Raw genomic sequence first — 41,789 nt, forward strand, 5'->3', positions numbered from 1 at the left:
GGGCGGCGGTGCGCAGCCGGCCCATGGTGGCCGCGGAGAGCATGCCGTGGCCCACGACATCGCCGACGAGGAGGCCGACGCGGGCGCCGGACAGAGGGATGACGTCGTACCAGTCGCCGCCCACGTCGGATTCGGCGGGCAGATAGCGATGGGCCACTTCGACGGCGTCCTGGTCGGGCAGGCCGTGCGGGAGGAGCCTGCGCTGGAGAGCCAGGACCATGGTGCGCTCATGGGTGTAGCGCCGCGCGTTGTCGATGGACAGGGCGGCGCGGGAGGCGAGTTCCTGTGCCAGGGAGCGGTCGTCGTCCCCGAAGGGACTTCCGGCGCGGTAGAAGGCGGCGACGCCCAGGACGACACCGCGGGCGACCAGGGGCACCGCGATGAGGGAGTGGACGTGGGCCAGCAGGCGCTCGGTGTGCTCGGGGTCCTGGGAGAGCCAGCCCGCGGCGGCCTTCAGGTCCGGCTCCAGCACGGCCTCGCCGCTGCTGAGGCAGCGCAGCTGGGGCGCGGTCGGGCCGAAGTCGATGCGCTTGCCCGGCGGCGTGAAGGGCAGGCCCTCGTGGATGCCGTGGACGACGGTGCGGCGCAGGTCGGCGAGGGGGTCGGCGGACTCCTCGCCGCGCACCACGGCGTCCGGCAGGTCGATGGTGACGAAGTCGGCCAGTCCGGGGACCGCGGTCTCGGCCAGTTCCTCGGCGGTGCGGCGGACGTCCAGGGTGGTGCCGATGCGGTTGCTGGCCTCGGACAGCAGCTCCAGACGCCGACGGGCGGCCAGCGCATAGGCCCCCACCTGCGGCTCTCCCAGCATCACCAGCCCCCGGGCCGGGGACGCCGCTTCGGAGTGCTCACCGGCGGGTTCGGAGGGGGCCCTGGCGTTGCCGGAGGAGGCCCTGGCGCCGTCGGGTGCGGCGGGCTCGGCGGGGGCACGGGGGATGCCGGATGCGGCGGGCTCGGCGAGTACCTGGCCGCCGTCGGCCGAAGCGGGCTCCGCGGTGCGCCGTCGCCCGTCCGCCATGACGGGTTCCGGACCGCTCGAAGCGGCGCCGTCCGCGGGGGCGGGCTCCGGGGCGTTCGCGACGGCGCCGTCCGCCGTGGCCGGCTTCGAGGTACTCGGGGCGCTGTCGGCCGTGGCCGGCTTCGCGGCGTCGGCGGCGCTCCAGTCGGTTCTGCCACCGTCTCTCCCGCCACCCCCGTCGGGTGTCACGACCGGGCCGGCGGGAGCGGCGACGCGTCCGGACGGCAGGGTGAGTGCCGGGCGCACGGAGAGCGGGACGGCGAGGGCGGCAAGGCCGGACAGCTCGTCCATCTGGTGCGGTATGGCCGGCGGCTCCCCCGCCGGGGAGCCGGACAGGACGGCCTCGATCGCGATGCCCCGCACACCGGAACCGCTCGCCACCGGACGGCTCACCAGCGTCACCCGCCGGCCGTCGGGCAGGGTCACCTCGGCGGCGCCCAACCGCGCCCCGGAGATCAACTCGGCGGCCTTCTCCCTGAGGATTGCCTGGTCACGGGGGTGGAACTCGTTCGCCAGCACGTCCAACGCCACACCGCGGTGCGCACCGGCCGTTCCTGCTCCGGCGGCCAGGTACGTCCGCAGCAAGGCCCGCTCGCGCGCGGAGCTCTGTCCCAGCAGCCGCCGCTCGATGCTCTCGGCCGCCCGGCGGATGGCGACGCCCAGTGCGGGCCGCTCGAAGCCACGGGGGTAGCCGAGGCACAGGACGCCCTCGATGCGCCCGCTGAGCGGGTCACGGACGGGCAGGGCGACGCAGGCGCTCTGCTGGGAGCGCTCCGCGAAGTGCTCGGCGCCGTAGACGCGGATGAGCTGTCGCTCCGCCAGGGCCAGCCCGATGCCGTTGGTACCGGCGACCTGCTCGGCGAACACGAACCCCGGGACGACCTGGATGGCCGGGAGGCTTCTGGTCATCGCCGGATCCCCGAAGCGGCGCAGCAGTACCGTCCCGTTCGCGTCGGCGACCGAGATGTTGACCTGGCTGCCGGCGAACGTCGCCTGCAGCCGGTCGAGCACCGGCACAGCCGCCCGGACGATACGGCCGCCCGGGTCGAAGTCCTCCCGGTAGGGCAGGTCGAACGTGTCCGGTGACAGCCCGAGGGACCGGGAGCGTCGCCAGGAGTTCAGGATCGACGTCCGTACACCCGTCTCGACCGGCTCGCCCTGGAGGAACAGCTCGCGAAGACTGGCGGGCCCCGCGCCCTCCGTCGCACGCCCCGCCGGCCTGGGCTCCTCGCCGGATCGAACCACGCTTCGCCTCACTCGCGCCCGCGACAATCCGCTTCTCCGAAGAGAATCTGGCAATGATGAGAATACGGGCATTAAGGGCAGGCGTCACGGCACGCCGGGACCGGGCCGCCCCGGCGTCCGGCAGGCGGGACCGAGGGGCCGCGCTCACCCCAGGAAACTCAGGCGCACCTTCCGTTCGGGATTGTCCCTGTTGGTGTCCGCCAACCTCCGTTAGGACAACCCCAGACTACCCATCTCCCCTGATGGGCTACTCGCTGCGATCTGCCAACGTTGGCGACGACGGAGGGGCAGCCTATGTGGCCCATCGGCGGCCGTTGGTCGAGTCTCTACGGGCGAAATTCGCCGCCTGCACAAGGATGACGATCCGAAAAGTCGAGGATCGTGCACGCGGTGCGGCTGGAGTGGATCAACGACCTGATGGGCCGCACCCGATGTGCAGGACGGGGCGCTACAGATGGTCGCCTTGGGTGACTTCGCCCAGCGCCCCGGGCATCGCGGCATCGACGTCCTGACCAACCGGCAGGCCACCACGCCTCCTAGCTCCCGGCTCACGGATCGTGTGCCGTGAGGGTCCGGCTCCTGCGCCGGGGTCGTTCTCCCGGCGGTGTGGTCCTCGTGCCTCGCTCGTCGGCGGGCGGCGGCAGCTGTGCTGACCCAGGTCCTGAGGGATCGCGCCTTTGGCTTCAGGTTCGGGCGACGAGGACGACTGGACCCGCCTGGAGGAGGAGCACGAACACGTCAGCGGTCCGGCCGCCGCGGAGTACCGCCGCCGCACCGCCGGTGCCGCGGCGTTCCTCGGCCGCACCGTGCGGGCACAGGCCAGTGTGAGCCGCCTCCTGGCGCAGACGGACACCGACATCCACCACGGCGAAGCCATGACCTGCGTACATCGTGCGGAAACCGCGGCATGCCGCAAGGAGAAGCTCCTGCTCGGGCTGCCCGCCGACGACGGACCCGATGAATCGCTCTGCCGCAGTACCTGCGTCAACCTCGCCTACACCGACCGAGACATCGCCGAACACCGCATGCGCCTGCCCGTCCTGGTCGCGGAGGCACGCGATTCGATGACTCCGAGCCCGCACCGGGACCGTGCCGCCGCACAGGCTGGCCAGATCCTCGCGGTGATCGAACAGCACGAGACGTCGCGGCCAGGAGCCGCACACACGACGGGCGGTCAGGCGGCATGACCCGCAGGAACAGAGACCGGGATGCGGAGCGTGAGGCGATACGAGCCGCCGCGACGCGTCTCCTGGCCGGCACGCCCTTTCGCTCGGCGGCCGGCAAACTCACCGGGACCGAGCTGATCGCCGAGTGCGGGCTACGGCGCGACATCGTCTACGGCGACCACAAGGACCTCGTGGACGAGTTCAAGGCGCGGGCGAAGGCGCAGAACTTCACCCCACAGGTCGCCCAGCGCATGGCCGAGGACAACGCCGCATTGAGGGACGCACTGGCGAAGGCCAAGGCCGACCTCGCCGCGGAACGAGAGCGGGTCCGCGCCCTCGTGCGTGCCACAGCCGAGCTGTCACTCGAACTCGACCAGGCGCGCGAGGAACTCGCCGCAGCCCAGCAGGTAACACGGCTGCCCGACGCGCAGGGGTGACAGTCATGGTTTCGACAGCACTGGTTGGAGAATTCGGCGGTGTCTATGCGGGGCACAGACGGCTGAAGCAGGAGGTGCAGGTGCTGGCCAGTGGCGTCGGTTGCGTGGCAGGGGTGTGTCACTGCGGTGCGGGACGTGGAGTTGCGCGCTTGCCTAGAGCGCACTCCACGCGACTAGCGTGCAGTCCATGAAGTACACGCAGCTCGGACGCACGGGACTCAAGGTCAGCCGCCTCGTCCTCGGCACCATGAACTTCGGTCCGCACACCGACGAGGCCGACAGCCACGCGATCATGGACGCGGCGCTGGACGCGGGCATCAACTTCTTCGACACGGCGAACGTGTACGGCTTGGGTGAGAACAAGGGCCGTACCGAAGACATAATTGGCAACTGGTTCGCCAAGGGCGGCGAGCGCCGCGACAAGGTCGTCCTCGCCACCAAGGTCTACGGCAACATGGGCGCGGACGGCGCGGCGTGGCCCAACCACGACAAGCTGTCGGCCGTGAACATCCGGCGGGCCGTCGACGCGTCGCTCAAGCGGCTGCAGACCGACCACATCGATGTCTACCAGTTCCACCACGTCGACCGGGATACCCCGTTCGAGGAGATCTGGCAGGCTATCGACGTCCTCGTCCAGCAGGGCAAGATCCTGTACGTCGGGTCCTCCAACTTCCCCGGCTACAAGATCGCCCAGGCCAACGAGATCGCCGCCCGCCGCGGCGGCACCATCGGCCTCGTGAGCGAGCAGTGCCTCTACAACCTCTACGAGCGCCGCGCCGAGATGGAGGTCATACCGGCCGCGCAGGAGTACGGCCTCGGCATCATCCCGTGGTCGCCGCTGCACGGCGGTGCGCTCGGCGGCGTGCTGAAGAAGGAGGTCGAGGGCGGTCGGCGCAGCGAGGGGCTAGCCGCGGGCAACATGTCCGGCCCTGACGTACGCGCGAAGATCCAGGCGTACGAGGACCTGGTCGACAAGCACGGTCTGGAGCCCGGCGAGGTCGCCCTGGCCTGGCTGCTCACCCGTCCCGGTGTGACCGGCCCGATCGTCGGCCCGCGCACGGCGGAGCAGCTCGAATCCGCCCTGCGCGCCACCGAGTTGGATCTGAGCGAGGAGCTGCTGGCGGGGCTGGACGAGATCTTCCCGGGCCCGGGCCCGTCTCCGGAGGCCTTCGCCTGGTAGCGGTCGCAGCCGTATTCGTTCGCAGCGCCGCTATCGTCGTCGGGACGGGGGCGGCACTCGGCCTGCGGCGCGGCTGTCACGGCTACTGTCCGAGCGCCGCGGCCGCCGCGACCAGGGCGAACATCAGCACAAGCGCACCGGCCATGATCCGGTTTCGGGTTTCGGGGTTCACGGGACCGAGCCTGACCGGACCCTCCGAGCGGCCAGCGGGCGAACGTTTCGTAGGGGGCTGCTCGCCCGCCACCCTGGACGTTGGCAGGTTGCTGCGCACCAGCACGAGGTCGGCCACGGTCCAGGTACGGCTTGTGAACTCGCCGAGGGCCGCGACATACGGCCTAATCCCTTGTCAAGGGCAGTGCTGGAGGAGATCGACTCCTTCGGTCTGTTCGAGTCCAGGGATGCGACATCTTTCGCTTCCCGGGCTCCAGCAAGCCTCTCCGCGGATCGGTGCGCGGGCCTCGTACTCGTGGTGGCGGGCCGTACGGGCGCCGGACGGATGCCTGTCACCGGCCGGACCAGGATGCCTTTCAGGAGATCAAGAAGATCACCCAGGGTAAGCACCACACCCAGGCCATTCTCTGCCTCGTCCGCCGCCGAGCCGACGTGCTCTTCGCAATGCTCCGCGACAGCACCCTCTACGAACCACCAACCCCGATCGCTTGACCAAAGTCATAGGGGCACCCCCGGGTGAGCGCCGGTCTCCACGGCTCTGGGCTGAACGCACCCCCGGCCCTGGGGGAAGGCCGCGGCCGCGCGGCTTGGCTCGTCCCCAGGGCGTCGGGCGACTACGCCGTAGCGAGTACCTGGACGGTGTCGCCCAAGGTGACCGCCACTTCCTTCCACTCGGTGAGGGAGATCGTCAGCGGTGGCAGGAGCTTCAATACGTGCCCCGACCCCGAGGTCTCGGCGACGATGCCGGCGCGGAACAAAGCCTCCCGTATCCGCTCGGCCGTCCCGGGGGCGGGGAATCTCAGTCCGCTCATCGCTCCCTTGCCGACGACTTCGACGGCACCCACCGGGAGGGCGTCGGTGATGCCCGCGAGGCTGGTGCGGATCGCGGCGGTCAGTTCGGCGGCGTGGTCGGTGAAGTGCGGGTCGGTCCAGTGGTCCAGTGCCGCGGAGCCCGCCACGAAGGCGAGGTTGTGGCCACGGAACGTGCCGTTGTGCTCACCGGGGGCCCACTGATCGATCTCGCGGCGGATCAACAGTGTCGCCATCGGCAGCCCCATACCACTGAGGGACTTCGACAGGCAGACCAGGTCGGGGCGGAGTTCGGGGGCGTCCTCGAAGCTGAAGAAGGTACCGGTGCGTCCGCAGCCCGCCTGGATGTCGTCCACGATGACCAACGTGCCCCTGGCGTCGGCGAGTTCCCGGACTCTGGCCAGCCATGCGCGGGGCGCGGTGTGCAGTCCGCCCTCGCCCTGGACGGTCTCCAGCAGGATCGCGGCGGGCGGGGGTGTCGCCGCGCCCGGGCGGAGGGCGTGTTCCAGGGCGGCGAACGGATCGGGCTCAGCCGCGTCGCCGTACGGGAGGATCGTGACGTCGGTCAGGGGCACGCCCGCCGCGCCGCGCAGCAGCGGGGAGGTCGTGGCGGCGAGGGCGCCGAGGGACGCGCCGTGGAAGCCTCCGGTGAAGGCGATCACCTCGGTGCGCCCGGTGACCTTGCGGGCCAGTTTCAGGGCGGCCTCGACGGCGAGCGTTCCGGCCGGTCCGGGGAACTGGACGACGTGGTCGCCGAGGCCGCGCGGCTCCAGGACCAGGCTGGTGAAGCGCTCCAAAAAGTCGGCCTTGGCCGTGGTATGCAGGTCCAGCGACTGCACCGGGCCGCCGGCCGTGAGGTAGGCCGTCATCCGTTCGACGATCGCGGGTGGGTTGTGGCCGTAGTTGAGCGAGCCGGCCCCGCACAGCAGGTCGACGTAGCGGCGTCCGGAGGTGTCCCACAGATGGTGTCCGGCGGCTCGTTCGAAGACCACCGGGAAGTCGCGGCAGTAGCTGCGTACGTTCGACTCGTGACGCTCGAACACCGCGAGGGGCGTCCGGTCGGTCTCGGTCATGTCAGCACGTACCTTTCATGTCAACGGTTGTCGTAACGCGTCGCGGGCCGACGTCACTTGAAGGGTCACTTGACCAGCACCGTTCCGTCACCGGGACGGTGGTCGCGGGAGCGGCGCAGGTCGCTGAAGGCGAAGGTCCGCTGGAGCCAGCGGTCGCGGCCGTCGTAGCGCGGGGTGAACGCGGAACGGCCGTGCAGGGTGATGCGGTTGTCGACGACCGCGAGGTCGCCGGGATGAAGCAGCAGCCCGGTGTACGTGCGGTGCGCCACCTCGGCCAGTTCGGCGAGGGCGGCCCGGCCCTCGGGGGTCACCGCCTTGGTGGCCGCCTCGTCGAAGCACCAGTCGGGGTCGTCCCAATCCCCAGTGAGCACGGCGTGCGCGGTGCCCTCGCCGACCGGGCCGAAGGACGGCGGGGCCTCGGTGACGTACTCGGGCCTTCCGAGCGCTTCCCGGGTGCCGGGTGTCAGCAGCGGCAGGACGCGTCGGGCGCAACTGGTGCGCAGTTCGGCCGTGCCCTCGTGGTCGGGGCGCAGGCACAGCAGCATGACGTAGTCGGGGCGGTGGGGGTGGAAGGCGTTCTCGGTGTGAAAGGTGAGTTCGACCGAGCCGACGTTGCCCTGGACCGTCTCCTGACCGGGCACCGGCACGACGTCCTGGACGAGGGCGCCGGACTTCTCCGCCGCGAACGCGGCCGGGTCGCCGAGCCCGGCCGCGAACAGCAGCAGCATCGCCGCGGTCAGGGACGGGCCGTGCTGGACCGAGTCCTTCACCATCGGGGTCGGCGGCAGGCCAGCGGCACCGATGGGGAGCCTCCTGAGGACGAGGGCGCCGTCGGGCCCCGAATGCCTACGGAACTCCCTCACGGTGCGCCGCATTTCGGCGGGGATGTCCTCCCAGGCGTGCCGGGCGAGGGCCACCCACGCCGGGTCGTCGACCCGGTCGCCCGCCTGGTCCAGCAGTTCCGCGGCCACATGGCCGAGCCGGGCCAGGGTGCGGGCGCTGTACCGCACCGTGCCGCGGACGCTCGCCGGGAAGTACGGCGCCTGCGTCATGTCGACGCTGCTCACGTGCGTGTTCCCTTTCGTCCGCTGCGTCCGCGTCACTCGCCCATGGCCCGGACGAGGCTCTTGGGGCGCAGGTCGGTCCACTCGCGCTCGACGTACTCAAGGCAGGCGGTGCGGCTGTCCGGGCCGAAGACGGTGGTCCAGCCGGCGGGCACGGCGGTGAAGTCGGGCCACAGCGAGTGCTGGCCCTCGTCGTTGGCCAGGACCCGGTAGGTACCGTCGGGGTTCTCGAAGGGGTTGGTCATGACGGGGGTGTTCCTTTCGGGAGCCGGGAGGCGCTTCGCCTCCCGTGTAGGGGAGTTGAGCTACAGGTCCGGTCGGCGTAGCCGGTCATCAGGTCGATGTGGAGGGCGGCAGGCCGAGCCTCGGTGGCGCCGAACGCGCCGTGGCGCTGTTCGTCGCGTTCGTCGCATCGAAGGGGAAGGGGCGCTCGGAGGCAGCCGGGCCACCGAGGCCGGTCCGCACGGCTCGCCTCACCGTTCGACGAAGTCCCAGTAGCGGGAGATCGCGACCTCGTCGATGTCCGGGATCGTGACCGCCAGGTCCCGCAGTCGCTGAAGCGTCCTGTCGTTCTCGAACTTCAGGCTCGGCTGCTGTGGGTCCGGCGCCTTCCTCGCGTGCTCTTCGAGATACGCCTGGTAGGGCAGGATCGGCAGGTCCTGTCCACGTTCGCTCGCGCGCCGCAGACGGTGCAGCCACACGGTGAGCGGGACCGCTTCACTCACCGTCCCGTGCATCCGGTCGTACCCGCTCATGAAGGCAGCGGCTCCGACCTTGCGCGGGTGGTGGAGGTGGTGCACACGGGTGGTGCCGATCCCGGTCAGGACCAGCCCCACGACGGCGCGGGCCAGGACATCGACGGGAAGCAGTTCTTCGTCTAGCTCCGGTCCGGTCGGATAGCAGCCGAGCGCGGCGCAACTGGTGAGCAGCCGGGAGAACATGTCGTCCGGACTGACGGCACCGGTCGAGGTGTGTGCCCAGATACGGCCAAGCCGGTGGATGCCACCGGCGGCCCCCCGCTCGAAGGCACGCGCCACCAGCCGGTCCGCGACCCATTTACTCGCCGCGTACCCGTTGCCGAACGGGTGTTTCTCACCGTCGATCGGTGAATCCTCCCTGACCAGCCGGGAGTCCTGGCCGAGCCCGAACACACCGAGGGTGGAGAGGTGGTGGAACGCCTTCGGCCGGCCTTCGGCGGCGAGGCGCAGCAGGGTCCGGGTGCCCTCCACGTTGGCCGGTTTCAGCCGGTCGTACGACGAGAGGTGATGGACGTGTGCGCCGCTGTGCACGATCGTGTCGACCCGCTCGCGCAGCCCGGCCCAGTCCGAGGGGTCGAGGCCGAGGTCCACTGCCGCCAGGTCCCCCCGGACGACATTCAGCCGCGTTTCGTCCGGCGTGGGCCCGAGGCCGATGCCGTAGCGCCGCATGACCCCGGTCAGCCGCTCGGCCGCCTCGGTGTCGGTCCGCGCACGGACCAGGCAGTGCACCCGCGCCGATGTCCGGTGCAGCAACTCGGCCAGGAGGAAGGCTCCGACGAACCCCGTGGCCCCGGTCAGCAGAATCTCCCGGGGACCGCCGGCATGCGGGTCGGCGTGCGGCACGTCGGGTGGGCCGGCGGGGGATGTGTCGGACGTGAAGCGCAGGGCGGGACTCAGCTCGGCTTCCGAGTCCGGCACCCACGACGCGGCGTGCGGGCCGCCCTCTGTGAGGTGACGGGCCAGTCCCGCCGGGGTGGGTGCTTCGAGGAGCGCCGACAGGCTGAAGCGGATCGCCAGCGTCTCACCGATCCGGCCGGCCAGACGGGTGGCGAGCAGGGAGTGACCGCCCAGCGCGAAGAAGTCGTCGTCGGCGGAGACCTCGGGCACCCCCAGCACCTCGGCGAACAGCCCGCACAACACGGCCTCCCGTTCGGTCCGCGGCGCCCGGCCGGTGCCGGCGGCGGTGTCCGGCGGGGCGGGCAGTGCCCTGCGGTCGAGCTTGCCGTTGGCGTTCAGCGGTATCGCGTCGACCGCGACGAACGCGGACGGTACGAGGTGGGCGGGGAGGACGGCGGTGAGCCGGTCCTTCAACTCATCGACCGCCGGCGGTGTTTCGGTGACGACGTATGCCACCAGCCGCTGGTCGCCCGGACGGTCCTCGCGGGCGATCACGGCAGCTCGGGCCACGCCGTCGAGCGCGGTCAGCGCGGTCTCGATCTCGCCGGGCTCGATCCGGTAGCCCCGGATCTTGACCTGGTCGTCGGCGCGGCCGAGGAACTCCAGCTCCCCGTCCGGCGCCCGGCGCACGATGTCCCCGGTCCGGTACATCCGGGATCCGGGCGGTCCGTAGGGGTCGGCGACGAAACGCTCGGCGGTCAGCCCGGGCCGGGAGGCATAGCCACGCGCTGTCTGGACGCCCGCGAGGTACAACTCGCCCGCCACTCCCGGCGCCACCGGAGACAGCCACGCGTCCAGCACGAAGGCGCGGGTGCTGGCGCCGGGCCTGCCGATCCGCACGGGTTCGCCGGCAACGCAGGTCCAGGAGGTCGCGGTCACCGAGAACTCGGTCGGGCCGTAGGAGTTGACGAGCCGGGCGCCGCACTCGCGGTGGAAGCGGGCGGCCAGGGCGGCGGGCAGTGCCTCGCCGCCGCACAGCACCAGACTCAGCGACTCGGTGGGCCGGTACTCGTCCAGGAACGGGCCGAGCAGGGCCGGCACGAAGCAGATGACGGTGACGCGTTCTTCGTGGACCAGCCGGGCGACGTAGGCCGGGTCGCGGTGGCCGTCCGGGCGGGCCACGACGAGGGTCGCGCCGCGGGTGAGGGGCCAGAAGATCTCCCGCACCGACACGTCGAACCCGATCGGCGCCTTGTGCACCACCCGGTCGTCAGGGGTGAGGTGGTGGTCGGTCTGCATCCAGGCGAGGGTGTTGCCGATTCCGGCCCGGGTGACGACGGTGCCTTTGGGCCGGCCGCTGGAGCCCGACGTGTACATGAGGTAGGCCGCGTTGTCACCGTGGACGGCGACCGCGGGGTTGTCCGGCACTTCGTCGGTCCCGGCGCCGGGACCGATCCGCTCGAATCCCTCGACGTCCCGGTCGGAGATCAGCAGCCCCGCGCCGGAGTCGGTGAGGGTGTAGGCGATCCGCTCGGCCGGGTGGCCGGGGTCGACGGGGACGTAGGCGGCGCCTGCCTTGATCACCGCCCACAGCGCCACGATGAGGTCCGTCGAGCGCGGCAGCAGCACCGCCACCCGCGTTTCGGGGCCCGCGCCCCGGCGGCGCAGTGCCCGCGCCAGCCGGTTCACCCGCGCGTTCAGCTCCCCGTAGGTGAGGCGCTCGCGTTCGAAGACGACGGCCTCGGCGTCCGGGGTCCGGGCTGCTTGCGCCTCGAACAGTTCCACCAGCGACGGCCCCGCGTCCGGCGCGGCGGTGTCGTTCCATTCCTCCAGGACCAGAGCGCGTTCGCCGGGCAGCAGCACGTCGAACGCGCCGACCGGGGTGTCCGGCTCGGCGACAGCCTGTTCCAGGACCCGCACGAACCGCTCGGCCAGGTGCGCGACGGTCGTCGCGTCGAACAGCGCAGTCGCGTACTGGATCTCGCCCGCCATGCCGCCGAACGCACCGTCCGTCCCGACCCGCTCCGTCAGGTTGAACGACAGGTCGAACTTGGCCGAAGCGAACGCGACCTCGGCCGCCTCCACGCCCAGCCCCGGCAGGGCCGGCGTGGCCCCGGCCTGGTTGTGGAATGACAGCATCACCTGGAACAGCGGATGCCGCGCCGGCGACCGGGACGGGTTCAGCGCCTCCACCAGCCGCTCGAACGGCAGGTCCTGGTGCGCGTACGCCTCCACGTCCGTGCGCCGGACCCGCTCCAGCAGTTCGGTGAAACGCGGGTCGCCCGAGGTGTCCACCCGCAGGACCAGGGTGTTGACGAAGAACCCGACCAGGTCTTCCAGTGCCTCGTCGGTGCGGCCGGCGACCGGCGTGCCGATCGGCAGGTCGGTGCCCGCTCCGAGCCTGGTGAACAGCACTCCGAGTCCGGCCTGCACGACCATGAAGACCGTGGTACCACACCGCCGGGCCACCTCGGCCAGCCGCCGGTGCAGCTCGGGTGAGATCTCCAGCCCGACCGCCGAACCTCCCTGTGCCGGGGAGAGCGGACGGGGCCGGTCGAAGAGCAGCTCCAGCTCCTCCGGGGCCCCGGCCAGCGTCTCCTTCCAGAACGCCAGCTGCCGGCCGGCCGGCGTGTCGTCCGCCTGCGCGTCGCCCAGCGTCCGCCGCTGCCACAGCGCGTAGTCGGCGTACTGCACGGGCAGTGGCGCCCAGCCGGGCCGCCGGCCGGCGAGCCGCGCCGCATAGGCCTCGGACAGATCACGTGCCAGCGGCGCCATCGACACCGCGTCGGTGGCGATGTGGTGCATCAGCAGCAGGAACACCGATTCCTCGGCCGACAGCCGGAACACCGAGGCTCGGAAGGGGGGCGTGGTGGAGAGGTCGAACGTGTGGTGCGCGGCCTCGGCCACCGCGGCGGCCAGGGTGTCGCGCGTCGTCCGCACGACGGTCAGCTCCGGCCGGGCCTGCTCGAGCGGCAGGACGACCTGACGCGGACCCTCCGCGTCGTCGGCGAACACCGTCCTCAGGACCTCGTGCCGCGCGATCACATCACCGAGCGCGGCACGCAGCGCGGCCACGTCCAGGTCGCCGGTCAGGCGGACCGCCACGGGAACGTTGTAGGTGGCGGACGGCCCGTTGAGGGCGTGCAGGAACCACAGCCGTTCCTGGGCGAAGGACAGCGGCAGCCGGTCCGGTCGCGGCTGGGCGACGAGCGGCTCGTACGGGCTGTCCGGCGGCAGCGCCTCGGCGAGCGCGGCGACGGTCGGGGCGTCGAAGATCTGCCGCAACTCGACGCCGGCCCCCAGTGCCGTGCGGACGCGGTTCACCAGCACCGTGGCCAGCAGGGAGTGGCCGCCGAGCGCGAAGAAGTCGTCGTCGACCGACACCTCGGGCACGCCGAGCACCTCGGCGAACAGCCCGCACAGAACCTCCTCGCGCGGGGTGCGCGGTCCGCGTCCCCCCTCGTGCCCGGACTCCGGTGCGGGCAGGGCCCCGCGGTCCAGCTTTCCGTTGGCGGTCAGCGGGATCCCATCGAGCTCGACGAAAGCCGACGGGACGAGATACGCGGGCAGCGAGTCCGCCAGCGCCGTGCGGACCACCTCGACGCGCAGCGGCCGCGCGGCGGGGACGACGTACGCGACGAGCCGCAGGTCGCCCGGCCGGTCCTCGCGGGCGATCACCGCCGCGGCGGTGACCTCGTCGAGGGCGGTCAACGCGGCCTCGATCTCGCCGGGTTCGACGCGGTAGCCGCGGATCTTGACCTGGTCGTCGACCCGTCCGGCGAACTCCAGCACGCCGGCGTGGCCCCAGCGGGCCCGGTCACCCACCCGGTACATCCGGCTGCCCGCCGGACCGAACGGGTCGGCCACGAACCGCTCGGCGCCCTGCCCAGCCCGGCCCGCGTAGCCCCGGGCCAGCTGGGGTCCCGCGAGGTACAGCTCGCCCCACACCCCGTCGGGGACGGGCCGCAGGTACCGGTCCAGCACATACACCCGGGCACCCGCGACGGGTCGTCCGATGGGCACGGGGCCGGAGGCGAGGTGGTCGCCCGGGGTGATTACGTGGACGACGCAGCCCACGGTCGCCTCGGTCGGCCCGTACTCGTTGACGACCACGGCGTCCGGGTGCCGGTCACGCCAGCGCTGCAGCAGCTCACCGTCGAGTGCCTCGCCGCCGATGACCAGGTTGCGGGCGTCGGAGGTCCGGTCCGGCAGGGTCTCCAGCAGCTTCAGATGACTGGGGGTGACCTTGAGCAGGTCCGGCCGGTCGGTGTGCTCGTCGAGGTCGCCGAACCGGACCCGGCCGCCGCTGATCAGCGGCGCGAACAGCGTGGTGACCGGCATGTCGAAGGTGAGCGAGGAGTGCACCAGAGCCTCGCCGGAGGCCGCCGGGTACAGCTCGGCGGCCCGGCTCAGATAGGCGGCCAGAGCAGCGTGTTCGACGACGACGCCCTTGGGGCGGCCCGTCGAGCCGGAGGTGTAGATCAGGTACGCGGCCTGCCGGGGGTGCACCGGCACACCCGGGTCCCCGTCGGCGTACGCGGCCAGAGCGGGCGCCCAGCCGGCGAGCAGGCTCTCGGTGACGACCAGGTGGGCGCCCGCGTCGGAGGCCAGGCTGTCGACGCGGGCGGCCGGGTTGGCCGGGTCGATCGGCAGATAGGCAGCCCCCGCCTTCAGGACGGCGAGCAGCACGACGAGGGTGTCGACGCGCCGCGGCAGGACGACGGCGACGGCCTTTTCCGGGCCGGCGCCGAGCGCCTCCAGGTGCCGGGCGAGCCGGTTGGCCCTGCGGTTCAGTTCGTCGTACGTCAGGGTCGTGCCGTCGGAGACGGCCGCGACGGCGTCGGGGGTCCGGGCGACCTGCGCCTCGAACAGGTCCGGCAGCGTACGGTCCGTGCCGCCCGCGGTGTCGCCCTGCCGCCGGACGAGCAGGTTGTCTCGTTCGGCGCCGGTCAGCAGGTCGAGGGCGTGGATCGGGCGTTGGGGGTCGGCGACGGCGGCGTCCAGCAGACGCGTGTACCACGCGGCCACGTGCTCGGCGGTCGCCCGGTCGAACAGGTCGGCGGCGTATTCGACGGTGCCGTCCCAGCCGCCCGCCGGGCTCGGTGCCAGCGTGAACGACAGGTCGAACTTGGCCCGGTCGCCGGGCGCGTCGGCCAGGGTGACCGCGAGGCCGGGCAGGGTGGGGGGCGTGCTTTCCTGATTGAACGTCAGCATGACCTGGAACACCGGGTGCCTGGAGCGGGACCGCTGCGGGTTCAGCTCCTCCACCAGCTGCTCGAACGGCACTTCGGCGTGCGCGTACGCCGCCACGTCGGCCGACCGCACCCGGTCGAGCAGTTCGGCGAAGGCCGGGTTGCCGGAGGCGTCGGCGCGCAGCACCAGCGTGTTGGCGAAGAGCCCGACGAGGTCGTTGAGGGCGCTGTCCGGGCGGCCCTCGACGGGGCTGCCGACGACGATGTCGTCTCCTGCGCCGAGACGGGCCAGAAGGGTGACGAGGGTGGTGTGCGCCACCATGAAGGCGCTGGCGTCCCGCTCGCGCCCCAGGCGCTCGGCCTTCTCCCGCAGGGCGGCGGGGACGGTGAAGGAGACGGTGCCGCCTCGGTACGACATCGCCGCGGGCCGGGGCCGGTCGGTGGGCAGCTCGGTCTGCTCGGGGAGCCCGGCCAGCTCGGCCGTCCAGAAATCGAGCTGGCCGCCCGGGAGTTCTTGCTGCCACAGCGCGTAGTCGGCGTACTGGACGGGCAGCGGCGACCAGTCGGGCGCCTGCCCGTCGAGGCGGGCCGAGTAGGCCGTGGACAGGCCGTCGGCGAGGAGGCGCATGGAGGCGCCGTCGCCCGCGATGTGGTGGATGAGCAGCAGCAGGGCGTGCTTCCGCTCGCCGTCGCTGAACAGCACGGCGCGCACCGGGAGGTCGCGGTCCAGGGCGAAGGGGACCCGGGTGGCGCTCGCGACCGCGTCGGCGAAGCCGGACGGCTCGCAGGGCACGACCGCGAAGGGTGGTTCGCCGTCGGTGACGACCTGGTGCGGGCCCTCGGCATCCTCCGCGATCACGGTCCGCAGCACCTCGTGGCGCCGGGCCAGGTCCCCGAAGGCGGCGCGCAGGGCGTCGGTGTCGAGGGGGCCGGTCAGGTGGAGCACGACCGGGATGGTGTACGTCTGCGACGGGCCCTCAAGCCGGTCGAGGAACCACATACGGCGCTGTGCCGCCGACAGCGGCAGCCGCGCCGGCCGTTCGCGCCGGACCAGTGCGGGCCGTTCGCTCTGCGCGGTGCGTGTGGCCAGCAGGCCGGCGATCCCGGAGACGGTTGGCCGGTCGAAGACGTCCCGGATGGACAGCTCGGCGCCGAGGTCGGTCCGGACCCGGTTGACCAGCTGGGCAACGAGCAGGGAGTGCCCGCCGAGCCGGAAGAAGTTGTCCTCGGTGCCGACCTCGCTCACGCCGAGGACGGCGGCGAAGAGGTCCGCCACCTGCCGCTCGATGCCGTCGGCCGGGGCCTTGCCGGGCTGCCCTTCGGTGTGGTCCGGCGCGGGCAGGGCCCTACGGTCGATCTTGCCGTTCGGCGTGAACGGCAGGCTCTCCAGCGACACGAAGGCGGCCGGGACCATGTAGTCGGGCAAGGCTCCCGCGGCAGCGGCCCGCAAAGCCGCGGGTTCGGCCCGAACACCGGGCTCCGGCACCACGTAGGCGACGAGCCGCTTGTCGCCGGGCTGGTCCTCGCGCACCACCACGGCCGCGCCGGTGATGCCCGGCTGGGCGGTCAGCACCGCCTCCACCTCGCCGAGTTCGATGCGGAAGCCACGTATCTTCACCTGGTCGTCGACGCGGCTGACGAACTCCAGCCGCCCGGCCGCCGTCCAGCGCGCCACGTCACCCGTGCGGTACATCCGCGACCCGGGCGGGCCGTAGGGGTCGGCGACGAAGCGTCCGGCGGTCAGGCCGGGGCGGCCGTGGTAACCGCGGGTGACCAGGTCTCCGGCGACGTACAGCTCGCCCGCGGTGCCGACCGGGGCCGGGCGGAGCAGGGCGTCGAGTACGTACATCCGGGTGTTCCAGGCCGGGGTGCCGATGGTGATCACCCCCGGCGGCACGGCGTCGCCGGGCCCGATGCGGAACAGGCTGCAGCCGACGGTCGTCTCGGTCGGGCCGTACTCGTTGAGCACGGTCACCCCGGGGTGCCGGGCGCGCCAGGTGTCCAGGATGTCGCCGAGCAGCGACTCGCCGCCCAGGACGAGCTCGCCGGTCGGCGAGTACTCCTCGGGCACCGCGCCGAGCAGGTGCAGATGGCTGGGGGTGGCCTTGACGAAGTCGGGCCGGGTGACGTGGGCGTCCGGGTCGGGGCCGCTCGAAGTCCAGCGGACCAGTTCCACGGTGCCGCCGGAGATCAGCGGGCCGAACATGCCGGTGGCGGTGAGGTCGAAGGAGACCGGCGAGTGCACCAGGACACGACGGCGCAGGCTGGCGTACTCGGACGTCGCCCACGCCAGGTAGGCGACGAGTGAGCGGTGTTCGACGACGACCGCCTTGGGACGCCCGGTCGAGCCCGAGGTGAAGATGACGAACGCGGCGTGCTCGGGCCGACGGACCACTCCGGCGAAAGGGACGGACGACTGTTCGGCGAGCGTCGGATCGTCCGTCAGGACGACCGGTGCATCGGTCAACAGACGTACTTCATCGGCAAGTTCGGCCGTCGTGACGACCGCGACCGCTGCGATGTCCTCCAGCATGAAGGCGAGCCGGTCGGCCGGGTGCGCCGGGTCCAGCGGCAGGTAGCCGGCTCCCGTCTTCAGGGCGGCCAGCAGGGTCACCGGGATGTCCTCGCAGACCGGCATCAGTACGGCGACGTACCGCTCGGGACCGGCGCCGAGGGCGGTCAGGTGCCGGGCCAGCCGGCCGGCTCGGGCGTCGAGTTCGGCGTAGGACAGCTCGGTGGTGCCGAAGACGACGGCGGGGGCGTCCGGTGTTCGGGCCACCTGGGCTTCGATCAGGTCGGTGAGGGTCTGCGTCGGCACCTCGTGGCCGGTGGCGTTCCAGTCGGTGAGCAGCAGGCGCCGCTCGTTCGCGTCCACGACGTCGAACTCCCCCACGGGACGGCCGGGTTCGGCGACGACGTCGGCGAGCAGCCGGGTGAAGCGCTCCGCGATCCGCGCGGCCGAGTCGCGGTCGAACAGGTCGGTGGCGAACTCCAGGAGTCCGCTCACCCCGCCCTCGGGCCGCTCGGTGAGGAAGAACGACAGGTCGAACTTGGCGGCCGGCGAGGCGATCGGCTGCACGCGTGCCGACAGTCCGGGCAGTTCGACGGCGAGGTCGAGGGCCGTCTGCTGGTCGGCGTTGTTGAAGTTCAGGCCGGTCTGGAACAGGGGGTGCCGGGCGGTGGAACGCACCGGGTTGACCGCTTCCACGATCCGCTCGAACGGCACGTCCTGGTGGGCGTAGGCGGCCAGGTCGGCGGCCCGCACCCGGCGCAGCACCTCGGTGAAGTCGGGGTCACCGGTGAGGTCGGTGCGCAGGACGAGGTTGTTGGCGAAGTAGCCGACCAGGGGTGCCAGGACGTCGTCCGCGCGGTTGGCGACGGGCGAGCCGATGACGATGTCGTCACCCGCGCCCAGCCGGTGCAGCAGGGTGGCCAGGGCGGCGTGCACGACCATGAACACGGTCGTGTGGTGCTCACGGGCGAGCCGCACCAGGGCCTCGTGGACCTCGGGTCCGACGGCGAAGGGCACCGTGTCGCCGCGGTGGGTGGGGACGGCGGGCCGGGGCCTGTCGAAGGGCAGCTCCAGCTGCTCGGGCACCCCGGCGAGCGCGGCACGCCAGTGGTCGAGCTGCCGGGAAAGGACGCTCTCCGGGTCGTCGGCCGCCCCCAGGATGTGCCGCTGCCACACCGCGAAGTCGGCATACTGGACGGGCAGTTGCGCCCAGTCGGGCTTCTCGCTCTGGGTCCGGGCCGCGTAGGCGGTGGCGAGGTCACGGGCGAGCGGGGCCATGGAGGCGCCGTCGCCGGCGATGTGGTGCAGGACGAGGAGCAGCAGGTACTCGCTGCCGCCGAGGTCGAACAGGGTGGCCCGCAGCGGGGGTTGGGCGGTGAGGTCGAACGGGGTGCGGACGGTCTCGGCCAGTCGTGCGGTGAGCCCGTCCTCGTCGACGCTCACGACGCTCAGCGGCGGTACGGACGCAAGCACGACCTGGTGGGCGCCGTGTCCGTCCTCGGCGAAGACCGTGCGCAGGGTCTCGTGCCGCCCCGCCAGGTCGTCCAAAGCGGCGGTGAGCGCGGCCACGTCGAGGTCGCCTGTGAGACGTAGCGCGACGGGCAGGTTGTACGTCGGGGACGGGCCTTCGAAGCGGTGCAGGAACCACAGCCGTTCCTGGGCGTACGACAGCGGCAGGCGCCCCTCGCGCGGCTGGGCCGTGATGCCGGTGCGGGGCAGTCCGCTCCCGGCGAGCCTGCCCGCGAGCCTCGCCACGGTCGTCGCCTCGAACAGCACCGACAGTTCGATGTCGACGTCGAGGGCGGCGCGGATGCGGCCGGCCAGCCGGGTGGCCAGCAGGGAGTGGCCGCCGAGCGAGAAGAAGTCGTCGTCGATGGACACCTCGGGCACGCCGAGCACCTCGGCGAACAGACCGCACAGGATCTCCTCCTGCGGGGTGCGCGGCGCTCGCCCTCCGGTGTGGGCGAGGTCCGGGACCGGCAGGGCCCCCCGGTCGAGCTTGCCGTTCGGCGTGAGCGGCAGCTCCGCCAGGGGGACGATCTGGGCCGGGACCATGTACTCGGGCAGCCGGGCGGCGAGCCGGTCGCGGATATCGTCAGCGGCGTCGAGCGGGGCGCTCGGGTCGGCGAGCACGACATAGCCGACGAGCCACTGGCCGTGGACGGCCGCGGCGGCCTGGGTGACGGACGGATGGTCGGCGAGGGCGTCCTCTATCTCGCCGAGTTCGACCCGGAAGCCGCGCAGCTTGACCTGGTTGTCGGCCCGGCCCAGGTACTCCAGCTCGCCGTCCGCGGTCCAGCGGGCCACGTCACCCGTGCGGTACATACGGGATCCGGGCGGGCCGTAGGGACTCGCGACGAACCGTTCGGCGGTCAGGGCGGGCCGGTCGAGGTAGCCGCGGGCGAGCTGGACGCCCTCGACGTACAGCTCGCCGGGGACGCCGGCGGCGACCGGCGCCAGTGTCGCGTCGAGGACGTACGCGCGGGTGTTGGCGACGGGGCCGCCGATCAGCACGGTCTCGGTGCCGGGCGGCGCGGCCCAGGCGGTGACATCGACGGCGGCCTCGGTCGGACCGTAGGCGTTGAGCAGCACGGCGCCGGAGTCGTCGTGAAAGCGGCGGACCAGTTCGGCGGGCAGGGCCTCGTCTCCGGAGACGACCAGGCGCACGGAGTTCGGCAGCCGGGTCTCGGCCAGGTAGGCGCCGAGCATGGACGCGCTGAGGTGGACGACGCCGACGGACTCCTCGCGCATCAGCCGCTGCAGGTAGAGCGGGTCGCGGTGGCCGTCGGGCCGGGCCACGACGAGGGTGCCGCCGTACATCAGGGTCCAGAAGACCTCCCACACCGACACGTCGAAGCTGACCGGGGTGGACTGCAGCACCCGCTCGCCCCTTGCGAGTCGGTGGTCGCGCTGCATCCACCACAGCCGGTTCGACATGCCCGTGTACGTGTTGACCGTGCCCTTGGGCCGGCCAGTGGAGCCCGAGGTGTAGATGACGTACGCGGCGTTGTCGCCGTGGGCCGTCACCCCGGGGTTCTCCGCGGGCCCCTCGGCGTCGGGTGCGATGCGCTCGAAGCCTTCGGCGTCCCGGTCGGAGATCAGCAGCCGGGCGCCGGAGTCGTCGAGGATGTACGCGATGCGGTCGGCCGGGTAGCCGGTGTCGATCGGCACGTACGCGGCGCCCGCCTTGATCACCGCCCACAGGGCCACCATCAGGTCGACCGAGCGCGGCAGCATCACGGCGACCCGTGACTCGGGTCCGACGCCCCGCGCGCGCAGGGCGTGTGCGAGCCGGTTCACCCGGGCGTTGAACTCGCCGTACGTGACCCGGTCGCCCTCGAAGAGGATCGCCTCGGCATCCGGGTCCCGCAGCGCGTGCGCCTCGAACAGCTCGACCGCCGAACCCTCGCCGTCGAACGCCACAGCGGTGTCGTTCCAGCCGTGCAGCGCCAGGGCACGGTCGTCGGCGCCGAGCACGTCCACCTGGGACAGCCGCTGTCCGGGATCGGCGGTGACGCCCTCCAGGACGCGTACGAAGCGGCTCGCGAAGCCCTGTGCCGTACGGCGGTCGTACAGGTCGGTGGCGTACTCGAGGCGGCACAGCAGCCCGCCGTCCTCGTGGACGTGGCAGTCGAAGTGCACGTCGAACTTGGCGGTGCCGCTGGTGACCGGGCCGGGGTCGGCACTGACACTGGGCAGGTCGAAGCGGGCCTCGGTGAGGTCGAGCCAGGCCAGCATGACCTGGAAGAAGGCGTGCCGGGAGCGGGAGCGCTCCGGGTTGAGCTCCTCCACCAGGCGCTCGAACGGCACGCCCTGGTGGGCGTACGCGGCCAGGCCCGTCTCACGGACGCGGACCAGCAGATCCTCGAAGGTCGGGTCGCCCGAGGAGTCCATCCGGTAGACGAGGGTGTTGATGAAGACGCCGACCACGTCGTCGAGCACCGAGTCGGGCCGGTCGGCGATCACACCGCCGAGCGGGATGTCCTCGCCCGCGCCGAGCCGCGTCAGCAGCAGGGACACGGCGGCCTGGAGGATCATGAACGGGGTCGTGCGGGTGCGGCCGGCCAGGTCCAGCATCCGCTGGTAGAGCTCCGCGTCGACGGGGAACTCCACGTGGTCGCCGCGGTGGGTGGCCACGGCCGGGCGGGGCCGGTCGCCGGGGAAGGTGACCTCCGGCGGGAGTCCGTCGAGGCGCTCCTTCCAGTAGTCGATCTGGCGCGGCAGGTCCGCGGCGAGCGTCTCGCGCTGCCAGATCGCGAAGTCCGGATACTGGACGGTGAGTTCGGGGAACCGGGGCGCGCCCCCGTCGAGCCGGGCCCGGTAGGCGGCGGACAGGTCCTCGGTGAGCGGGCGCAGCGAGGCTCCGTCGGTGGCGATGTGGTGCACCACGAGCAGCAGGACGTGGGTGTCCGGTCCGGTCGGGTAGAGCGTGGCCCGCAGGGGCAGGTCCCGGGTCAGGTCGAAGGGGCGGGCGGCGGAGGCGGCCAGGTCGGGGACGGGGCCCGCGTCCCGTACGACTTCCATGGTGAAGCCGGTGTCCGGGGGCAGGACGGTCTGGTGCGGGCCGTCGGCGTCCTCCGGGTACAGGGTGCGCAGCGCCTCGTGGCGGGCAACCAGGTCGGCGAGCCCGGCGCCGAGGGCATCCGCGTCGAGCGGGCCGGCGAGGCGGACCTGGATGGGGATGTTGTACGTCCCCGAGGCGCCCTGGAGCTTCTGGAGGAACCACATGCGTTCCTGGGCGAACGACAGCGGGACGCGGACGGGCCGCTCCTCGGCCGTGATGCGCTTGGCCTGCGGGGCCAGCCGGGTCAGCCGTTCGGCGACGCCGGCGACGGTCGGTCCGGCGAAGACGTCCCGCAGGGACAGGTCGACGCCGAACTCGTCGCGGACGCGGTGGACGAGGCGGATCATCAGGATCGAGGTGCCGCCGAGCGCGAAGAACTCGTCGTGCACGCCGACCCGTTCGACGCCGAGCACGTCGGCGACGATGGCGCACAGCTTCTGCTCCTCGGGCGAACACGGATCGCCGCCCGTGACGGTGGCGGCCGCGGTCTGCGCGGGTGCGTCGGCCGTGCGGACGCCGGTGACCAGCAGCCGGTCCTCCTCACTCACGGAGGTCAACTCACCGACCGCCACTTCGAGGTCGGCGGCCGCGCTGGCGAGCAGTTCGGCGAGGTGGTCGGCGATGCGTGCGACGGCCGACGCGTCGAAGGCGCCGGCGAGGTAACAGAACCTCAGCCGCAGTCGCTCGCCGGGGAAGACGGACAGACTGACCGGATAGTGGGTGCGCTCGACGAGGTCGGCATGGGCCAGGCGCAGTCCGCCCGCCTCGATGCCGTCGTCCACCGGGTAGTTCTCGAAGGCGACGATGGTGTCGAACAGCACGTCGACGCCGGACGCGCGCGTCAGCTCCGCCAGGGAGGCGTGCTGGTGGGCGTCGAGCGAACGCTGCTCGTGCTGGACCCGGGCCAGCAGCACGGACAGGGGTTCGTCGGGGTCGATCCGCACACGGACCGGCAGGGTGTTCACGAACAGCCCGACCATCGACTCCGCGCCGGGCAGCTTGGGCGGGCGCCCGGAGACGGTCGCGCCGAACACGACGTCGGCACGGTCGGTGAAGCCGCTCAGCAGCAGGGCCCACAAGCCCTGTACGACGGTGTTGAGGGTGAGCCGGTGCGCACGGGCGGTCGCCGACAGGGCTTCGGTCAGCGCCTCGGGCAGAACGAGTTCGTGGACGTCGTGGCCGTCGCGGGCGCGGTCGGCGGGAGCCAGCAGGGTGGGTGCGGTCAGACCGGCGAGGTGTTCGCCCCATCCCTCGGCGCAGGCCTCGTGGTCCTGCCCGCGCTGCCAGGCCAGGTAGTCCCGGTACGGGGCGGCCGGAGGCAGGTCGGCGCCGCCGTACAAGCTGAACAGCTCACGCACCAGCAGCGGCAGGGACCAGCCGTCCAGCAGCAGGTGATGGTGGGTAAGGACGAGCCGGTTCCCGAGCGCGGTGAACCGCAGCAGGGGCGGCCGTACGACGCTGAAGCCGCGCGCCCGGTCGCGGACGAGGAACGCCTCCACGTCGTCCTCGTCGCGCTCTTCCCACGGCACCTTGACGTCGGCGGGGACGACCTGGACGGGGGCGCCGGCCGAGCGGCTGCGGAAGGCGGCGCGCAGGTTGGGGTGGCGGTGCAGCAGCGCGGTGGCGGCGTTCCTCATCCGCTCGGTGTCGAAGCCGCCGTCGATCTCCAGGACGAGCTGGCCGACGTACGGATCGTCGGGCTCGTACAGCGCGAGGAAGAGCAGGCCCTCCTGGAGTGGGGACAGCGGCAGCACGTCGATGGCGCCGCGGAAACGGTCCAGTTCCTCCTGGGTGATCCGGACGAGGGGTACGTCGGAGACGGTGAGGCCGCCTCGCGTGTGGACGGCGAGTTCGGCGAGGGCCGTGGTCCATGCCTCGGCGATCGTACGGACCTCGGTCTCCGTGAGGACGCCCGGCGGGTAGGTCCACTCGGCGGTGAGCTCGCCGTCGCGGACGTGGGCGTCGATCTGGAGGGCGTGGGTGAGCGCGAGGCCGTCGTCGGCGAGGAGTTCCACGGCCGTCGCGTCGCCGGCCAGGCGCCAGCCCCCGAGGTCGGTCGCGTCCAGGCGGCCCAGGTAGTTGAAGGAGATCTGGGGTGCGGGCAGACCGGTGAGGCGGTCACGGAGCAGGTCGTGGCCGCGGCCGCCGTGCGGGACGGCGCGCAGCTCCTCCTTGGTGCGCTTGAGCAGGGCGGGGCCGGTCTCTGTGCCGGCGGCGAGGCGGACCGGGTGGATGCGGGTGAACCAGCCTACGGTGGTGGACAGGTCCATGCCGTCCGGGAGATGGTCACGGCCGTGGCCCTCCAGGTCGACCAGAACCGGCCCCTCGCCCCGGTGGCGCTGTACGGCGGTCGAAAGCGCGGCGAGGAGGATGTCGTCCGGTGTGGCCCGATAGGCGGCCGGCAGCGTGGTCAGCAGGGCGTCGGTGAGGTCCGTCGGGACGGTGACGGTGATCGAGCGGGCGGTGCCGTGGATGTCCTGGGTCGGGTCTAGGCGGCGGGCGCCGAGGACGGGTTCCGGGGTGGACAACAGGTCGGTCCACAGCGGGAGTTCGTCGTCGGGAGCCTGGAGGTGGGCGGCCCAGCGGCGCAGGGAGGTTCCGGCCGGGGACAGGTCGCCGTCCGCGAGGGCCTCGGCGAGGTCGGTCAGCAGGATGCGCCAGGACACGCCGTCCACCACCAAGTGGTGGAGTACGAGCAGCAGTCGGCCGGACTCGAACCACACCGCCCGGACCATTGCGCCGTCCTCTGGCGACAGTGTCCGGCGGGCGGCCTCCTTGTGCGCGGCCACGTCCTCGTCCTGGGCGCGGGTCAGGCAGTCCTCGGCCCGTACGGCGCCCACGGGCCGGATGTGCCGGCCTCGCATGCGCAGGGCGTCGTGGCGGTCGAGGACGCGTTGCAGGGCCGCGCGGAGGCGGTCGTACGACAGGCCGGGCTCGGCGGTGAGGAGGAGGGACTGGGCGTACCCGGCGGTGGGGCCGCCGCGTTCGGCGAGGCGCCGGGCCATCGGTGTATCGGGGAGCTCGCCGACCGGATCGTCCTCGACAGGCGCGGGCGCCTGTGCCGTGGTCGCCGCGCTGGCGAGGCGGGCCACGGTCGGGTGGTCGAAGACGTCCTGCGGGGTGAGGTGGAGGCCCTGGCGGCGGGCGCGGCTGACGAGCTGGATGGCGTGGATACTGTCCGCGCCGAGGGCGAACAGGTCGTCGTCCACGCCCAGTTCGGGGCGGTTCAGCAGGTCGGCGGCGAGGCCGTGCAGGATGTGCTCGGCGGTGGTGCCGGGCGCGCGTCCGCTGACCGACTCGGCCGGCGCGGGCAGGACGCGACGGTCGATCTTGCCGTTGGGGGTGACCGGGATCGACGTCAGGACGTGGACGTCGACCGGCACCATGTGGGCGGGCAGCTGGGTCGCCAGGTGGGTCCGGGGGTCGGTCTGCGGAGTGCCGGTCACATAGCCGACGAGCTGCCGGGCGCCCGCCGCCGAGTCGTGGACGAGGACCACGGCCTGTTCGACGCCGGGCACCGCGGCCAGCACGGCCTCGACCTCGGCCGGTTCGACCCGCTGACCGTTGATCTTGATCTGGTCGTCGGCGCGTCCGACGAACTCCAGGTCTCCGTCGGCCCGTCGGCGCACCAGGTCGCCGGTGCGGTACATACGGGTGCCGGCTGGGCCGTGGGGGTCGGCGACGAACCGCTCGGCGGTCGGACCGGGGCAGTCGAAGTAGCCGCGGGCGAGCTGGACGCCCGCGAGGTACAGCTCGCCGGTGACGCCGTCCGGGACGGGATGGAGGGCGGGGTCGAGGACGTAGGCGCGGGAGTTGTGGGTGGGGGTGCCGATCGTGACGGGCACTCCGGGGACGCAGGCGTGGGAGGTCGCGGTCACCGAGAACTCGGTGGGACCGTAGGAGTTGTGCAGCCGCGCACCGCACTCGCGGTGGAAGCGCTCGGCGAGCCCGGCGGGCAGAGCCTCGCCGCCGCAGCTGACCATGCGCAGCGAGTCGACGGGTACGTACTCGTCGAGGAACGGGCCGAGCATCGCCGGAACGAAGTGGATGACGGTCACTCGCTCGTCGCGGACCAGGCGGGCGAGGTAGGCAGGGTCGCGGTGGCCGTCGGGCCGGGCGACGACGAGGGTCGCGCCGCGGGTGAGGGTCCAGAAGACCTCCCACACCGACACGTCGAACCCGACCGGCGTCTTGTGCACGACCCGGTCCGCCGGGGTCAGCCGGTACTCGTCCTGCATCCAGGCCAGCATGTTGCTGATGCCGGCATGGGTGACGACCGTCCCCTTGGGACGGCCGGTGGTGCCCGAGGTGTGGATGATGTACGCGGCGTGGTCCCCCCGCAGGGCGACGCCGGGGCCGGTCTCGGGCTCACCCTCGCCGAGGGTCCGTACGTTCACCTCGTCGATGACGAAGGACGTACGGGAGTCGGCGAGGACGTAGGCGATTCGCTCGGCAGGGTAGCCGGACTCGACAGGCACGTACGCGGCGCCGGTCTTGAGTACCGCCCACAGCGCGACGATCAGGTCCGCCGAGCGCGGCAGCTTCACGGCCACCCGCGACTCCGGGCCCATGCCCCGCCCGCGCAGGGCGTGCGCGAGACGGTTCACGCGGGCGCCCAGTTCGCCGTATGTCAGCCGCTCGCCCTCGAAGACGACGGCCTCGGCGGCCGGGTCCTGCGCCTCGAACAGCTCCACCAGCGAGCGCGGGTCGGTCACACGGTCGGTGGCGTTGTGGGCGCGGAAGCGCTCCCGTTCCGTGTCAGCGAGCAGATCGAGGGCGCCGATGGGCAGCTCGGGGTGCTCGGTGGCGGCGGTGAGGAGACGGGCGTAGCGGTCGCGGTGGGCGGCGGCCGTCTCGGGGGTCAAGCGGCCGGGGTGGGCGTTGACGGTGAGCTCGATGCCGTCGCCGGCCTCGGGGTCGCCGTACGCGTGCAGGGCGAGGTCGCGGACCGGGCCGGAGGCCAGCTGGTGTGCCTCGGCCCGGACGGGCCCGAAGGGCAGGCGGGCCGAGGCGAAGGAGAGGACGTTCAGGGAGGGGCCGTTCAGGGTGCCCGGGTGGGCGGTGGCGGCGAGGTCGCGGCGGAGTTCGTCGTGCGGGTAGCGCTGGTGGCGGGTCGCCTCGGCCAGTCGGGCGGCGACCCGGTCGAGCAGTTCGGTGAAGGTTGTCGCTCCGTCGACGGGGATGCGCAGCGGGACGTCGTTGACGAGCATGGCGGGTGTCGCCAGGGCGTGTGGGCTGAGGCGGGCGGCCATGAACACGCGGACGAGGACGTCGTGGGCGCCGGTGACGCGGTGGGTGTGGGCGGCCATGGCGGCGATCACCGGCAGGGACCAGCGGGACCCGGTGAGGCCGCGGATGCGCAGGGTGGTGTCCTCGGGCAGTCGGAGATTCGCGCCGGGCAGGCTGGGTGCGAGTCCCGTGGCTCCGGAGCCCAACTCGGTGGACTCGGGCAGGTCCGCGAACTCCCGCTGCCAGTAGGCACCGTCACGCTCGTGGCGGGCAGAGCCGAGGTAGGCGTCCTCCTCGGCCAGGATCTCGCTCAGGGTGCCGAAGCCGCTCGCGGGCGGCCGCTCACCCGCCCCGAGGGCCGTGTAGACCTCCAGCACTCGGCGGCAGTGCAGGACCTGTCCGTAGCCGTCGAGGAGGATGTGGTGGTAGCGGAAATGGAACCAGTACCGGTCGAGGCCGAGGCGCAGCAGGGTGTGGCGGAACAGCCGATCGCCCGTGAGCGGGACGGGCCGGGCCTGGTCGGCGTCGATCCAGACGCGGGCGGCGCCGGCCGGGTCGGACTCGCCGCTGAGGTCGAGGTACCCCAACTCCCCCGTGACGGACGGGTCGACCGTCTGGCGAACCGTTTCCCGGTTCGCTTCCCCGTCCTCGTGGAAGCGGACCCGCAGGGCCTCGGTCTCGGCCACGGCCTGCTCGACAGCGCGGGTCAGCAGGGCGCGGTCCACGGGGCCGGAGACGTCGTAGTAGATGCCGCAGGTGTACTGGGGGCTGTCGGGGGCGAGGCGCTGGGCGGTCCACACCCCTTGCTGAGCCGCCGTGAGCGGTAGCACAGTGTTCATCGTCAGGCCTGCTTCCCGCCGACCAACTCGGACAGGGCCGTGCTCAGTGCGTCGACCGTCGGGTGGTCCCAGGTCAGGGCGTCATCCACGGTCACCTCGAACTCGTCCTCGATGTCGGCGGTGATGGCCAGCGCCGTCAGGGAGTCCAGGCCGTAGTCGGCCAGCGGCACGGACGTGTCGATGTCCTGCGGCGAGCGGCGCAGATAGGTCGCCACACGCTCGGTCAGCCAGGTGTGCACGTCACGGTTGCCAGCGGTCATGAGGGGGGTTCACTTTCTTGAGCGGAGGATGAGGAGCAGGCCGGGCGGCGGGGCGCGCCCATGAGGGCGAGCGCGTGCCGGACTGCGTACAGGCTTGAGGTGGCCGGTGGGCCTCAGACGGCGAGTGGTCTTCCGGTCAGGCCGAAGGAGCGGCCGGTGTCGCGGCGGTCCAGGAGTTCGGTGAGAAGCGTGTCCTCGACCTGGGCGGGCAGCGGTCCCGGCCAGCTCGGCCCGCGGGCCGAGCGGTGCAGGGCCGCGCGCAGCCAGGCGGGGTCGGCGAGGAAGTTGCCAGGATCGGCGTGCCGCCAGACCTGGACGCAGGCGGTCCGGGACAGCAGGCGGACGTACGGGGTGACGAGGTCGTAGTACTCGGGGCGGGCGTCGACGCCGAGCTCCACGGGCGACAACTGGCCGCACGCGCCCGCCAGTTCGGCCAGTTCCCCGCGATCGGCGGCGATGACGTCCCGCAGGTCGGTGTGCTCGGGCGCCCAGGGCGCGTCGAGAAGGGCGTGCAGGGAGCCGGCGATCGGGTCGCGGCCCGCGGCGTGCAGCGCCAGTCGGCCGTACGGAAGCGGCGGCAGCGGCTCCGTGAGGGCGTACAGGGCGGCCGGGGCTTCCGTGCCGGGCCGGTCCCAGGTGCGGCGGGCCAGCAGGGGAAGCTGCGGGAGCAGGCTCATCTGGCAGGCGGCGCGCGCGATGTGGCCGAAGCCGACGGGGGCGAGGTCGCGCAGCAGCTTCTGGAACAGCGCGGTGGGGCCCTCGCGCAGGTAGAAGTGGGCGCCGAGGAGACCTGCGAGCCGGTCCATGGCTTCCAGCAGCAGTCGGGACACCTCGAACTTCACCGCGGAGGCGTACACGCTCGCCGCGCCGGGCACCACGTGCAGCGCACGGGCACCGACCGCGCCGAGCGCCTCGGCCCGCAGCAAGTCGGCGAAGACGCCGGCGAGCACCGACCGGACGTGCGGGAGGGCGGTGGCGGGGCCGCCATAGAGCTGACGCCGGGTCAGGTGGTCGACAGTGAGGCGCAGTGCGGTATCAAGGATTCCGGTGGCCATCGCGGGTAGGACCGTGCGGGTGATCTGGAGGGCCTTCAGGGCGGTCTCCAGGCCGGAGCCGACCGGGCCGAGGACGGCGGAGGCGGGCACGGGCAGGTCGTCGAAGCGCAGTCCGCCGAGTTGCACTCCCCGCATGCCCATGGTGCCGAAGCGCGGCAGGTCGGTCAGGCGAGCGGGGTCGGCGCTCGCGCGGTCGACGAGGACCAGGGAGTGGCTGCGCGGGCCGGGGCAGGGGTCGGTGCGGGCGAGGACGACCATGGCGTCGGCACGCGCGATGTTGGTGACGACCTCCTTACGGCCGCTCAGGCGCAGGCCGTCCGGTGTGGTGGTCGCTTCGAACTCCGTGCCGGCCATGTCGTTGCCGTGCGCGAGCTCGTGGAACGCGATGGCGATACGGCCGCCGTCCAGGAGCAGGCGGGCGGCGTGCTCCTTCTGGGGTGCGGCGCCCGCGGTCCACAGGGTGACGCCGGCGATGAGCGAGCTGGCGCCGTAGCCGAGGCCGAGCGCGGGGTCGCGTCGGTAGAGGGCGCGCATCATCTCGGAGAGGTGGTCGGCCCGTTCGAGACGTCCGCCGAGCTCGGGCGGGACGAACTCGGCGTTCAGTCCGTAGGAGTACAGCAGGGACTCTCCGGCAGCGAGCATCTCCGCGCGTTCGTCGGCGGCGAGGATCGCTGTGGCGCCGGTGGGGTTGGCCGGGTCGGAGAGGCTGCCGAGGAGGTGTTCGAGTTCGTCGGCTCGCTTGGGGGCGAGGCCGGACGTGGCGGTGGTCATGCGGCACCTCCCCAGAGGGTGAACTCCGTTGCGGGTGTGGCGAGTACGACGTCGGCCAGGGCGTCGAAGACGGAGGTAGCGTCGGTGCCGTGGCTGCCGGCGCTCTCTTCCTCACCGGCCAGGACGGTCAGGCAGGCCCGTAGCCACAGGCCGTACGTCCCGAGCCGGCCCGTGCGCAGGGGCGGGTTCTCCAGCCACAGCAGGAGGCAGGAGGCAGCGGCGTAGGCGCGTTCGTAGGCCTCGGCCAGGCCGAACGCGGTGCTGGGCAGTCCGCCCGCGACCGGTACGAAGTCGGCCGACTCCCGTTCCAGCCGGGCGAGTCGGGCGAGTAGCCGGTCGATGAGAGGGGCCGCCTGCGGTGGCCCTTGGTCGAGTATGCGCGCCGCCATGTCGGGCAGGGCCTGCACCGCGCTGCATCCCGTGACCGACAGCATCGTCAGACGGGCGGGGTCGAACGGGGGCAGGGGGGCGGTGAGGTCGGCGGCTGCTCGCAGGCCCTCGGCGTCGGTGCGGCGGCGGCTCAACTGACGTGTCAGGCGGGGCATTTGGTTGAGGAGGGCGGCGCGGTTGACAACCGTGCTGCCGTCGAAGATCGCGCAGATGCGGTGGTCGCGCTCCAGCTTGGCGAAGCCGCCGCCGGGCGGTGAGGTGAGGAAGCCGCGCACGCCGAGGAGTTCGCCGAGGGAGGTGAGGGTCTCCTGGGTAAGGGTCGGGACGTATGCCTTGGTGAGGGCCGAGATCGCGCTCAGCTCGCCGGGCAGGGTGTGCACCGAGCGGGCGGAGAGCACGCTCACGGCCTCGGCGGTCAGTGCGGCGGCGGCCGCCCGGCCGAGGATGCGCCGTATGTGCGGGACGTCGGCGAGGCGGCGACCGTACAGCTCGCGTCCGGTCGCGAAGTCGCGGGCCAGTCGCAGGGCGTGGTCTGCGGCGCCGAGGGAGAGCGCGGTGCAGGCGATACGGGTGAGCTGGAGCGTCTTGAGGACCACGGCGATGCCGTCGCCCCGCTCACCGACTAGGGCGTCGGCCGGCACCGGGGCGCCGTCGAGGGCGAACCCACTGATGTCGGCGCCGCGGATGCCATGCGTCCGGACCTTGGGCAGGTTGCGCCAACTTCCGTGCGTCAGCTGCCTCTTGTCCACGAGGAAGAGACTGAAGCCGCGTCCGCCGCCCGCGGGGTCGGTGCGGGCGAGGACACAGGCGAGGGTGGAGCGGGTGGCGTTGTTGATGAGCCACTTCTCGCCGGTGAGCCGCCAGCCATCCAGGTCCGTGTCGGCGGCCACCGCCGCGAACTCGCTCGCCAGCAGGTCGGCCCCGTGGTCGTGCTCGGTCAGCCCCCAGCAGACCGCCTCGCCGGCACGTACGCGCTCGGCGAGCCGGGCGGCCTGCTCCGGGGTGCCAGCCACCCACACCGGGGCGGCCCCGAGGAACGTCTTGCCGTGCGCGATGGCCACCGTCAGATCGCGGCGGGCGACGGCGCGCAGCAGCCGTACCGTCCGGCTGAAGTCGCCGTCCGGGGTGAGGACGTAGTGGGCGGCCAACCCGGCGTAGTCGAGGAGGCGGACAGCGCCGTCGGGGAACTCCTCGCGGTCGTCGAGTTCGGCGAGCGCGTTGGGTGCGAGGACGTCGTCCTCGTGGGTGGCGAGCAGGGCCTCCAGGTCGGCCGTGGTGGTCATCGTGCGGTCACCCGCCGGTGGTCGGTGAGGGCGGCGGTGAGCAGTGGGTCCTCGGCGAGGTGCAGGGTGTCCAGTTCGCCGGCGAGGTAGAGGGCGCGCATCGCGGAGCGCTGCACCTTGCCGCTCGTGGTGCGCCGTACGCCGGCGGGCCTGACGAGGGCGACGGCCGCGACCGGTACGCCGAACTCGCGGGCGACGGTCTGCTTCATGTCGACGGCGATCCCGCCAAGCCGTTCGGCGCCCCAGTGGGCGCGGATCTCGTGCACGGCGACGATCGCGGGAGCGGTGTCCACTCCGTCGTCGTGCCCGACCATGAAGGCGGCCCCGTGCAGGCCCGCCAACTCCTCGTGCTGGGAGCGCAGTTCGTACTCGATGTCCGCGGGGTGCAGATTGCGTCCGTGCAGGACGAGGACGTCCTTGCGGCGGCCGGTGATGTACAGGTCGCCGTCGAGCAGGCCGCCGAGGTCACCGGTGCGCAGGAACGGGCCGCGTCCGTCGCTCGTGCGGGCCTGGAACGTGGCGCTCGTGGTGCCGGCGTTCTCCCAGTAACCGGCGGTGACGCAGGGGCCGTCGAGCCAAATCTCGCCGATGCGGCCGGCGGGGAGGTCGTCGCCGGTGTCGGGGTCGACGATCAGTGCGTCGGATCCGCTCGGCGCCCCGCATCCGACGAGGACGCGGGACGGCTGCGTGCCGGTGGCGGGCCGCAGGTGCCGGTTCTCCAGGGCGGCGGCGTCGACCTCGGTGCGCAGGGGTGGCCGCCCGGCGGTGCCGGAGGCCATGAGCGTCGCCTCCGCCAGGCCGTACACGGGGATGAGCGCCTCGGGCCGCAGTCCCGCGGCGGCGAAACGCTCGGTGAAGGCGGTGACCACGTCGGCACGGACGGGCTCGGAGCCGTTGGCCGCCTTGAGCCGGGACAGGTCGAGCGTGGCGAGCTGCTCGTCGGTGACCCGGCGTACACACATCTCATATCCGAAGTCGGGTGCGGCGGTGAAGTTGACGTCACAGGCGTCCAGCATGCGCAGCCAGTGGTAGGGGCGGCGCAGGAAGGACATGGGGTCCATCTGGACGTATCCGTTCCCGCACAGGAGACCGGGCAGCATCAGGCCGATCAGCCCCATGTCGTGGTACAGGGGTATCCAGCCGCCATACGTCGTGGCGGTGTCGTTGCCGAACATGCGGACCATGCGGTCCACGTTGGCGACCAGGTTGCCGTGGGTGACCATGACGCCCTTGGGGTCGCCGGTCGAACCCGAGGTGTACTGGAGCAGGGCCAGGGTGTCGGGGGACACCTGGGGAGCGGTCCAGACGTCCGGGTCTCCGTCCCCGGCGTCGGTCGGGTGGCAGACCGCGCCGACGACACCTTCCTCGGCGATCCACTTCTCGACGTCCTGGAGGTCGCTCTCCTGCGTCAGGATGGCGCGCACCCCGGCGTCGCGGGCGATGGCGGCGAGCCTGCGGCGCTCGTGGCGGTAGCGGCCCGGCAGGGGGGCGGGGACGGCGATGACGCCGGCGTGGACACAGGCGGAGAAGGCGGTGGTGAACTCGATCCCCGGGGAGTAGAGGAGCAGGGCCCGGTCTCCTGGGGAGAGCCGCTCCTGGAGCCAGGAGGCGATGCGCCTTGAATGCAGATCGAGTTCCGCGCGGTCGCGCACTGTCCGTCTGATGTCGCTGAAGTCCGAGACGAAGGTCACGGCCGACTGCTGCGGATTACGCGCTGCCTGTTCCCTCAGCATCGTGATTAATTCTCGCACGACAGAAACCGTACAGAATCACGATCCTCGAACCAGTAGTGAAAGATTCAAGCAGCAGTCAAGCAATCCCATCGAACACACAAGAAACCTTGAACGTTCCGTGATCGACTTCGATTGTCGGCGGACGTAGAACGGATTTGTGCCTAACCCAACCGCGTCGGCCGTCGCCATACAGGGACTACACAAGAAGTTCAAGCAGAGTCACGCCTTACGTGGCGTCGACCTGAAGGTGAACACGGGCGAGGTCCTGGGACTTCTAGGCCCGAACGGAGCTGGAAAAACCACGCTGGTAAAGATTCTCATGACTCTCCTCAAGCCGGATTCCGGCCACGTTTTCGTGAATGGCTGGAATGTGACGGCCGAGCCGGAAAAGATCCGCTCTACGATCGGAATGGCTGGCCAGTATTCGACGGTCGACGGCCTGCTGACCGGGTTCGAAAACCTGTACCTCATTGCGAAACTGCGCGGCGTGGGCCGCCGAACGGCCCGCTGCGTCGCAGATGACCTGCTGTCCCGGTTCCGGCTCACCGACGTGGCGGGGCGCCCGGCCGGCACCTACTCGGGGGGTATGCGCCGACGGCTGGATCTGGCCGCCGCCCTCGTCGGTTCTCCGCCACTGGTCGTCCTGGACGAGCCGACGACCGGGCTCGACCCCGAAAGCCGGCTCGACACCTGGGAGGCGGTCGGTGAACTGGTCGCCGGCGGCACCAGCATCCTGCTGACCACCCAGTACCTGGAAGAGGCGGACCGCCTCGCCGACCGGATCACCGTGATCGACCGGGGGCGGGTCGTGGCGGAGGGCACCAGCGACGCGTTGAAGGCGGCCGCAGGCAACCGGCTCGTCGTGTGTGTCGCCGAGGACCACCAGCTCGACGCGGCGGCACACGCCGTGCGGGAGGCCACCGGCGCCACCCCGAGGGTGGACCGCCGTGCCCGGCGCGTGGCGGCGGCCGCCGCCGACGGCCGGGCCGCACTGGGCCGCGCCCTGACCGCACTTGAGGGCGAGCAGGTCGAGGTACTGGAGATCGGGCTGAGCCGCTGCACCCTCGACGACGTGTTCCTCGGCCTGACCGGCCGCACCCGGCAGGAGGCGGCGTGATGACGGCGACCGCCGAAGTGCGCACGCCCGGCGCCCCCCGCCAGGGGCCACCGGCGACCGGCACCTTCCCGACCGGCGCCCGACGCCGTCCCGCCCTGCGCGTGCTCGCCGAGAGCGCCGACCTCGCCCTGCGCAATCTGCTGCATCTGCGGCGCACGCCGGGACTGCTGATCACCTGTCTGGTTGAGCCGGTCGTCTACGCCATGCTCATCGGGTATGTCTTCGGCAACAGCCTGGGCGGCCCGGCCTATCGCTCGTACATGGTGGGCGGGCTGCTCGCCCAGACAGTGGCCTTTACCACCACCTTCACCACGGTCGGGCTCTCCAGGGACCTGGAACAGGGCATGGTCGACCGCTTCCGCACCCTGCCGATCTCCCGCGTGGCGCTGCTGCTCGGCCGGACCACGTCTGACCTGGCGACGTGCGTGGTGAGCGCGGTCGTCACCACCACCTGCGGACTACTGATGGGCTGGCGCCCGCACACCGGCCCGGTCGAGGTGGCCGCCGGGTTCCTGCTGGCGCTGCTGTTCTCCTTCGCGATGTCCTGGATCGGCGTGTTCGTCGCCCTCATCGCGCCGAACACCCAGGTGGCCGGGAGCCTCGGCCTGATCTGGCTGTTCCCGACGACGTTCGTCTCCTCCGCGTTCGTCTCCGGTTCTTCTCTGCCCGGCCCGCTGTCCACCGTGGCCGCCTGGAACCCGATCACCTCGCTCGCGGGCGCCCTGCGCCACCTCTTCGGCAACACGCCCCCGCCGGGCTTCCGGGTGCCGCACGACTGGCCCGCCCAGCACCCCGCGCTGTACACGGCGGCCTGCTCGGTGCTGCTGATCGCTGTCTTCGTCACGCTGTCGACCTGGCGCTACCGCACCCGCACGAGCCGCTGACCCGACCGCCCCGCACAGGAGCCCCCATGACCGTCCCCACCCTGCGCCTCGGCCTCAACCTCGGCTACTGGGTCGGCGGCAACGACGCCTCCAACCTCCCGCTCGCCTCGCTCGCCGAGGACCTCGGCTACTCGGCGGTGTGGGTCTCGGAAGCCTACGGATCCGACGCCGTCACCCTGCTGTCCTGGATCGCCTCCCGCACCTCCCGCATCGACGTCGGCAGCGCGGTCCTGCAGATCCCGGCCCGCTCGCCCGCGATGACGGCGATGACCGCGGCCACCCTCGACGCCCTGTCCGGGGGCAGGCTCAGGCTCGGCCTCGGTGTGTCCGGCCCCCAGGTCTCGGAGGGCTGGCACGGCGTCAGATTCGCCTCGCCGCTCGGCCGTACGCGGGAGTACGTCGATCTGGTGCGCCGCGCGCTGCGCCGCGAGCCCCTGGAGTACGCGGGCCGCCACTTCACGCTTCCGCTGCCGGACGGCCCGGGCAAGGCGCTCGCCCTCACCGTCCGGCCACAGCGCGAGCGGATCCCGGTCTACCTCGCCGCACTGGGGCCGAGAAACCTGGAACTGGCCGGGGAGATCGCCGACGGCTGGCTTCCGGTGTTCTTTTCCCCCGCCCACGCCGACCGGCAGTTGGCACCGCTCAAGGCCGGTCTCGCGAAGTCGGGGCGCACCCTCGACGGGTTCGACATCGCCCCAGGCGTGCCCCTGGTGACCGGCCCCGACTGGCGGGCCTGCGCACGCCGGGTGCGGGGGTACGCCGCGCTGTACCTCGGCGGCATGGGCGGGCGGGAGGACAACCACTACACGCAGCTGGCCCAGCGCATGGGCTTCGGCGCCGAGGCCCGTGCCGTGCAGGAGAGGTTCCTGGCCGGTGACTACCCGGGCGCCATGGCCGCCGTACCGCTCGAATTCCTCGACGCCACCTCGCTGCTCGGGCCGCGCGAGCGGATCGCCGAGCGGATGACTGCGTTCGCCGAGGCCGGCGCCACCACGCTCAACGTCATGCCGGTCGGCCCCGGGCTGCCCGGACCTGACCGCGCAGCCGGCGCGCTGCGCACCGCGGTCGAGGCGGCAGAGCTCGCCGGTCTACTCGCGTCCGACCCGCGCCACGGAGTTCCTGCGTCCGACCCGCGCCCCGGAAGTCCTCGCCCACAAGGCGTGCACGAAACACACCATTCACAAGGAGACACCCGCGCCCATGACCACGCATGACACGACCAAGCTGATCTGCCTGCCGTACGCCGGGGCGGGCGCCTCCTTCTACCGTCCCTGGACGGCGCTGGCCGGGGACTCGATGGAGATCGTGCCCCTGCAACTGCCTGGCCGCGAACGGCTGATCGACGAGGAGCCGTACCGGGACGCGCACCAAGCCGTCGACGGGCTCCTGACCGAACTGCGGGAGCGGCTCGGCGACGACGGGGGCAGGGTGGCCCTGTTCGGGCACAGCCTCGGCGCGGTGCTCGCCTACGAACTCGCGCACCGGCTGGCCGTCGAGCCCGGCGTCGAGCTGGTCCACCTGTTCGTCAGCGGGTCGCCGGAACCGGCCCGGGGGCGCGAGCGGCGGGCCACCGGTCTGTCCGACGAGGAGTTCCTCGCCCAAGTCGGCGAGTTCGCCGGCTACCACCATCCCGCGCTGGACGACCCGGAGATGCGCGAGATGATCCTGCCCGCCCTGCGCGCGGACGTCGAGATGCACGAGAACTACACGCCCTCCACCGGCCTCCCGCTAGACGCCCCGCTCACGGTCGTCCGGGGCGAGGACGACGACCTCGTCGGCTACGACGACGCCGAGTCCTGGAGCAAGGTCGCGGGCCGGGACTTCGAGCACGTCGAGGTCCCCGGCGGTCACATGTATCTCACCGAAGCCGCGCCCGCGCTGGTTCGGCTGATCGTCTCGACGGTCCTGTAGCCCCGCCCGCCGTCACCCGCCTGTCTTCCACCAATTCGCCTGATTCTTCAAGGAGTTCACGATGCGTCTGCACGGCAAGTCGGTCCTCGTCACCGGCGCCGCCCGCGGGCTCGGCAGGGCCACCGCGCTCGCCTGTGCCGCCGAGGGCGCCGATCTCACCCTGCTGGACATCTGCGCCGACCTGCCCGGGGTGCCCTACCCGCTGGGCACACCGGGGCAGTTGGCGCACACGGCCGCGCTGTGCCGGGAGGCGGGCGCGGCCGTCCTCACCGCCGAGGCCGACATCCGTGACCTGCGGGCCGTACGGGAGGCGGTGACCCGGGCCGAGGACCGGTTCGGCCGGATCGACGTGGCCGTCAACAACGCGGGCATAGCCGCGCCCTCGGGCAAACCGGTGCACGAGATCGACGAGGACGAGTGGTCCCTGATGATCGACGTGGACCTCTCCGGCGCCTGGCGGGTGATCCGCGAGGTGGGCAAGGCTATGAGCGCCGGGCGCGCCGGCAGCATCGTCAACGTCGCCTCCACCGCGGGGCTCGTGGGCTACCGGCACTTCGCCGGGTACGTCGCCGCCAAGCACGCCGTCGTCGGACTGACCAAGGCGGCGGCGCTCGACTACGCGCCGACGAAGGTGCGCGTGAACGCGGTGTGTCCGGGGTCGGTGCGCGACGACGCGCAGGCCGAGGGCCGGATGCTCGCCGAGATCGCCAGGGCGCTCGAAGTGCCGGTGCACGAACACGAGAAGACCTTCATCGAGGCGCAGCCGATGAACGCGCTGATCGAGCCCGAGGACGTCGCCGCCGCAGTGGTCTTCCTCGCCTCGGACGAGTCCCGTCAGATCACCGGCTCGGTCCTGACCGTGGACGGCGGTTTCAGCATCCGCTGAACTCACGCCCCGCAACCGCCCTTCCCGAACGACTCCCCGGACAACCTCTCCGGAACCCTCGGAACAACTCCCCGCGCCGACAAGGAGTACGAACGTGTCAGGCCCCCTCCGCCCCGCGGCCCGCTGCCACGCGGTCCGCGTCCGCTCGGACCGCTCGCCGTATCCGACGGCCCCTCCGGGACTGTGGATCGAGGACGTGCCCGTGCCGGCGACCGACCCGCTCGCCGAGCGCCGCCGCGCCGCCGAACTCGCCCGCCCGACCGAGGGACTGCGCAGGGTGCTGCTGCGCTACGCCGACGGCGCCTGCGATCTGGTCCTGGTGGCCGCGCGGGACCAGTGGGACCGGGCGGCTCTCGGACGGCTGGCGATCGGCGAGTCCGTCGAGCCGGAGGCCGGTGAGTCCGTCGGCCCGCAAGCGAGCCGCCCCACCACCGAGGCATCCGCACCCACGGCGTCCGTACTCGCACCCGCTCCCTCCTGGGGTTTGGCTGACGAACGCCCCGCCCGCCCGTACCTCTTCGCCCTCGACGACGGCGGCGACGAGGCAAGCTGGCTCGCCTCCCTCGCCGTGACTCTGCGCCGCCACGACCCCGAGACCACCCCGGTCATCGGAACCGACCACGGCACCTTCACCGTGCCGGAGGCCGCCACGCTCGGTGAGCTGAAGCCCTCCCCCGCGGATGGTCCCGCACTCGCCGGTCTGCTCTTCGACGAGGCGGAGCTTCCCGGCGCGTACGTGCCGTGCCTCGCACCGCCGTTCCCGCTCACCCTGTCGGTCTTCAAGGACGCCGACGGTTGGCGGCTGCGCTGCGACCACCTCAGCGGCCATGTCTCCACCGAGATCGCCGTGCAGTTCGCCCGGTACCTGGTGCGGGTGCACCGGATGATCCTTACCAAGCCCGAGACCGCGGTCGACGACGTCGCTCTGCTCGACGAGGCCGAACGCGACCGTGTAGCGGCACTCGGCCGCCCATCCCGCCCGCTGGTCACCACCCCGGTGACCGTACCCGAGGCGTTCGCGCGGATCGCGGGGGCGACACCGGAGCGCATCGCCGTGACCGAGGGCGCGGCCGGTCTCACCTACGGCGAGATGGACGAGCGGTCGACTCGGTTGGCCCGCGGCCTGCGGGAGCGCGGCGTCACGGCCGGCGACCGCGTAGGCGTCTGTCTGGAGCGCACCGCCGAACTCGTCGTCACCCTGCTCGCCGTACTGAAGGCCGGCGCGACCTACGTACCCGTCGACCCGGCCTACCCGGCGGACCGCATCGCCCACACGGCACAGGACGCGGGACTGCGGGTGATGGTCACCCGGCTACCGGAGTTCCCGGACGTTGCGGGCTGCGTGCCTGCCACTCCGGACGAACTGCTGGACGCCGCCCAGCAGTTCACTGACGCCCCGGTCCCGCCGACGGCCACCGCGCCCGACGCCGCCGCCTATGTCATCTACACGTCCGGCTCCACCGGCCGCCCCAAGGGCGTCGAGGTGCCGCACCGCAACGTGATCGCCCTGATCGACGCCACCCGCGAGGAGTACGGCTTCGGCACCGACGACGTGTGGACCTGGTTCCACTCCAGCGCCTTCGACTTCTCGGTGTGGGAGATCTGGGGGTGCCTGCTGACCGGCGGGCGGCTGGTCGTGGTGCCGTACTTCGTCTCCCGCGAACCCGACCGCTTCCGCGATCTACTCGAGGCCGAGAAGGTCACCGTGCTCAGCCAGACCCCGTCCGCCTTCGCCCAGCTGCTGGACGTCGACCACACCCGGGTCCCGGTCCGAATGGTCGTCTTCGGCGGCGAGCCACTGGATGCGCGCATACTGCTGACCTGGTTCGACCGGCACCCCGAGTCGGTCTGCCGGATGGTCAACATGTTCGGTATCACCGAGACGACGGTCCACGTCACCCAGCAGACCCTCACCCGGCGATTGGCACTCGCTGCCACCCGCTCCGTCGGACGGGCACTGCCCGGCTGGCACCTGTATGTGACCGACTCGTCAGGGCGGCTGCAGCCGCCCGGTGTGGCGGGCGAGATCTGCGTCGGCGGCGCCGGGGTCGCGCTCGGCTACCTCGGCCAGGCGGAACTGACCGCCGGACGCTTCGTTCCCGACCCCTTCACCAGCGGCACCATGTACCGCAGCGGTGACCTGGGACGCCTGCGCCCGGACGGCCACCTCGAACACCTCGGGCGCATCGACAGCCAGGTCAAGATCCGCGGCTTCCGAATCGAGCTGGACGAGATCCGCTCGGTGCTGCTGGAAGACCCGGATGTCCGGACGGCGGCCGTGGTGGTGCGGCGCGACGACCCGGACGACGCGGCCACCACCAGGATCGACGCTTACGTGGTCCTCTCAGGCGGCGATCCGGTGACAGTCCGCAAGCGGGCCGCGGGCATCCTCCCCGACTACATGCTCCCCACCACGGTGACTGCCCTGGACACGCTGCCGCTGACAGCCAACGGCAAACTCGACACGGCCCGGCTCCCCGCACCCGCGACACCCGCCGCGCCGGCCCGGGGCACCGAGCCCGTCACGGCCGAGGACGAGCTCACTGAGCGGCTGCGGCAGATCTGGAGCGAGGTGCTCGGCACGCCTGTCGGCCTGGACGACGACTTCTTCGAGTTGGGCGGCAACTCTCTGTTCGCAGTCCGCATCGGGGCCGTCATGCGCGCACAGGGCCTGCCGTCACTACGGATGCGGGAGCTGTACCGCCATCCGACCATCCGCGGCACGGTCACCAGCCTTGCAGCCTCGGACGGCTGAAGCCACCCTCTCTGTCAGCCTGTGGTGAGACGCCCCGCTTTGTCGGGTTAGCCTGAGAGGGCACGACAGGAGAACACCCCCTCATGACCAGCACCACGCCCGCCGGACCCGACCCGGCGCCCCGGCCGAAGCGCCGCACTTTCAGCCCCGAGTACAAGCTGCGGATCGTGGCCGAGTACGACGCCGCGCCCAAGAACGAGAAGGGCGCAGTCCTGCGCCGCGAGCGCCTGCTCCACTCGCACGTCAGGGAATGGCGGGCCGCGCGGGATGCCGGGGCCCTGGAAAAGCTGGTCGACCAGCGCACCAGCCCGGCGAGGCCGAAGAAGCCGGCGGCCGAGGCGGAGAACGAGAAACCTCGCCGCCAGGTGGAGCGTCTGGAGAAGGAACTGGCCCGGAACAAGGCCGCGCTGGAAGTTATGGGAAAAGTACCCATGACTGCGCTGCGCGCCGCCACCGTGGCGGGATGAGAATCCGGGGGCGCGCAACGCGTGCTGGGCGGTGGCTGGTTGGCTTCCCTGCGTCGCTTGAGTGCTCTGCCGCGCCGTTCGCATGCTGGTCCCGGGTTCGACATAATTCGACGGCCTAGAGCTCAGAATCTGGGGTCTGACCTGCGTAGATATGGGTGTGGCCGCCTGGAGGGCGTTTCTCTAGG

The 41,789-nt window shown here is 72.1% G+C and carries 19 protein-coding genes and 2 pseudogenes (1 of these 21 only partly in view); 11 read left to right on the forward strand and 10 right to left on the reverse strand.

Annotation, left to right across the window (positions count from 1 at the left end; genetic code table 11):
* Positions 1–2,260: the 5' portion of a SpoIIE family protein phosphatase gene (locus HDC93_RS18335; RefSeq protein ID WP_185011973.1), read on the reverse strand. 878 nt of this gene lie to the left of the window's left edge; the window shows 2,260 of its 3,138 coding nt (coding positions 1–2,260); it begins with the start codon at positions 2,258–2,260; its stop codon lies beyond the left edge, outside the window.
* 677 nt (positions 2,261–2,937) lie between these two features.
* Between HDC93_RS18335 and HDC93_RS18340 the strand changes: the two genes are divergently transcribed.
* The 3 genes from HDC93_RS18340 to HDC93_RS18350 all read left to right on the forward strand — a co-directional run bounded on the left by HDC93_RS18340 (position 2,938) and on the right by HDC93_RS18350 (position 5,043).
* Entirely contained in the window at positions 2,938–3,447 is a 510-nt protein-coding gene (locus tag HDC93_RS18340) for a hypothetical protein (RefSeq protein ID WP_185011974.1), read from the forward strand.
* On the forward strand, positions 3,444–3,863 hold the full coding sequence (locus HDC93_RS18345) for a hypothetical protein (RefSeq protein WP_185011975.1): 420 nt from the start codon (positions 3,444–3,446) through the stop codon (positions 3,861–3,863). Before HDC93_RS18340 ends, HDC93_RS18345 begins: the two co-directional genes overlap by 4 nt.
* Positions 3,864–4,050: 187 nt before the next feature.
* On the forward strand, positions 4,051–5,043 hold the full coding sequence (locus tag HDC93_RS18350) for an aldo/keto reductase (protein WP_185011976.1): 993 nt from the start codon (positions 4,051–4,053) through the stop codon (positions 5,041–5,043).
* Positions 5,044–5,228: 185 nt separating this feature from the next.
* On the opposite strand, the pseudogene HDC93_RS38495 reads toward HDC93_RS18350, so the two are convergent.
* Positions 5,229–5,383: pseudogene (locus HDC93_RS38495) on the reverse strand (RNA 2',3'-cyclic phosphodiesterase); the annotation flags it as partial.
* Positions 5,384–5,580: 197 nt separating this feature from the next.
* Between HDC93_RS38495 and HDC93_RS38500 the strand changes: the two are divergent.
* Positions 5,581–5,706, forward strand: a pseudogene (locus HDC93_RS38500) (IS110 family transposase); the annotation flags it as partial.
* 122 nt (positions 5,707–5,828) lie between these two features.
* On the opposite strand, the gene HDC93_RS18355 reads toward HDC93_RS38500, so the two are convergent.
* From HDC93_RS18355 to HDC93_RS18390, 8 genes are all read right to left on the reverse strand, one after another.
* Positions 5,829–7,097 (reverse strand): diaminobutyrate--2-oxoglutarate transaminase, encoded by a 1,269-nt coding sequence (locus HDC93_RS18355; RefSeq protein ID WP_185011977.1) that lies wholly within the window; start codon positions 7,095–7,097, stop codon positions 5,829–5,831.
* 65 nt (positions 7,098–7,162) lie between these two features.
* Complete coding sequence (locus HDC93_RS18360; protein ID WP_185011978.1) at positions 7,163–8,164, reverse strand: TauD/TfdA family dioxygenase; 1,002 nt, start codon at positions 8,162–8,164, stop codon at positions 7,163–7,165.
* 32 nt (positions 8,165–8,196) lie between these two features.
* Complete coding sequence (locus HDC93_RS18365) at positions 8,197–8,406, reverse strand: MbtH family protein (protein ID WP_152173466.1); 210 nt, start codon at positions 8,404–8,406, stop codon at positions 8,197–8,199.
* A 228-nt stretch (positions 8,407–8,634) separates the two neighbouring features.
* Positions 8,635–28,092 carry a non-ribosomal peptide synthase/polyketide synthase gene (locus tag HDC93_RS18370; RefSeq protein WP_185011979.1) on the reverse strand — a complete coding sequence of 6,486 codons (19,458 nt, stop codon included), beginning with the start codon at positions 28,090–28,092 and terminating at the stop codon, positions 8,635–8,637.
* A gap of 2 nt (positions 28,093–28,094) precedes the next feature.
* The gene (locus HDC93_RS18375; protein ID WP_185011980.1) at positions 28,095–28,352 is read right to left on the reverse strand and encodes an acyl carrier protein; all 258 of its coding nucleotides are present in this window, start codon (positions 28,350–28,352) and stop codon (positions 28,095–28,097) included.
* 113 nt (positions 28,353–28,465) lie between these two features.
* The gene (locus tag HDC93_RS18380; RefSeq protein ID WP_185011981.1) at positions 28,466–30,178 is read right to left on the reverse strand and encodes an acyl-CoA dehydrogenase; all 1,713 of its coding nucleotides are present in this window, start codon (positions 30,176–30,178) and stop codon (positions 28,466–28,468) included.
* Positions 30,175–31,851 carry an acyl-CoA dehydrogenase gene (locus HDC93_RS18385; protein WP_185011982.1) on the reverse strand — a complete coding sequence of 559 codons (1,677 nt, stop codon included), beginning with the start codon at positions 31,849–31,851 and terminating at the stop codon, positions 30,175–30,177. Before HDC93_RS18385 ends, HDC93_RS18380 begins: the two co-directional genes overlap by 4 nt.
* On the reverse strand, positions 31,848–33,602 hold the full coding sequence (locus tag HDC93_RS18390) for a fatty acyl-AMP ligase (protein WP_311774573.1): 1,755 nt from the start codon (positions 33,600–33,602) through the stop codon (positions 31,848–31,850). Before HDC93_RS18390 ends, HDC93_RS18385 begins: the two co-directional genes overlap by 4 nt.
* 139 nt (positions 33,603–33,741) lie before the next feature.
* On the opposite strand from HDC93_RS18390, the gene HDC93_RS18395 reads away from it, so the two are divergent.
* The 7 genes from HDC93_RS18395 (at position 33,742) to HDC93_RS18425 (ending at position 41,604) form a co-directional block, all read left to right on the forward strand.
* Entirely contained in the window at positions 33,742–34,701 is a 960-nt protein-coding gene (locus tag HDC93_RS18395; protein ID WP_185011983.1) for an ABC transporter ATP-binding protein, read from the forward strand.
* Entirely contained in the window at positions 34,698–35,585 is an 888-nt protein-coding gene (locus HDC93_RS18400; RefSeq protein ID WP_185011984.1) for an ABC transporter permease, read from the forward strand. The genes HDC93_RS18395 and HDC93_RS18400 overlap by 4 nt, the downstream gene beginning before the upstream one ends.
* A gap of 26 nt (positions 35,586–35,611) precedes the next feature.
* A complete protein-coding gene (locus tag HDC93_RS18405) occupies positions 35,612–36,799 on the forward strand; it encodes an LLM class F420-dependent oxidoreductase (protein ID WP_185011985.1) in 1,188 nt (395 codons plus the stop codon).
* Positions 36,786–37,496: a thioesterase II family protein gene (locus HDC93_RS18410; RefSeq protein WP_185011986.1), complete on the forward strand. Its 711-nt coding sequence runs from the start codon at positions 36,786–36,788 to the stop codon at positions 37,494–37,496. The genes HDC93_RS18405 and HDC93_RS18410 overlap by 14 nt, the downstream gene beginning before the upstream one ends.
* Before the next feature lie 61 nt (positions 37,497–37,557).
* Positions 37,558–38,382: an SDR family oxidoreductase gene (locus HDC93_RS18415; protein WP_185011987.1), complete on the forward strand. Its 825-nt coding sequence runs from the start codon at positions 37,558–37,560 to the stop codon at positions 38,380–38,382.
* Positions 38,383–38,476: 94 nt separating this feature from the next.
* Entirely contained in the window at positions 38,477–41,137 is a 2,661-nt protein-coding gene (locus HDC93_RS18420; protein ID WP_185011988.1) for an amino acid adenylation domain-containing protein, read from the forward strand.
* A gap of 83 nt (positions 41,138–41,220) precedes the next feature.
* On the forward strand, positions 41,221–41,604 hold the full coding sequence (locus HDC93_RS18425; RefSeq protein ID WP_185011989.1) for a transposase: 384 nt from the start codon (positions 41,221–41,223) through the stop codon (positions 41,602–41,604).
* The last annotated feature ends 185 nt before the right edge of the window (positions 41,605–41,789 follow it).

The sequence above is a fragment of the Streptomyces sp. AK010 genome, assembly GCF_014207295.1.
GTDB lineage: Bacteria > Actinomycetota > Actinomycetes > Streptomycetales > Streptomycetaceae > Streptomyces > Streptomyces massasporeus.

Bases quoted from the DNA above. Each gene is read 5' to 3' on its own strand.
- HDC93_RS18350 (WP_185011976.1), top strand. From the start codon at position 4,051: ATGAAGTACACGCAGCTCGGACGCACGGGACTCAAGGTCAGCCGCCTC.
- HDC93_RS18375 (WP_185011980.1), bottom strand. From the start codon at position 28,352: ATGACCGCTGGCAACCGTGACGTGCACACCTGGCTGACCGAGCGTGTG.
- HDC93_RS18405 (WP_185011985.1), top strand. From the start codon at position 35,612: ATGACCGTCCCCACCCTGCGCCTCGGCCTCAACCTCGGCTACTGGGTC.
- HDC93_RS18345 (WP_185011975.1), top strand. From the start codon at position 3,444: ATGACCCGCAGGAACAGAGACCGGGATGCGGAGCGTGAGGCGATACGA.
- HDC93_RS18425 (WP_185011989.1), top strand. From the start codon at position 41,221: ATGACCAGCACCACGCCCGCCGGACCCGACCCGGCGCCCCGGCCGAAG.
- HDC93_RS18380 (WP_185011981.1), bottom strand. From the start codon at position 30,178: ATGACCACCGCCACGTCCGGCCTCGCCCCCAAGCGAGCCGACGAACTC.
- HDC93_RS18385 (WP_185011982.1), bottom strand. From the start codon at position 31,851: ATGACCACCACGGCCGACCTGGAGGCCCTGCTCGCCACCCACGAGGAC.
- HDC93_RS18370 (WP_185011979.1), bottom strand. From the start codon at position 28,092: ATGAACACTGTGCTACCGCTCACGGCGGCTCAGCAAGGGGTGTGGACC.
- HDC93_RS18365 (WP_152173466.1), bottom strand. From the start codon at position 8,406: ATGACCAACCCCTTCGAGAACCCCGACGGTACCTACCGGGTCCTGGCC.
- HDC93_RS18355 (WP_185011977.1), bottom strand. From the start codon at position 7,097: ATGACCGAGACCGACCGGACGCCCCTCGCGGTGTTCGAGCGTCACGAG.
- HDC93_RS18410 (WP_185011986.1), top strand. From the start codon at position 36,786: ATGACCACGCATGACACGACCAAGCTGATCTGCCTGCCGTACGCCGGG.
- HDC93_RS18415 (WP_185011987.1), top strand. From the start codon at position 37,558: ATGCGTCTGCACGGCAAGTCGGTCCTCGTCACCGGCGCCGCCCGCGGG.